Raw genomic sequence first — 56,943 nt, 5'->3', positions numbered from 1 at the left:
GAAGGCGCTGGGGCAGAGCCGGGAGCGGACCATGGGACTGCTGTCGGGCTACGTCGGCAACCCGGCGATCGTGGCGTACGCCAACAGCCGGGCGAGCGACAGCCGGATCAACAACGGCTACTCGACGCTGTTCGCGCTCGCCATCCTGGTCAAGATCGTCTGCATCCAGCTGATCGTGGGCCTCTGACACCGGCCCGTCCGGTCCGCGGCTAGGCTGGCCCCTTCACCGGTCGGGTCGGGGCGGCGGAGGACGGCATGGGCGGGACGGCGGCGTACGTACGCTTCCAGGGCACCGAACGGAGCCCCCGGGGCCACTTCCCCGGGATCTTCGCGCTGGCGGGCGGCCTGGCCCGGGAGGGCCGTCTGACCGAGGAACAGCACCGGTTCTGGCGGGCGGCGAACGACTGGTACGACGCCGCCTACTCCGACCCCTCCCGGATCGACCCCGCGGTGTACGACGCCGGGGTGAACCCGGGAGCGGTGGCCTGGTTCAAGGGGACGGCGACCCACCTGCTGGACCGGATCCCCGGCTACCTCGCACTCCTGGCCGCGCACGGGGTGGCGTGCGAGCGGGTGGAGTCGGCGGATCCCGGCCGGGTCGTGTACGAGGACGAGCACCAGGTCGTCGTGGTGCCCCACTCCGCCGGTGAGCGTCCGACGGACTTCTCCAACTGCCGTGCGGAGTACAGCACCTGACGGAATCCGGCCACGCCGGCCGTCGCTCTGGTGGAGCGCCGCCCGCATCCTGTTCGATGGGCTCGAACAGTCGCGCGCCGGCAGTGGCGCGCCCCAGGGAGCGGAGTTCTTCGATGTCCACGCAGACCGGCCCGGCACTCGGCACCCCGCCCCGCGGCCATGCGTTCGTTCCGGGGCCCAGAGGGCTGCCGCTCGTGGGGAATCTGCCGCAGTTCGGCAAGAACCCCCTCGCCTTCTTCGAACTCCTGCGCGGCCACGGGGACATGGTGCGCTGGCGGTTCGGGCGCAAACGGTGCGTCTTTCTCGCCGACCCGGACCTGGTGGGCGAGTTGCTCACCGAGACCGAGCGCACCTTCGACCAGCCCAGGCTCGGCATCGCCTTCCGTACGGTGCTGGGCAACGGGATGCTCGTGGCGCGGGGCCGGGACTGGCGGCGCAAGCGCTCGCTGGTGCAGCCGTCGGTGCGGCCCAAGCAGGTCACGTCGTACGCGACCACGATGGCGGGCTGTGCGGTGGAGCTGGCGGACCGCCTGGCGGACGGCCAGCGGATCGACGTCAAGCGGGAGATGTCCGCGCTGACGCAGAAGATCGCGGTGCGCACGATCTTCGGGGTGGACACCCCCGCGGACTCCGAGGCGATGGGCCGGGCGATGGACGTCGCCCAGATGGAGATCGGCAAGGAGTTCGCCGGGCTCGGCGCGCTGCTGCCGGACTGGGTGCCGACCCCGGGCCGGACGCGGATCAGGAAGGCGGCCGGCGTCATCGACGCCGAGGTGCGCCGGGTGGTCGCCCGGCACCGGGACGGCGACGAGGAACGCCCCGATCTGCTCAGCCGGTTGCTCACCGCCGTGGACGAGAGCGGGACGCGTCTCAGCGACGAGGAGATCCGGGACGAGGCGGTCACGCTGTACATCGGCGGCCACGAGACGACGAGTACGACGCTGGTGTGGGCCTGGTACCTGCTCGCCCGCAACCCCCGCGTGCGGGAAGCGCTCGCCGAGGAGCTCGACCGGGTGCTCGGCGACCGGGACCCCGGCTTCGGGGACTACGCGCAACTCACGTACGCCCAGGCCGTGGTGAAGGAGACCCTGCGGCTGTTCCCGGCGGTCTGGCTGATCACCGGCATCGCGAAGGAGGGGGCGACGATCGGGGGTCTGCCGGTGGCGGAGGGCACCCGTGTGTGGAGCAGCCAGTGGGCCACGCACCGCGACGCGCGGTGGTTCCCCGAGCCGGAGGAGTTCCGGCCGGAGCGCTGGGACGCCGAGAGCGGCGACGCCATCCCGGAGTACGCGTGGTTCCCGTTCGGCGGCGGTCCCCGGGTCTGCATCGGTACGCGGTTCGCGATGGTGGAGTCCGTCCTCCTCCTCGCCGTGCTGGCCCGCCGTTTCACGCTGGACGTGGACCCGGGCGAGATCACGCCGCTGACGGGGCTGACGCTCCAGCCGGACCGGGACGTGCTGGCGACGGTCCGGGCGCGGTAGCGGGAGAGCGCCCGGCGCCCGGGCCCTCGGGAGAGGGCCGGGCGCCGGGCCGTGTCAGTCCCGCGGAAGCCACTTCCTCCACACGTCCGGGTGGCGCTCGATCCAGCGCTTCGCCGCCTCCTGGGGGTCGAGCTTCTCGGCGGCGATCATCTCGGACACCTCGTTCTGGTCCTTCTCCGACCAGTGGAACTTCTTCAGGAACGCGGACGCCTCGCCGCCGCGCTCGGCGAAGTCGGCGTTGAGGAACTTCTGCAACGGTGTGGTCGGGTAGGCGCAGTCGATGTCCGCCGGGTCCTTGGCCGCGCACGCGTCCGTGTACTCGGGGAGCTTCACCTCGACCATCGGCACCTCGTTGAACAGCCACTGCGGCTGGTACCAGTAGCTGAGGAAGGGTTTCTTCTCCTTGGCGAACTGCTGGATCTGGGTGATCTGGGCCGCCTCCGAGCCGGCGAAGACCACCTTGTAGTCCAGGTCCAGGTTCTTCACCAGGGCCACGTCGTTGGTGACGTAGGACGGCGAGCCGTCCATCAGCTGGCCCTTGCCGCCGCTCTCGGCCGTCTTCAGCTCGTCCGCGAACTTGTTGAGGTTCTTCCAGTCGGTGACCTCGGGGTTCTCGTCGGCCCAGTACTTCGGGACGTACCAGCCGATGTGGCCGGTGACGCCGAGGTCGCCGCCCCGGACGATGGTCTTCTTCTCGTCGATGTACAGCTTCTCCTGGTCCGGGTGGCCCCAGTCCTCCAGGATCGCGTCGACGCGGCCCTGGCTGAGGGCGTCCCAGGCGGGGACCTCGTCGGTCTGGACGAGGTCGACGCGGTAGCCGAGCTCCTCCTTGAGGATCTGCTCGGCGACGGCGACGTTCGCCTGGGCGCCGACCCAGGACTGGACGGAGAGGGTGACCGTCCTGACCCCGGCGGGGGCGGCGAACGGGGAGGCCTGCTGGGTCATGTCGGCGGCGCCGCAGCCCGCCGTGGTGAGCAGGGCGGTGGCCGAGGCGAGCGCCACGAGCAGGCGCGTGCGGGAGCGGTTCATCTCAGCTCTCCTGTCGCTGGCGGCGGGTGGTGGGCTGGGTGACCCGGTCGAGCATCAGACCGAGGCAGACGATCGCCGCTCCCGCGACGAGGCCGGTGGCCAGATCGCCCTGCGCGAGGCCGAGGACGACCTCGTAACCGAGGGCGCCGGAGCCGACGAGTCCGCCGATGATGACGACGGCGAGGACCAGGACGACCGCCTGGTTGACGGCGAGCAGCAGGGAGGGCCTGGCCAGCGGGATCTGCACCTGGCGCAGTTGCTGGCCGGGGGTCGCGCCGAGGGAGCGGGCTCCTTCCATCGCCGCCGGGTCGACGCTCCGCAGCCCCTGGGTGGTGATGCGGATGACGGCGGGCAGCGCGTAGATCACCGCGGCAGCGGCGGCGGGGGCGCGGCCGACGCCGAAGAGGGCGACGACGGGGATCAGGTAGACGAACTGCGGCATGGTCTGGAAGACGTCGAGGACCGGGCGCAGCAGCCTTTCCAGGCGTGCGCTGCGGGCCGCGCCGACAGCGACGCCGAATCCGATGACCAGGGTGACGGCGACGGCGGCGAGCACCTGGCTGAGGGTGTCCATCGAGGGCTCCCAGACGCCGAGTACGCCGATCGCGGCCATGGCGAGGACGGCGGTGGCGGCGGTGCGCCAGGTGCCGATGGTCCAGGCGAGGGCGGCGACGATCAGCAGCACCGACCACCAGGGCAGACCGGTGAGGCCGCTGCGCAGGGGGTTGAGGACGCCGCTGGTGAAGTGCGCGGCGAGGTCGGCGGTGCCGCCGACGACGGGGACCCCGGTGTAGAGGTGGTCGACCATCCAGTCCTTGGCGGTGTTGACCGGTCCGGCGATGGCGACGGTCAGGTCGTCGGGCCACACCTGGCCGTCGGCCGCCCGTCCGACGGCGGTGACGGCCGCGGTGACCAGGGCGGCCAGCGACCAGCCGCGCCAACCGCGCAGCAGGGCCGGGCCGGTGGGCTCCGCGCCGATACGGCGTCCCGCCGCCTCCGTCGTACGGTCGAGCACGACGGCCAGGAGCACGATCGGGATGCCCGCGGCGAGGGCGGCGCCGACGTCCACGGAGGACAGCGCCTGGTAGACGCGGTCGCCGAGGCCGCCCGCGCCGATCACGGAGGCGATGACGGCCATGGAGAGCGCCATCATGATGGTCTGGTTGAGGCCGAGGAGGAGCTCCTTGCGGGCCAGCGGGAGCCGGGCGCTCAGGAGCCGCTGCCGCCCGGTCGCGCCGAGCGAGGTGACGGCCTCCATGACGCCGCCGTCCGCGCCGCGCAGGCCGAGTGCGGTGAGCCGGGCCATCGGCGGAGCCGCGTAGACGACGGTGGCGAGGACGGCACCGGGCACGCCGATGCCGAACACCAGCACCACCGGCAGCAGATAGGCGAAGGCGGGCAGCACCTGCATGGTGTCCAGCACCGGGCGCAGGACGCGGAACACCCGGTCAAAGAGGCCGGCGGCGAGGCCGAGGAGCAGCCCCAGTACGACGGAGGCGAGGACGGCGACGACCATCAGCGCGAGCGTCTGCATGGTCGGCACCCACATGCCGAGCAGCCCGCAGAGCAGGAACGACACGCCCGCGGTGAGGGCGAGCCGGATCCCCGCGGCGCGCCAGGCGACGGCGGCGGCGAACACGGTGACTCCGGCCCAGCCGAGGGCCAGGAGGAGCAGGTAGACGCCGCGTACGGAGAGCACGACGGCGTTGCTGATGTGGCCGAAGAAGTAGAGGAACAGCGGGTGGCTGTCGCGGTTGGAGACGATCCAGTCCGTGACCTCGCCGAGCGGCGCGGAGAGGTCGGCCGTCAGTGCGTCGGGCCAGACTCCGCCTCCCCAGCGGCCGTGCACGAGAGGGACGACGACGGCGGCGACGAGTGCGAGCAGCAGCAGCTTGGCCGCTGCCGGGCGGTCGCGGAGAGCGGCAAGCGGTCCCCGGCGCGCGCCCGCCCGCGCGGGGCGGGCCGGGGTGGCCTGGGCGGTGGCCATCAGAAGGTCACCTCGCGGGCGCCGTCCGGCGCGTCGGGTCCGGTGTGAGTGCCCGGCGCGCCGGACGCGGATGCGGTCGCGTGGCCGGGTCCGGTCGTTCCCGCGACGACGTCGAGGAGGCACGCGTGGTCGACGACGCCGACGAGCCGCCCGCCGTCCATCACCCGGGCGGCGGGGTCGCCGGAACGGGAGACCGCCTCGATGGCCTCCGCGACGGTGGCCTCCGGGCGCACGGCCGGGCCGCGCTCGCTCTCCCCGGCGAGCGCGGGCCGCATGGCGGTGGCGACGGTGAGGACCTGCTCGCGCGGCACGTCGCGGACGAACTCGCGGACGTAGTCGTCGGCGGGTGAGCCCACGATCTCCTCGGGGGTGCCGAGCTGGACGATGCCGCCGTCGCGCATCAGCGCGATCCGGGTGCCGAGGCGCAGCGCCTCGCTCAGGTCGTGGGTGATGAAGACCATGGTGCGGCCCTCCTCGCGGTGCAGCCGGACCACCTCGTCCTGCATCTCGCGGCGGATCAGGGGGTCGAGCGCGCTGAACGGCTCGTCGAAGAGGAGGACGGACGGGTCGACGGCGAGCGCGCGGGCGAGCCCGACGCGCTGCTGCTGGCCGCCGGAGAGCTGCGACGGGCGGCGGTCCTCCAGACCGTCGAGCCCCACTTTGGCGACCAACTCGGCTGCCTTGGAGCGGCGTTCGGACTTGCTCAGGCCCTGGATCTCCAGGCCGTAGGCGACGTTGTCCAACACCGTTCGGTGCGGGAGCAGTCCGAAGTGCTGGAATACCATCGCGGCCCGGTGGCGGCGGAGTTCACGCAGCCGGGAGCGGTCCATCGCGAGGACGTCCTCGCCGTCGATGGCGATGGTGCCGCTGGTGGGCTCGATCAGCCGGGTCAGACAGCGCACGAGGGTCGACTTGCCGGAGCCCGACAGGCCCATGACGACGAAGACCTCGCCCTTGCGGACGTCGAAGGAGACATCGCGCACGGCGGCGGTGCAGCCGGTGGCGGCTCGGAGTTCGGCGGGCGGCAGTGCGGCGTGCTCGCCGCCGGGGATCCGGTCGGCCCTGGGGCCGAAGACCTTCCAGAGATCGCGTACGGAGAACACGGGGTTCTCGGCGGGCCCGGGGTTCCCCGTGGCCTTGAGGGTCTCGGTTCCGGTCATCGGGCATCGCCTCCGGTGCTGGGGCCAGTGACCGGCGCGGTGTCACGCGTCCGGTCCGCGAGGAGTTCGGCGCACTTCTCGCCGACCATCAGGACGCCGATCATCGGGTTGACGGCGGGCATGGTCGGGAAGACGGAGGCGTCGGCGATCCGGATGCCCTCAAGGCCGCGGATGCGCAACTGCGGGTCCACGACGGCCTCTTGGTCGTCGGCTGCGCCTATCTTGCAGGTGCCGGCCGGGTGGTAGACGGTATGGGCGACCTTGCGGGCGTAGGCGCTGATGTCCTCGTCCGAGGTGACCTCGGGGCCGGGGCAGACCTCGCGCTTGAGCCAGTGGGCCAGCGGTTCGGTGGCGGCGATCCGCCGGGCGAGCTTGATGCCGTCGACGAGGGTGCGGCCGTCGTGGTCGTCCTCGTCGGTGAAGTACCGGAAGTCCAGGGCCGGCTTGACCTCGGGGTCGGCACTCGTGAGGTAGAGGCGGCCCCGGCTGCGCGGCTTGGGGATGTTCGGGGTCATCGACACGCCGTGCTCGGGCTTCTGGTAGCCGAGCCGCTCCGGGTTGTCGGTGAACGGGATCTGGTAGAAGTGGAACATCAGGTCCGGGCCCCGGGATCCGGGGTCGCGGCGGACGAAGAGTCCCGCGTCGGAGTCCATCGCGGAGTTCTCCGGGATGGGCCCGTCGGTCTCCCAGACGATGACGGACTCGGGGTGGTCGAGCAGGTTCTCGCCGACGCCCGGGAGGTCGTGGCGCACGTCGATGCCGAGGGCGGCCAGGTCCTCGCGCGGACCGATCCCGGAGTGCAGCAGCAGCCTGGGCGTGTCCACGGCGCCCGCGCAGACGACGACCTCGCGGGCGGCGCGCAGCAGGATCTCCTCGCCGTCCTTCGTGCGGACGTGTACGCCGGTGGCGCGGGCGCCCTCGAACTCCAGGCGGTACGCCCAGGTCTCCAGCATGATCCGCAGGTTGGGCCGGTCGCCTGCCTCGATGTGCGGGTGGAGGTAGGCCACCGACGCGGAGGAGCGCTTGTTGTTCTCCGGGTGGTAGGCGAGGTCGAAGAAGCCGACGCCCTCGTGGAACGGCTTGCTGTTGAAGCTGTCCACGCGCGGGACCCCGGCAGCGGCCCGGGCGGCGTCCACGAAGTCGCGGGCGATGGCGTTGCGGTCCTTCTCGTCCACGGGCACGATGTTGTTGCGCAGCTTGGCGAAGTACGGGTCCATGGCTGCCGCGTCCCAGCCCTCGGCGCCCGCCTCGGCCCACTCGTCCCAGTCGCCGGGCAGCGGCTTGAAGCTGATCAGCGTGTTGTGCGAGGAGCAGCCGCCCAGCACCCGGGCCCGGCTGTGCCGGATGTGGCTGTTGCCGCGCGGCTGCTCGGTGGTGGGGTAGTCGTAGTCGAGGTCGCCGCCGAGCAGGCCGAGCCAGCGGCGCAGGGTCAGCACGTCGTCGCGGTCGATGTCGGTGGGGCCGCCCTCGATGACCGTGACGGTCACGTCCGGGTCCTCGGTGAGCCGGGAGGCGATGACCGATCCGGCGGTGCCGCCGCCGACGATCACGTAGTCGGCCACGGGGCCTTCGGGGTCGGGGACTGCGGTGCTGCGAGGGGTGGAAGGCATCGGTCACTGCTCCTTCTGCAAGGTTCGTGCGTGAGCGTGGTGCTGCGAACAGCCGGGCGGGGCCCCGGGGTTCATTCGTCTCGGGGCCCCAGCAGGTGTGTCAGCCGGCGAACCAGCGCTGGGGGCGCGGGTTCAGGTTCTGGTAGATGTGCTTGGACTCGCGGTACTCGGCGAGCCCGGTCGGGCCGAGCTCGCGCCCCGTGCCGGACTTTCCGAAGCCGCCCCACTCGGCCTGCGGGAGGTAGGGGTGGTAGTCGTTGATCCAGACGGTGCCGTGGCGCAGCCGTCCGGCGACCCGGCGGGCCCGGCCGGCGTCGCTCGTCCAGACGGCGCCCGCGAGCCCGTAGTCGGTGTCGTTGGCCAGCGTGATGGCCTCTTCCTCGGTGCGGAAGGTCTCGACGGTGAGAATCGGGCCGAAGGTCTCCTCGCGGACCACCTTCATCTCGCGGTGGCAGCCGTCGAGGACGGTCGGCCGGTAGAAGTAGCCGCCCTCGGGCCGTACGTCGCTGGGAGCCGGCCGTTCGCCGCCGGCCCGGACGACGGCGCCCTCCTCGCGGGCGGAGGCGACGTACGCCTCGACCTTGGCGAGCTGCTGGGCGGAGACGAGCGGGCCGCACTCGACGCCGTCGAGCGTGCCCCGGCCGAGGCGGATGGCGTCGGCGCGGCGGGCCAGCTCGGTGACGAAGCGCTCGCTGACCGAGTCCTGGACGATCAGGCGGGCCCCGGCGGAGCAGACCTGGCCGCTGTGGAAGAACGCGGCGTTCAGCGCCTGGTCGACGGCGGTGTCGAAGCCCTCGTCGGTGGCGCAGGCGTCGGCGAAGACCACGTTGGGGTTCTTGCCGCCGAGCTCCAGGGCCACCTTCTTCACGGTCGGCGCGGCGGCCCGGGCCACCTTCGTACCGCTGGCGAGGCCGCCGGTGAAGGAGACCAGGTCGACGTCCGGGTGCTCGGAGAGCCGGGCGCCCACCGGGTCGCCCGCGCCGGTGACGAGGTTGGCGGCCCCGTCGGGGAGCCCTGCCTCGGCGAGCAGCTTGATCAGGTGGACGGTGGAGAGCGGGGTGACCTCGCTGGGCTTGAGCACGAAGGTGTTGCCGGCGGCGAGGGCCGGGGCGATCTTCCAGCTGGCCTGGAGGAGGGGGTAGTTCCAGGGCGCGATGAGGGCGCAGACGCCGACGGGCTCGTGGACGACGATGCTGTGGACGTCGGGGTCGCCCGCGTCGACGACCCGGCCGCCGCTCTCGTTCATCACGAGGTCGGCGAAGTAGCGGAAGGCACGGGTGACGTCGTCGACGTCGACCCGGCCCTCCTCGAGGGTCTTGCCGGTGTCGCGGCTCTCGGTGATCGCGATCTCCTCGCGGTCCCGCTGGAGCAGCTCGGCGACCCGGCGCAGCAGCGCTGCCCGCTCGGCGACGGGCCGGTGCGGCCAGGGGCCGTCGTCGAAGGCGCGTCGCGCCGCGGCGATCGCCGCGTCGGCGTCCTCGGCCCCGCCCTCCGCGACGACGGCCAGGACCGTGGCGTCGGCGGGGTCGATGACCTCGCGCGTCGCACCTGATCCGGCGGCCCGCCAGGTGCCGTCGATGTGGATGGTCTGGAGCGCCGACATGTCGTTTTTCGCCTTCCGTGCAGGAAATGCCCCCGCCGGTTCGGCCGGGGCGTGCTGCGCGGTGAACCGGGGTGGGGCCGCACCAGCGGCCTGGACCCCTCCCCGGTCCGGCGGAATGTATGCCGAGAATTTCACGCAGAGTGATGCGCCTCACGCGTGCAAGCCTCCGCGCGCGGGGCTCCCGGGCGCTCCCCCCGGGCTCCCCGGTGCCGGTCGGAGACGGGTGGCCGTCGCCGCGGTCGGCCGGCGGGCGACGCGGCGGCGGCCGGCGGGGCGCTGACTTCCCCACCCGCGGCCTCTCTCCCCTCACGGCGGCGGCGCCCCGCTCCGGGCCGGTGAGGGGCTGGCGGCGGCCTCTCCCCCGCGGCAGCGGCGGCCGGGGGGGGAGAGCCGTGTACGCCGGCCGCCGGCCCGCCGGTCCCGCCGTCAGCCCAGGAGGACCGGGAAGGCCGTCATGTCGTTCTGCGTCATCACCGGAAGCTTGGTGATCTCCTCGTCCGGGACCGCGAGGCGCAGTCCGGGGAAGCGCGTGAACAGAGCGGGCAGCGCGATGCCCGCCTCGACGCGCGAGAGGGCCGCCCCGGGGCAGATGTGCGGGCCGTGGCCGAAGGTCATGTGGCGGTTGCGCGTGGGGCGGGTGATGTCGAAGGCGTCGGCGTCCGGGCCGTGGTGCCCGACGTCGCGTCCGATGGCCCGGTAGGAGACGACGACTCCCTCACCCTTGCGGATCACGTCGTCGCCGACGGTGATGTCCTCGGTGGCGAACCGCATCAGCAGGTGGGTGGTGGGGGTGTCCCAGCGCAGCGTCTCCTCGATCACCGCGTCCCAGCCGGCCTCCCCGGCGAGCACCATGCGCAGTTGGTCGGGGTGGGAGAGAAGGGCGCGTACGGCGTTGAGGACGAGGCCGATGGTGGTCTCGTGCCCGGCGGCGACCATGGCCTTGAGGTTGCCGACCACCTCCTCCTCGGTGAGCGGCTCGCCGCCCTCCTCGGCCAGGATCAGCGCACTGGTGAGGTCGTCCGTGGGCCGGGCGGTCTTCTCCCGTACGAGGTCGGTGTAGAAGACGTCCAGTTCGGCCAGGAGCGCGAGGCGTTCCTCCTGCGGGGTGAGCATGGAGAAGAACGCCTTGTACTGCCGGGTGAGCATGGCGTGCTGGGACTCGTCGACGCCCATCAGCATGCCGACGACCTTCATCGGCAGCGGCTGGGCGAAGACCGACTTCAGGTCGACGACGCCGTCCTCGCCGCGTGCGGCGTCGAGGGCGTCCAGCAGTTCGTCGGTGAACTTCTCGATCTCCGGGCGGATCGCCTCCAGACGGCGGGGGGTGAGTGCCTGGGAGGTCTTGGTGCGCAGCCGGCGGTGCTCGGCTCCGTCGACGGTGAACATGGAGCGCCCCGCGTCGATCATGCCGATCAGCGGCCATGCACGTGTCACCACTCCGCTCTGCCACAGCCCCCAGGCGTCGATGTCCTTCACCAACCGCTGGTCGAGGAGGAGTTGGCGCGCCTCGGCGTGTCGGGTGACCGTCCAGGCCGGGACGCCGAGCAGGTCGATCCGGGCGAGGACCCCGGCGTCGCGCAGCCGTGCGGTCTCCCCGTCCAGGTCCTGCACCATGGGGTCGATGACGACGGTCCCGGCGCCCGGGTCGGTCTGCGCGGCGGCAGTGTGCGGGCAGTTCACAACGCGTCTCCTGTCGTGCGTACGGGAGTGAAGCGGACGGGCAGGGCCGTCGTCCCGCGCAGGAACGCGGACGGCCGGCGGACCAGTTCGGTGGCGGGGACGGCCAGTTCGAGGTCGGGCAGCCGGTCCAGCAGCACCTCGATGCCGGTGCGGGCGATGATCTCGGCGATCTCCTGGGCGGGGAAGGGGCAGCGGTACTCGCCGTGGCTGAAGGCCAGGTGGGCGCTGTTGCCGCCCTGTCCGGAGCGGACGGCGGAGGCGGTGACCTGCTGCCGGATGTGCGGGTCGGCGTTGGCCGCGCCGAGGCCGAGGAGCAGCATGTCGCCGCGGGCGATGTCCCGTCCGCCGAGCCGGGCGTCGCGCGCGGCCCAGCGGCCGGCCAGGATCTGGGTGGGGCCGTCCTCCCAGAGCACCTCGTTCATGGCCTCGGCGACACTGTGCCGACCGCCGGACAGGGCGTCGGCGAACTGGTCCTCGGTGAGCATCAGCCGGGTGGAGTTGCTGATCCAGTCGGCGGTGGTCAGGTGGCCGGCGGCCGTGATGGCCATCAGGTCGAGCGCGTACTCCTGGTCCGTGAACGGTTCGGGATGGGCGAGCATCCGGGAGGTCACGTCGTCGCCGGGCCGCGCCCGCTTCGCCGCCACGAGGCGCTGCATGTGCTCACCGAAGCTCAGGTGCGCCTTCTGCGCGCCGGGGCCGCCGTCGGCCAGGTCCTTGAGCACCCGTGCGATGTCGGCGCCCTCGTCGTCGGGGAAGCCGACGAGCCGGGCGAGCACGAGGACGGGCAGCGGCTCGGCGTACTCGGCGACCAGGTCTGCGGTGCCCCGGGTGCAGACGGCGTCGATGAGCCGGTCGGCCAACTGCTCGCAGTGCCGGCGGATTTCGAAGGGGTCCGCCTCTTCGAGAGCCGGTACGACCATGTCGACGTGCCGGCGGTGCTCGGCTCCGGCGGTGAAGTAGATGGACGGCATGGGGGTGCCCACCATGGGCAGCAGCGGCCAGTCGGCGGGGACGTTCTCCCACTGGTTCCACAGGGAGACGTCCCGGGGGAACATCTCCCCGTCGCTGGTGACCTGGTGGAGTTCCCGGTAGCCGATCACCAGCCAGGCGGGAAGGCCGCCGGGCAGTTCGACGGGGACGACGGGCCCGTGGTCGCGCCGCAGGGAACGGTAGAACTCCCGCGGCTCTGCGAGGAAGCCGGGACCGCCGAGCGGGACGGCGCCCGTACCGGCGCCCACCGGGCAGCCTCCGCCGGTGCCGGCCGTGGACGCGGGCGTGGCGGACGAGGGGTTCGTCATCGTACGGACTCCAGGGGCGGCGGCTTCGCGCGTTGCGACCATACGATCAACGCGCCACCACTATAAGGAGGTTGCGTGAACCACCGGGGCGGTTCCCGCTCATTTCCGTCCGGACTCCCGACGATTCGACCGCACGTTCCGCCCGTTCTCCCATGACAACTGCACACCTTTGATCACAAGGTCGGCACCGTGGCGGCGCTCGGCCGGGCGGCCCGCGGGCGTCGGCCCGGGCCGGGGCGCGTGCGGGACGTGAACGACGCGGGGGCCGCCCGGGGCCCGCGCCGTGATCCGGCCGCTCTACGATCGGGGCGTGTGCGCTGACGTCATGGTTGCCGAGGACGACGAGAAACAGGCCGAGCTCGTACGCCGCTATCTGGAACGGGAAGGACACGCCGTACGGGTCGTGGGCGACGGCCTCGCCGCGCTCGACGCCGTCCGGCACCGGGAACCCGACCTGCTCGTTCTCGATGTGATGATGCCCCGGGCGGACGGCCTGGACGTGGTGCGGGTGCTGCGGTCCGAGCACCGCGAGCTGCCGGTGCTGATGCTGACCGCCCGCTCGACCGAGGACGATCTCCTGCTCGGTCTGGACCTCGGTGCCGACGACTACATGACCAAGCCCTACAGCCCGCGCGAGCTGATGGCCCGCGTCCGTACCCTGCTGCGGCGTACCCGGCGCGCCGCCACCGAGCCGGCGGCGGCGGACCCGGTCCTGCGGGTCGGCGCCCTCGTGGTCGACCCGGCGCGGCACGAGGTGTCCGTGGACGGCGCGACCGTGGAGTGCACCCCGGGCGAGTTCCGGATCCTGGCGGCCCTGGCGGCGGGGCCGGACCGGGTGTTCAGCCGTCAGCGGCTGCTGGAGGAGCTCCACGGGTTCGACCGCTACATCAGCGCGCGGACCGTCGACGTGCACGTCATGAACCTGCGGAAGAAGATCGAGCGGGCCCCGCGGCGGCCGGAGCGCCTGCTCACCGTGTTCGGCGTCGGCTACAAGCTCACCGACCCGGCGAAGGCGGCCCGGCGTGCGCGGTGAGAACGACGGGGCGGGCGCCCCCGGCCCGGACGGGGCGGCCCGTCCCGCAGGCCGACGCGGGCGTCGGGACGGGCGGCGGGAGACGGCCGGACGGGCGCGGGTGCCGCTGCGGCGGAGCCTGCTGGGGCGGCTGCTCGCCGTCTCGGCGCTGGTGGCCGCCTGTTCGGTGGCGGCCACCGCCTGGATCGCCGTGCAGACCACCTCGGGTGCGATCAAGCAGGAGCAGGGACAGAACCTCACCGCGGACGCCCGGATCTACGACACCCTGCTCGCCTACGCCGCCCGCAACCCGACCTGGGACGGGGTCGGTGCGACGGTGCGCGAGCTGGCCCGGGAGTCGGGCCGCCGGGTCGCCCTGACCACGCAGAGCAGGCAGCCGCTCGCCGACTCGGCCACCTCGGCCACTGCCCCCGCGCTCGGGCCGCAGGCGTCCGCGGTGGTCGACCCGTTGTCCGTGGACACCGTTCTGGCCGCGCGCGGGACCGACGGGCGGAGCACGGCGGCCGACCGCATCGACCCCCGCGCGGTGGGGCCGTTCCGGCTGTCGACGGCCGACAGCAAGGCGTTGCGGCGGACCGCCGACAGCAAGGTGGAGTGCCTGAACCGGGCGGGCATCGCCTCGGACGTGGTGGTCGGCCCGAGCGGTCGCCCCCGGGTGCAGATCGTGGGCAACGACCCCGAACGCGCCCTGGGCACCCGGTGCGATCTCGCGGCGCTGGACGCGCCGACCCGCTCGGAGCGCAAGGCGCTCGACGCGCTCACCGGGCTGGCCGACGCCTGTCTGAAGCGCCAGGGCCGCGAGGGCGTCCAGCTCGACAGCGACCTGTCCTGGGGCGATCCGTCCGCCTCGTCCGCGCCGGGCGAGGACGGAACGCTGGTGCCCCGGGTGCCGGTCCCGGTGCCCGTCCCCGCGCCGGCGCCGGGCGACGCCCCCGCCGAGGCCACCGAGCCGTCCGTGACGCCGGAGCGCACCGGGGAGAACGACCGGGCCATCGCGTCCTGCGTGAGCGCGGCCCGCGGCGAACAGCTCAGCTCCTACGTGTCCTCCCCCGCGCTCCTCTTCATCGGCGACGAGGGCGGCGCGACGCTGCCCGGCTTCGATCTGTCTCCCGCCAACACGGCGCGGATCGCCGGGGCCGCCGCGCTCGTGCTGGCCCTCACCGTGGGCGCGTCGGTGTTCGCGGGGACCCGGCTGGTGCGCCCGCTGCACGCCCTGACCGGCGCCGCGCAGCGCATGCGCGACGGGGAGCGGCCGGAGTCCGTGCCCGTCTCGGGGGACGACGAGGTCGGGCGGCTCGCCGCGGCGTTCAACGACATGTCCGCGCACCGGGCACGCCTGGAGGAGCAGCGCAAGGCCATGGTGAGCGATGTCGCCCATGAGCTGCGCACCCCGCTGAGCAACATCCGGGGCTGGCTGGAGGCGGCCCAGGACGGACTCGCCGACCCCGACCCGGCGTTCGTCTCCTCGCTGCTGGAGGAGGCCGTGCTGCTCCAGCACATCATCGACGACCTCCAGGACCTGGCCGCCGCCGACGCCGGAGTGCTGCGGCTGCATCCCGAACCCGTCGAGGCCCGGGAGCTGCTGGGCCAGGTCGCCGCCGCGCACCAGGCGCGGGCGGAGAACGCGGGCGTCACGCTCACCGTGGCGGGCGCCGCCCCGGGGCCGGCCCTGCGCGCCGACCCGGTCCGGCTCCGGCAGGCGGTGGGCAACCTGGTGTCCAACGCCGTACGGCACACGCCGGAGGGCGGGCGGGTGACGTTGCGCGCGTACGCCTGCGAGGAGGAGGCCGGGACGGTGCTGGTCGAGGTGGCGGACACCGGTTCCGGCATCCCGGCCGAGGATCTCCCCCATGTCTTCGACCGGTTCTGGCGGGCGGAGAAGTCCCGCAGCCGCCGTACGGGCGGCAGCGGCCTGGGCCTCGCGATCGTCCGCAAGCTGGTCGAGGCCCATGGCGGCACGGTGGACGCGGCGAGCGTGGCGGGAGAAGGGTCGACGTTCGTCCTCCGGCTGCCCGGAACCGGGCCGTCCGGCCCCTGATGGGATGACCACAGCGCTCTGACAGCTTCTTCATATCTCCACGCCAGCCTGGCGGCATGCCCCGTCCCCCGGTGCGAACCGGCATCCGGGAAGGTCACGGGGCCGAGTATGGAATGGAGCCATCCGTATGACCGCTTTCCCCTCGCGCCGCACCCTGCGTGCCGCCGTCCTGGCCGCCGTCGCGGCCGGCGCGGTGCTGGTCCCGTCCGCCGCCGCCTTCGCCGACGCCACCCCGAAGCCGTCGGAGCCCGCCGCGGTCGACCTGTCCGCGAAGCCCGTCGAAGCCCCCTCCGAGGCCCCGAAGGACGCGGGCCCGGCACCCGCGCCGGAGAGGGCCGCACCCGCGGTGACCCCGCGTGGCGGTGTGGCGGCGGGCGAGGGCCGCTCGTCCACGCCCGCGCCCGCGCCCGCGCCGAAGGAGGCCGCCCCGGCGGTGACCCCGCGCGGCGGTGTCGCCGCGGGTGAGCGCCCCGCCGGCGGAAGCGACAACGGCACCGCGGTGCTGGCCGGTTCGGTGGCCGGGACCGCGCTGCTCGCCGGCGTGGGCACGATCGTGCTGCGCCGCCGCGCGTCGGCCGGCCTCGACGGCTGACCCGCACCGCCCACCACCGCTGACCGTGGCGCCGTCCCGCACCGGGGCGGCGCCACGCCCGCGCGCCGGCCCGCGCCGCCCCGTCCCGACATCGGAGTCCTCTGTGCCGTCCCGTACACCCCACCGCTTCCGGCGGACCGCCGCCCTGTTGACCGCCGCCGCGGCCTGCCTCGCCCTGGCGGGATGCTCGTCGAGCGAGTCCTCCTCCGCCACGCCGGCCACGCCCTCCGCCTCGTCCGGACGGGGCGGGGCGGCATCCGGACCGGGCGGGACGGCCGGGTCGGCCGGATCGGCCCGGCCGTCCCGCACCGGCGAAGCGGATCGGCCCGGCCCCGTTCACGTCTCCATCCCCTCGATCGGCGTACGGAGCACGCTCATGGAGCTGGGGCTCAACGCGGACGGAACGGTCGAGGTCCCGCCCGCGGAGAAGGGCATGACCGCCGGCTGGTACACCGGCGGGTCCCTGCCCGGGACACCGGGGCCCGCCGTCCTGATCGGCCACAACGACACCCGCTTCGGCCGGGCCGTCTTCCACGACCTCAAGGACATCCGCGAGGGCGCCGAGGTACTGGTCCGCGACGGAGCGGGCACGACCCTGCGGTTCACGGTCACGGGCAAGGAGACGGTCAGCAAGAAGGCGTTCCCCACCCGGAGGGTCTACGGCCCGACGAAGGGCAGCACGCTGCGGCTCATCACCTGCGACGGGGAGTTCGACGCGGAGGGCCATCCCGTCGACAACCTCATCGTGTACGGCGCCCTCGCCTGAGCACCGGCCGACACGCCCGCCCGGCAGCCGGATGGCAGCCGACCGGACAGACTCGTGCCACCCGATGTCTACCCGTGGGTAACTCCCGCTGCTTGGATAAGGGTCGACCGGTACGCCCCCCCACTCGACCCCAGGAGACCCCGTGCCGAACACCGCGTTCCGCCGCCTGACCGGCGTGGCCCTGTCCGCCGCCCTCGCCACCGCCACGCTCGCCGTGAGCGCGCCTCCGGCGGCGGCGGCCGAGACCCCGTCGCTGCGGGTGCTCTCGTACAACGCGTTCATCTTCAGCAAGACGCTGTACCCCAACTGGGGCCAGGACCACCGGGCGGCCGAGATCCCGAAGACGTCGTTCTTCCGGGGGAATGACGTCGTGGTGATCCAGGAGGCCTTCGACAACGGGGCCTCCGACGCGCTGCTGCGGAACTCCGCGTCCCCGTACCCGTACCAGACCCCGGTGGTCGGCCGGAGCAAGAGCGGCTGGGACGCCACGGGCGGCTCCTACGCGGCGGCGACGCCGGAGGACGGCGGCGTCACGATCCTGAGCAAGTGGCCGATCGTGCGCAAGGAGCAGTTCGTCTTCAAGGACGCCTGCGGCGGCGACTGGTTCTCGAACAAGGGCTTCGCCTACACGGTGCTGAACGTCAACGGCGCCCGGGTCCACGTCGTCGGCACCCACGCCCAGTCGACCGACCCCGGCTGCTCGGCGGGCCAGGCGGCGCAGGTGCGCAGCCGGCAGTTCAAGCAGCTGGACGCGTTCCTCGACGCGAAGAACATCCCGGCTTCGGAACAGGTCGTCGTGGCGGGCGACTTCAACGTCGACGGGCACGCGGCCGAGTACGCCTCGTTCCTCGCGGACGCGGGCCTCAGCGCACCGGAGACCCGGACGGGCCACCCGTACTCCTTCGACACCCGCGACAACTCCATAGCCGCCGAGCGCTACCCGGACGACCCGCGCGAGGACCTGGACCACGTCCTGCACCGCACGGGTCACGCCAGGCCGGCCGGCTGGAAGAACGAGGTGATCAAGGAGGAGAGCGCCCCCTGGACCGTGTCCAGCTGGGGCAAGGACTACACCTACACGAACCTCTCCGACCACTACCCGGTGATCGGTTCCGGCCGCTAGGTCCTGTCGTCGAACTGCCGCCTGACCCCGCAGGGCCGCCCTTCGGGCGACGGCGGCAGTTCGACGACAGTGCCCGGCCGCACCCCGACACCGTCGTCCCCCACCGCCCGTCGCCGGCGGGGGACGACGACGTCCCCGGGCTCCCGCCGATGTGCTCCGGGGGCGGTCCGGGATGCTGGTGCGGAAACGAACCGGGCACACCGAAGGAGTCACGCGTGAGTGATCAGCGGCCGTTCACGATCGTCCCGGGAGCCGCCGGCTCACCGGTCCTCCTGCACGTCCCGCACGGTTCCCGCGCGATCCCGCGCCAGGTGCGCGAAGGGATCACGCTGGACGACGCCGCGCTGGAGCGCGAGCTCGACCACATCACCGACTCCCACACCGCGGAACTGGCCGCCGCGGCGACGGCGCTCGCTCCGAGCGCCCCGTGGCGCTTCGTCAACAACCTCTCGCGGCTGGTCGTCGACCCGGAACGCTTCCCGGACGAGCGGGAGGAGATGCTCGCCGTCGGCATGGGCGCCGTCTACACCCGCACCACCCACCGCGCACCGCTCCGGTCCCAGGAGACGGCCCGAGCCGCCCTGCTGGAGGCGTACTTCCACCCGTACGCCGCCGCGATGACGGCGGCGGTCGAGTCGCGCCTCGCCGCCGCGGGCCGTGCGGTGATCATCGACGTCCACTCGTACCCGACCCTGCCCCTCCCCTACGAACTCCACGGCGCCGGCCCCCGCCCGCCCGTCTGTCTGGGCACCGACCCGTTCCACACCCCGCCGGAGCTTGTCGCGGCGGCGGAGGCGGCGTTCGGGAGCCGGGTCGGCCACGACGGCCTCGGACACGACACCCCGTTCGCGGGTACGTACGTCCCCCTCCGGCACTACGGAACGGACCGCCGGGTCACCGCGCTGATGATCGAGATCCGCCGCGACACCTACATGAGCGAGCCGGGCGGCCCGGCGGGACCGGGGCTCACCGCGCTGGCCGGGGCGCTGGCGGAGCTGGTGGCGGCGGTGGACGCCGGGTGACCCGCGGCCCGGACCGCAGCTGCCCCCGGCACGGGGCCGCCGCCCGGCTGCCCGGTCTCCGCCACCCGCGCCCACGCCGGGGGCCGGCGGGGGACGTGATCGGTGCCGTCCTCGCACCGGCGTCGGACCGGGCCGGGCGGCGGGTCATCGCTCAGAAGAACACCCCGCACCGCAGCAGTACGTTCGCGTACGGCCGTGCCTCCCCCGTCCGGACGACCAGGCGGGCCGCCGCCGTGCGCGCCTTGAGTTCGTCGTGCGGGACCGCCTCCAGCCAGGGGAAGTGAACGTCCAGGAGCGCCGCGGCATCCGGGTTGGCGTCGCGGATCTCCTCGGCGGCCGTCGCGCCCTCCACGACCAGTTCGTCGAGGAGGCCGTCCAGGACCTCGGCGAACGAGGGGGTCCCGGCGCGGAAGGCCAGGTCGATCACGCGGGGGCCGGGTGGGATCGGCATGCCGGCGTCGCAGACCAGAACGGTGTCGCCGTGGCCGAGTTCGGCTATCGCGCCGGCCAGGTGGCGGTTGAGGATGCCCGACTTCTTCACAGCGCGTCGACCTCCTCCAGCGTCGGGAACGACTCCTGCGCCCCGCGTGCCGTGACCGCCGCAGCGCCCACCCGCACGGCGAAGGCCGCCGCCTCCCGCAGGTCGTCGCCGCGGCCCAGGCGCCAGGCCAGGGCCGCCGTGAACGCGTCCCCGGCACCGGTCGTGTCGAGGGCCTCGACCTTCGGGCTGACCAGGTGGTCCAGGGATCCCGTACGGCTGTCGGCCACCAGGGCCCCGGCCGCTCCCAGGGTGATGACGACCGAGCGCGGGCCGAGCGCGAGCAGCGCGGGCGCCCACGCGTGCGGCCCCTCCCCCGCGTCCTCGCCCAGGATGTACCGCGCCTCGTGCTCGTTGACCACCAGCGGATCGCAGGCGGCGAGCACCTCGTCGGGGAGCGGGGCGGGCGGCGACGGGTTGAGGACGAGCCGGGTGTCCGGCCCCCGGCCGCGTACCGTCTCGGCCACCGTGTCGAGCGGGATCTCCAGCTGTACGGAGATGACCCGGGCAGCCGCCAGCAGCGGGGCCGCCACCCGGACGTCCTCGGGGGTGAGGCGGCCGTTGGCGCCCGGGGAGACCACGATGCTGTTGTCGCCCGAGGGGTCGACGGTGATCAGCGCGACACCGGTGGGGGCCCCGCCGACCAGGACGCCGTCCGTGTCCACGCCCGCCGCGCGCTGGGTCTCCAGCAGGAGGCGTCCGTGGTCGTCGTCGCCGACCCGGGCGAGCAGGGCCGTCCTGGCGCCGAGCCGGGCGGCGGCCAGCGACTGGTTGGCTCCCTTGCCGCCCGGGTGGACGGCGAGGTCGGAGCCGAGGACCGTCTCGCCGGGGGCGGGGCGGCGCTCGACGCCGATGACCAGGTCGGCGTTGGCGGACCCGACGACCAGCAGGTCGAACCGGTCGTCGGGGGCGTTGTCGTGCATGGGCGTGCTTCCTGCTTTCGTCGGTCCGGGGTCGGCGGGCCGGTTCACGAGCCGGGTGGTGGTCAGGAGAAGTCGGCGACGTTCTCCCGGGTGACCACCTTGACCGGCACCTTCACCGTGCTCTCGACCTTCTCGTCCTTCGCGGCCTTCACCGCGTTCTGCACCGCGATCTTCCCCAGTTCGGCGGGCTGTTGGGCCACCGACGCGTAGAGCGTGCCCGCCTCGACGGCCTTCAGGCCGTCCGGGGTCCCGTCGAAGCCGACGACCGAGACGGACTTTCCGGCCTTGGCGCCGAGGGCCTTGGCCGCGCCGAGGGCCATCTCGTCGTTCTCGGCGAAGACACCGGTGACGCCGGGGTGCGACTGGATCAGGTTGGTCATGACGTCGAGGCCCTTGGTGCGGTCGAAGTCCGCGGGCTGCTTGGCGACCACCTTGATGTCCGGGTACGCCTTCAGCCCCTCGGCGAAACCGGCCCCGCGCTCCCGGCTGGCGGAGGTGCCCGCCGTGCCCTGGAGGATGACGATGCTGCCCTTGCCGCCGAGCTTGTCGGCGAGCGCGTCGGCGGCGAGCTTGCCGCCCGCCACGTTGTCCGAGGCGACGAGGGTGGCGGTGTCGGCCTTGTTGACGCCGCGGTCGGCGGCGATCACGGGGATGTCCGCCTTGTTGGCGCTGCGGACGCCCGGTCCGACGGCGTCCGAGTCCACCGGGTTGACGATGATCGAGGAGACGCCGGAACTGGTGAAGTTCTGGAGCTGGTTGGCCTGCTGGGAGGCGTCGTTCTGGGCGTCGGTCACGGTGAGGTCGACGCCCGCCTTCTCCGCCTCCGCCTGCGCGCCCTCCTTCATCTGCACGAAGAAGGGGTTGTTGAGCGTGGAGAGCGACATGCCGACCTTCTTCGTGCCCCCGGAGGAACCGGAGTTGACGTAGGAGACCGCGCCGACGACGAGGGCGACGGCGAGCGCCGCCCCGGCGAACTTCAGCGCTCCCCTGCGCCCCGAGCCCGGTGCGCCGGGTGCCGTTCCGGCCGACGAGGCCGCCCCCGAACCGGCCTTGCGGCGCAGCGTGTCGAGCAGGACGGCCAGCGCGATGACGACGCCGATGACGACCTGCTGCCAGAACGCCGAGACGGAGAGGAGGTTGAGGCCGTTGCGGAGGACGGCGAGGATCAGCGCGCCGATCAGGGTGCCGGACGCCTTGCCGACACCGCCGGCCAGGCTCGCCCCGCCGATGACGACGGCGGCGATGGCGTCGAGTTCGTACCCCTGGGCGGCCTGCGGCTGGGCGGAGACGAGGCGCGAGGCCAGGACGATGCCCGCGACGGCGGCGAAGAGGCCGGACAGCGCGTAGATGACGATCTTCTGGCGCTTGACGCGGAGCCCGGAGAGCCGGGCCGCCTCCTCGTTGCCGCCGATCGCGTACATCGAGCGGCCGATGAAGGTGCGGCCGAGGATCAGTGCCGTGACCAGACCCATCGCGATCATCACGAGGACCGGTACGGGGAGCCATCCGCCGAGGGTGTCGCCGAGCACCGAGACCGAGTCGGGGAAGGCGATCGGGCTGCCCTGAGAGATGACCAGGGAGAGACCGCGGGCGATCGAGAGCATCGCCAACGTCGCGATGAACGGCGGGAGTTTCCCGTACGAGACGAGGGCGCCGTTCACGAAGCCGCAGGCGATGCCCGTGACGATCGCGAGCACGACGGCCAGCACGACCGGCACGCCGGCCGAGGTCGCCGACCAGGCGAGGACCGTCGCGGACAGGGCCGCCACCGAGCCGACGGACAGGTCGATGCCCGCCGAGACGATGACGAAGGTGACGCCGAAGGCGAGGATGGCGGTGACGGCCGCCTGGACGCCGACGTTCAGCAGGTTCTGGGTGGTCAGGAAGTCGCCGGAGAGCAGCGACATCGCCACCACCAGGACGACCAGGGCGCTGAGCGCGCCGTTGTCGAGCAGGACGCGGCGTATCACGGAGACTCCGCCGCCCGTTCCCGCGTCACTCTTGGCTGTCTCAGTGGCCACGGGGGCCCTCCTCGTCCTTCTTCGGTGCGGGGTGTTCGGTGGGGGTGTGGCCCCGGGGCTCGGCCGGGGTGCCGACGGCGAGGGCCATGACGGCGTCCTGGGTGGCTTCGGCCGCGGGGAGTTCACCGGCGATCCGGCCCTGGGCCATGACGAGCACCCGGTCGCTCATGCCGAGGACCTCCGGCAGATCGCTGGAGATCATCAGGACGGCGTGCCCGGAGGCGGTCAGTTCGTTGATGAGCTGGTAGATCTCGACCTTGGCGCCGACGTCGATGCCCCGGGTGGGTTCGTCCAGGATGAGGACCCGGGTGTCGGCCAGCAGCCACTTGCCGATGACGACCTTCTGCTGGTTGCCGCCGGAGAGGGTGCGCACATGCTGGCCGAGGCCGGACATGCGGACGCCGAGCTGCTCCGCGATGCGGGCGGCGGCGGTGCGCTGCCCCTTGAGGTCCACGAGCCCGGAGCGGGTCGCGGACCGCAGGGTGACCAGGCCGAGGTTCTCCTGCACGGAGGCGTCGAGGACCAGGCCCTGGCCCTTGCGGTCCTCCGGTACGAGCCCGATGCCGGCGCCCATCGCGGCGGGCACGTCGTGCCGGACCAGGCGTTCGCCCCGTACGTCGACGGTGCCCGCGTCGTACGGGTCGGCCCCGAAGACGGCGCGCGCCACCTCCGTCCGCCCGGCGCCGACGAGTCCGGCGAGGCCGACGACCTCGCCGGCGTGCACGTCGAAGCTGATGTCGTGGAAGACGCCGTCGCGGGTGAGTCCGCGCACCGACAGCAACGCGTCGCCGGTGTCGGGGCGTTCACGCGGGTACTGCTGCTCGATGCTGCGGCCGACCATGAGCTGGACGAGCTCGTCCTCGGGGGTCGACGCCGGGACCTGGTCGATGCTGCGCCCGTCACGGAGGACGGTCACCCGGTCGCCCAGTGCGGCGATCTCCTCCAGATGGTGGGTGATGAAGACGATGCCGACGCCGTCCGCGCGCAGTTGGCGGACGATCGCGAACAGCTTGTCGACCTCCTCGGAGGTGAGCACGGCGGTCGGCTCGTCCATGATCAGGACGCGCGCCTCCAGGCTCAGCGCCTTGGCGATCTCCACCATCTGGAGGCGGGCGATGCCGAGTTCACGGACCTTGGCGTCGGGTCGCACGTCGACACCGACGCGGCGCAGCAGCTCTGCCGCGTCCTCGCGCATCCGGCGGTGGTCGACGAGCCCGTAGCGGCGGGGCTGTCGGCCCAGGAAGATGTTCTCGGCGACGGTGAGGTCGGGTACGAGGTTGAACTCCTGGTAGATGGTGGCGATCCCGAGCCGTTCGGCGTCCTGCGCGCCCTCGATGCGGACCTCACGCCCCTCGGCAAGGATGCGGCCGTGGTCGGGGCGGTAGGCGCCGGAGAGCATCTTGATGAGGGTGCTCTTTCCCGCGCCGTTCTCGCCGAGCAGGACGTGCACTTCGCCCCGGCGGAGGTCGAAGTCGACGTTGTCGAGCGCCACCACGCCGGGGAAGGTCTTGCGCAGACCCTCGATGCGCAGCAACTCGTCTGGTGCGGCCACCAGTTGCCTTTCCGGTGGGGTCACCGGTCGCTCCTCTGGTTCGATGCGGCCCCGCCGCACGAGCGGCGTACGACGAGGCGGGCGGGCAGGGTGACGGACTGCGGGGTCCGTCCTTCGATCCGGTCGGCGAGGGCCCGCACTGCGGCCCGCGCCAGGTCGGCGGTCGGCTGGGCGATGGCGGTGATCGGCGGATCCGTGTGGACGAACCACGGGATGTCGTCGAAGGCGGCGAGCGCGATGTCGTCGGGGACCCGCAGGCCCCGGGCCCGGATCGCGTCGAGCGCGCCGAGCGCCATCAGGTTGTCGGCGGCGAACACGACCTCGGGCGGCTCGGCCAGGGCCAGGAAGCGTTGGGTGGCCAGGCGGCCACTGGCCGCCTGGAAGTCGCCCTGGCCGATGTAGGCGTCGGGCAGGGCGAGCCCGAGCTCGCGCATCGCGTCCCGGAAGGCCTCGACGCGCTCGTTGCCGGTGGTGGTGGCGGCGGGCCCGGCGATGATGGCGAGCCGGCGGTGGCCGAGGCCGTGCAGATGCGCGACGAGATCCTTGACCGCGCCCGTGCCGTCGGCCCGGACGACGGGGACGTCGATGCCGGGGATCCAGCGGTCGACGAAGACCATCGGGGTGCCGCCCAGGGCGACCTCGCGCATCAGCGGGGAGCCGCCGTCGGCGGGCGAGACAAGGAGCCCGTCGATCCTGCGGTCGATGAGCGTGCGGATGTGGTGGTCCTGGAGCTCGGGCCGCTCGTCGGCGTTGCCGATGATGACGCTGTAGCCGAGCGCGCGGGCCTCCTCCTCGACGAAGCGGGCCAGCTCGGTGAAGTACGGGTTGAGCACATCGCTGATGACCAGGCCGAGCGTGCGGGTCTGCGCGGTGCGCAGCGAGCGGGCGACCGCGTTGGGCCGGTAGCCGAGCGTCTCGACGGCGGCGAGGACGCGGACGCGCGCCTCTTCGCTGACGGACGGATGGCTGTTGAGCACGCGCGACACCGTGGCGACGGACACGCCCGCCTCGGCCGCGACATCTTTGATGCCCGCCATGTCCGGACCACCTCCTTGTGGTTTCCGTACACCTCGAAACCGTGGCGAGGGCCGGCGGTGGACCAGCGGCTCAGAGCCATGGAATCGATTACACGGATGATTGGAATCGATTACATGGCCAAAAACAAGCCCTCCGCTCGTGTCCGAGACCGGATCGTGACGGGACAAGGGGCCGCGCGCCCTCCGGCTCCCAGCGCACGTCGACGGACAGCAGCGAGTGGCTGTCGTGACCAACAGCCGACGGGAGGCGGCGCCCGCAAGAACCGCCGGGGTGCGGCGGGGAGCGGCGGGGACCGCCGGGGTGCGGCGGGGAGCGGCGGGGAGCGGCGGGGAGCGGCTACCGCGGCTCCAGGCCGGACAGCTCCGCCTCGATGCCGTCCTCCATCAGGGTCCTGGCGCGGTCGATCGCGAGCCCGCCACTGAGCCAGCGCATGCTCAGCCCCTCCAGCAGCGCCGTGAGCCTCTCGGCCGCCGCCGCGAGCTTCGCGGCCGGAGCCGTCGGGCTCACCTCGCCCAGCAGGGCGGTCACCTCCCGCACCCATACCAGCGTCGCCCGGGCGAGATCCTCGCGCAGGGCCGGATCGAAGACGGCGCTCGCCCGCAACTCCCCCCACGCCGCGCTGTTCTCCCGGACCTCGGCGGTGTCCTGCAGCTCCAGCAGCAGAATCCGGCCGAGTTCCTCGCGCGGCGCCGGCGGCGGTTCGTCCGGGGCCCGGAGCGTGGTGTAGCGCTCGGCGCGGTCGTTGATGAACTCCAGGGTGTGGCGGAGGATCCCGGTCCGGTCCTTGAAGTGGTAGTAGATCAACCCGGTGGACACGCCCGCCTCGGCGGCGAGTTCCTCCACGCGCAGGCCGCGGACGCCGCGCCGGGCGATCAGCCGTGCGGCCGCTTCGAGAATCCGGGTGTTACGGGACGCCATGACGACCAACCTACCGGTCCGGCCCGGGCCGCCCGCACCCGGTGGCTCAGCGGCATCCGGCCCGGTCGGACCCCGTGCCGGGACGCGAGGCGACCGGGGCCGGGGCGGTCCGTCCCGCCCGGAGCGCCGCCCCACCGGCACACGACCCGCGACAGGCCGGTGGACCCGAGCAGCTTGACTGAAATTTCAGTCAGTGCGACAGTGCGGTCAGTACCGAGCCGGCGCTCACACCCCGGGCCCGGACCGCCGCGCCGCCTCCCGCGCACCCGGACGGCCCGCGAAAGACCACGATCGGAGCCCACCGTGCCCCACCGTCGCCCCACTCGCCGTACGGCCCTTCACACCCTCGCCGGACTCGGCGCACTCGCTTTCGGGGCCACGGCCTGCGGCCCGGACGATGCCGCATCCGGGACCGTCGGCACGGGCTCCGACCGCGCGTCCGAAGGCGACCGCCGCCTCGGCGCGGAGTGGGACAGCCACGCGCGGACGTTCATGTCGTGGCCCGCCCTGGAATCGGTGTGGGAGGAGGACCTCCCGTACGTCCGCGAGGACATCGCCCGGATCGCCCGCGCCGTCGCGGAGTACGAGTACGTCGTCATGATGGCCAGGCCCGACCAGCGGAAGGCGGCCCAGCGGGCCTGCGGCTCGCAGGTCGAGGTCATCCCGCTCGCGGTCGACGACATGTGGGCCCGCGACACCGTCCCGGTGTTCGTCGAGGAGGGGGGCGAGGTCATCGGGGTCGACCTCAACTTCAACGGCTGGGGCGACAAGCAGGAGCACACGAACGACGCCCGGGTCGGCCGCACGCTCCTGTCGAAGTACGGGATCGAGCGGGTCGAGGCCCCCCTCGTCGCCGAGGGCGGATCCTTCGAGACCGACGGCGAGGGCACCCTGCTGATCACCGAGAGCTCGATCGTCAACGAGAACCGCAACCCGGGTCTGAGCCGGGACGCCGTCGAGGCCGACCTCGTCGAGACGCTGGGCGTCGAAAAGGTGGTGTGGCTGAAGGGGGTGCGCGGCGAGGACATCACCGACGCCCACGTGGACAGCCTCGTCCGCTTCACCGCACCGGGTGTGGTGCTCCTGGACCAGGCCTTCCCCGGCACTCCCCCGGACTCCTGGTCACGCGCGGCCGACCAGGCCAGGGCGGTGCTGAGCAGGGCGACCGACGCCCGCGGCCGGCGCTTCGAGGTGATCGACCTGCCCCAGCCCGACCTGGACAGGATCACCGGCGAGGGCGACGACTTCGTGTCGACGTACGCCAACTTCTACGTGGCCAACGATGCGGTCTTCATGCCCCGCTTCGGCGACCGCAAGGCCGACGACCGGGCCCGGGGAATCCTCCGGGAGCAGTTCCCCGACCGCGACGTCGTACCGGTCGTGATCGACACCGTGGCCTCCGGGGGCGGCGGCATCCACTGCGCCACGCACGACCAGCCCGGTGCGCCGGTCGACTGACCCGCGAGCGACGCGACGGCCCGCGCCACCGCCATCAGGAGGCGTCCGGGCCCCGGGAGACATCCCGCACGGGCCCTTCCGCCGGGGCGAAGGGCCCGTGCAGCGCTGCCCATTGCAGAAGCAGAAGGGTCTTGCCGTCGGTGATGCGTCCGTCGCGGGCCATGGCGAGAGCGTCGGCGAAGGGAAGTTCGAGGACTTCGATGTCCTCGCCCTCCTCCTCCAGCCCGCCGCCCGCGCCGACCCGGTCGGCCGGGGTGTACGGGGCGGCGAAGAAGTGGAGGCACTCGGTGACGGAGCCCGGACTCATGTACACGTCGAAGACAGGGGTGAGCGGGCCGAGCCTGATGCCGAGTTCCTCGGCGCTCTCGCGCCGGATCGCGGTGTGCGGGTCCTGTGCGTCGAGGAGCCCGGCGGCAGCCTCGACAAGCATGCCGTCGGGGTGGCCGTTCACGTAGGCCGGGTAGCGGAACTGCCGGGTGAGCAGCACGCAGCCGCGGTCGGTGTCGTAGGGCAGGACGACGGCGCCGTCGCCGCGGTCGTAGGTCTCGCGCTGCTGGGTCTCCCACCGTCCGTCGCGGCGACGGTAGTCGAAGGTGGTGCGGCGCAGGACGTGCCACCCCTGGGAGGTGAGCTCGACGTCGCGTACCCGGACACCGGGGTTGCGGTCGAGGTCGCGTCCGGCGAGGTGGAGGCCGGTGCGTCCGCGGTGGTCCGGGGTGTCGACGCCCGGGCTGTTCGTCACCTGGCCTCCTGCGGGGTGCGACGCGGGATCTCGGCTACGTCGCGGCGGACGGGCAGGGCGGGCCGTGCGCCGGTCACGGGGAGGTGGCCGGCGGCGAGGACGGGCCGGGCCGCGGTTTCCCGGCGGGCGAGGTCGGCGGCCATGGGCCGCGGGTCGCCGTCGGCGCCGGAACGGTGGGGGCCCGCGATGAGGACGGGCCGGGGCTTGTCGGTCATGGCGGCTAAGATACATGCAACATCGTGCAAGAACAGGAAGGAACGCGCATGCTTGCTGCTGAACGACGCGAGCACCTGCTCGATCTGCTCGGCCGCACGGGAAAGATCGTCGCCAAGGACGTCGCCGCCGAACTGGGCATCTCCGAGGACAGCGTGCGGCGTGACCTGCGCGATCTCGCGACCGAGGGGCTCTGCCAAAGGGTGTACGGCGGTGCGCTGCCCGTGTCTCCCGCGGTGGTGGACTACGACGCGCGCCAGGCCGTGGCCCCGGACGGCAAACGGAAGGTCGCCGCGGTGGCCGCCGCGCTGGTGCGGCCGGGCGGCTCGGTGATCCTCGACGGCGGCACCACCGCCCTCGCCGTGGCGCGGGCGCTCCCGAAGAACCTCGCCTGCACGGTGATCACCCACAGCCCGACGATCGCCACGGCCCTGATCGACCACCCGCGGGCCGACCTGTTCCTCCTCGGAGGCCGCGTCTTCAAGCACTCCGCGGTCACCTGCGGCGCCGCCGCGGTCGAGGCCGCACAGAACATCTCCGCCGACCTGTGCCTGCTCGGCGTCACCGGCGTCCACCCCGAGGCCGGCCTGACCACGGGGGACGTCGAGGAGGCGGCGATGAAGCGTGCCCTGTCCGCACGGGCCGCGGACACCTACGTCCTCGCCTCCTCCGAGAAGATCGGCACGGCCTCGTCGTACCACGTCCTGCCCTGGGCGAAGATCACCGGGCTGATCAGCGACACCGATCCCCATGCCCCGGTCGTCGAGCGACTCAGGGCACTCGGCGTGGACGTCCTCATCGCCGCGTGAGCCGCGGGCCGGCCGGGAAGCCGTCGCGGACGCCCGAGGAGGCGGACAGCCCGCCCGGGTTGCCGAGCCCCGCGCCTACCGCCCCTTCGCAGGGCCCGAGGCGTCGTCTCTCGCGCGCACGGCGGCTGACGTGCGAGGAGCCCCGGAGTGTGGAAGATGGGGTGGGGGAAAGAGAAAGCTCGTTTCCCGCCGCCGCCGAACACGCTCGGTCCCGAGCCTGTCAGCGTCGGGGTACTCCCCCACGCGGACCGACCGTCTTCCGGCCTTCGGCCAACCGCGGAATGGAAGGGATCCATATGCCGGTCATCACCACCCGTGACGGTGTCGACATCTTCTACAAGGACTGGGGCCGGGGACGCCCCGTGGTGTTCATCCACGGCTGGCCGCTCAACGGCGACGCCTGGCAGGACCAGCTGAAGGCCGTGGCGGACGCCGGGTTCCGCGGAATCGCGCACGACCGTCGCGGTCACGGCCGCTCGACCCCGGTGTACGACGGGTACGACTTCGACACCTTCGCCGACGACCTGAACGACCTGATCACCCAGCTCGACCTGCGGGACGTGACCCTGGTGGCGCACTCCATGGGCGGCGGCGAACTGGCCCGCTACATCGGCCGCCACGGAACCGAGCGCGTCAAGTCCGCCGTCCTGCTCTCCGCGGTCCCCCCGCTGATGCTCCAGGGGCCCGACAACCCCGAGGGCGTGCCGCAGTCCGTCTTCGACGGCATCAAGGACGGCATCCTCGCGGAGCGTTCCCAGTTCTGGAAGGACACCGCGGTCGGGTTCTTCGGCGCCAACCGGGACGGCAACAAGGTCACGCAGGGCAACAAGGACGCCTTCTGGTACATGGCCATGGCCCAGACGATCGAGGGCGGCGTCGACTGCGTGGACGCCTTCGCGTCGACGGACTTCCACGACGACCTGAAGAAGTTCGACGTGCCCACCCTGGTGGTGCACGGCGACGACGACCAGGTCGTCCCGATCGACGCCACCGGCCGCAAGTCGGCGAAGCTCATCCCGAACGCCACGCTCAAGGTGTACGAGGGCGGCTCCCACGGCATCGCCCTCGTCCCCGGCGACAAGGAGAAGTTCAACCGGGACCTGCTGGACTTCCTGAAGAACTGACCCGGCGAACGGGCGCGGGGTCCGGGACCGGCCGTCCGCCGATACGCAGACCGACATCGGACGGCGGAGGTGGACGGCGAGGCGTGACCCGTTCTCGCCGACGACGGCACGGCCCCGTCGCACGACGAGGAAAGCCGGTCGGAGCGAAGAAATCTCGCTCCGACCGGCTTTGACCGGGTCGGTTGACCGCTGGTGTCCGAGGGGGGACTTGAACCCCCACGCCCGATAAAGGGCACTAGCACCTCAAGCTAGCGCGTCTGCCATTCCGCCACCCGGACAAGGTGTCTGTCGTTCGCGGTGTGTTCCCCGCGGCGACAGGGAAAACAATACCAGGGGTTCGGCGCGCCCTTCACCCGCATATCCGGTGGTCAGTGCGGTGCGGCGCCCCTGTGGGGCCTCGGCTCCCCGGTCCGCGGAGGTCCCGGGGCTACCTTCACGTCCATGAGTGATCGCGGCTACCGCCGGCCCCGTCCGCTGTCCCCGCTGCGCGAGCACCTGCGCGACACGTTCTGGTTCGCCCCGACCTTGGGGTTCGTCTGCGTGTTCGTGCTGTGGTTGGCCGCCACCGAACTGGACGACGCGATCGTCGCGCTGCTCCGGCGGGAGGAGGCGTACGACGAGCTCGGCGAGCTGATCGCCTTCTCCCAGGACGCGAAGACGATCGTCACCACGATCAGCTCGGCGATGATGACCTTCATCGGTGTCGTCTTCAGCATCTCGCTGGTCGCGGTCCAGATGGCGAGCGGCCAGCTGACACCCCGGGTGGTGCGGATCTTCGTCAGGAGCCGGATCAGCAAACTCACGCTGACGGTGTTCCTGGCGACGTTTCTCTTCTCGTTGCTGGTGCTCTCCTCGTACGAGAGCGAGAGCGATCCGCGCCGGGTGGTCTCGGTCCCGTTGGTGCAGAGTCTGCTGATCCTGGCGATGCTCGGGCTGAGCCTGCTGCTCTTCGTCTGCTACGTGAGCGCGACGCTGCGGCTGATGCAGGTGGGGCCGGTCGTGGACCGGATCGCGCGCGACTCGTTCCGGGTGCTCGGCCGGATGCCGAGGGGGCCGCGGGGCGAGGACGGGCCGGGGCCGGAGACCGCGCGGGTGCTGCACGAGGGGCGGGCCGGGGTGCTGCGGGACGTGAACACGGCGCGGCTGGTCCGGGCCGCGCGGCGGCAGGACGTCGTGCTGCGGCTCATTCCCCGCATCGGGGACTTCGTGGTGCCGGGGACACCGGTGCTCGCCGTCCACGGCGGGGCCGTGCCCCCTCCGCGCCGGCTGCGGTACGCGGTCTCCGTCTCGGTGGAGCGGACCTTGCACCAGGATCTGGCGTTCGGGCTGCGTCAACTGGTGGACATCGCACTGCGGGCCCTGTCGACGTCGGTGAACGATCCGACCACGGCCGTGCAGTGCCTGGACCGGATCGTGCAGTTCCTCGCGGCCGTGGCGCACCTGCCGCTCGGCCCCGTCCACCACCGGGACCGGGCCGGGCGGGTGCGCCTGGTGCAGGACGGTCCCGAGTGGGAGGACCTGGTCGATCTGGCCTTCGAGGAGATCCGGTGGTGTGTCGCGGGCAGTCCCCAGGTGACGCGCCGGCTCATGGCCGGACTGGACGACCTGCTGCCGCTCGTCCCGGAGGGCCGGAAGAAACCGCTGGTCAGGCATCGTGCGCTGCTCGTCCAGACCGTGGAGCTCACGGTGGCGGTGGCTGCCGACCGGGAGTTCGCCCTGCTGCCGGACCGGCAGGGCATCGGGTAGGGCCGGACGGCGGGGAAGGCGGCGCCGCCCGGCCGCGCCGGAGGGGACTCCGGCGCGGCCGTGCCTCGCCCGTCAGTCGCCGCAGCGGCCCTGCCGCAGGGAGTGCAGGTGCTCGCTGGACTTGCGGGCGAAGGCGAGCGAGTCGACCGGGTTGTCGTGCTCGGCCTGCCAGTGGTGGTAGGTCCGGCCGTGGTGGGTGCGCTGGGTGACCTTGGACAGGAACGTCTTGTAGTCGATGTCCCCGTCGCCCACGTCCGACATCCGGTAGCCGTCGCGGGTCGTCTCGTCGCGGACCCCGTCCTTGACGTGGAAGAGGGGGTAGCGGTCGGGGTGCTTGAGGACGTACTTCAGCGGGTCGAGCGGGGCCGGGGTGCCGTCGGCGCGCTTGCTGAACCGGAACTGGGCGCAGTACGCCCAGTAGATGTCCAGCTCCAGGTAGACGAGGTCCGGGTCGGTCTCGGCGAGCAGGACGTCGTAGAGGCGGACGTTCGGCCTGTCGGTCGCGAAGGAGAACTCCTCGGCGTGGTTGTGCTGGTAGAACTTCATGCCCCGCTTGCGGGCGGCGGCGCCGTACGTGTTGAAGTCGTCGGCGGCGCGCTTCCAGCCGTCCACCGTGGAGCCGTAGCGGAACGGTCCTGAGGCCGTGCCGATGTGCTTGAGGCCGAGCGCCTGGGCGTCGTCGAGGACCTTCTCCAGGTTCTGGGCGAAGGTGTACGCGCCGGGGTTGTTGTCGTCGTAGTAGCCGACGTGGCTGCCGATCGGGTTGAGGCCGTGGTCCCGGGCCAGCCGCTTGAGCCGGTCCAGGGTGATGGGGCCGGCCGAGCCCTGGGTGTAGCCCGCCAGTTCGATCTCGTCGTAGCCGTACTTCTCCAGTTCGGCGAAGACCGGCGCGAACCCGAGCGTGGAGATCTGGTCGCGGAGGCTGTAGAGCTGGATGCCGAGACGGCCGGGCGGCAGGACGGGCTTGCCCTTGCCGTGCCCGTGCCCGTGGTGGTGACCGTGACCGTTGCCGTGGCCGTGGTCCCGGCCCCGGTCGGCCGCCTGGGCGCTCGCCGTGCCGATGATGGTGGCGGCGGTGGCTCCGGCGGCGACACCGAGGACGTTGCGGCGGCTCAGTCTGCGGGCGAGTTCGGTGTCCTTGGAGGTGCGGCTCATGTTCGGGTGTCTCCCTTGCTGACCTGACGGGGTGAGTGGTGCGGTGCCGGGCGCCTGACGGGGAAGGTCAGTGCAGTCCGGCGAGCTGGAGGAGCAGGGACTTCACTTCGGTGGCCCTGACCCGGTCGGGGAACGCGTGGGGGGTGGAGCAGAGGATGAGCGGACCTTCGTCGTCGCTCTCGGGGAGGCGGCCGTGGCTGCCGCGAATGGGTGCGGGGTCCAGGGGGACGACCGCCATGCGGTAGCGCATGCCGAGCTTCTTGCGGGCGACCGCCGAGACCGCCTTGACCCGGACGTAGGGGTCCTGGGGATCCATGAAGAGTTCGACCGGGTCGTAGCCGGGCTTGCGGTGGATCTCGACGAGCTGGGCGAAGTCGGGGGCGCGGGCGTCGTCGAGCCAGTAGTAGTACGTGAACCACGCGTCCTTCTCCGCGACGGCGACCAGTTCGCCGGAGCGGGGGTGGTCCAGGTGGTGCGCCTTCTTGCCCTCGTCGTCGAGGAGCTGCTCGATGCCGGGCAGCTCCGCGAGGGCGGCCCGGGTCGCCTCCAGGTCCTCGGGCCGGCGCACGTAGACGTGGGCGAGTTGGTGGTCGGCGACGGCGAAGGCCCGGGAGGCCATCGGGTCCAGGTACTCCATGCCGTCCTGGGTGTGGACCTCGAGGAGGCCCGCCCGGCGCAGGGCGCGGTTGATGTCGATCGGGCGGTCGACGCGGGTGATGCCGTACTCGGAGAGGGCGACGACGGTGCGCCCCTCGGCACGCGCGTCGGCCAGGAGGGGGGCGATGGCCCGGTCGAGGTCGGCGGCGGCCCGGTGGGACCGGGGGTCGTCGGGGCCGTAGCGCTGGAGGTCGTAGTCGAGGTGGGGCAGGTAGCAGAGGGCGAGGTCGGGGGTGCGGGTGGCGATGATGTGGCGGGTGGCGTCGATGATCCACCGGGAGGAGACGAGGTCGGCGCCGGGGCCCCAGAAGTGGAAGAGGGGGAACGTGCCGAGTTTGTCGGTCAGTTCGTCGTGCAGGGCGGGGGGCCTGGTGTAGCAGTCGGGTTCCTTGCGGCCGTCGGCGTAGTAGACGGGGCGCGGGGTGACCGTCCAGTCGGTGTCGGCGCCCATCGCGTACCACCAGCAGATGTTGGCGACGGTGTATCCGGGGTGGGCGCGCCGGGCCGCGTCCCACAGTTTGTCGCCCTCGACGAGCCCGTTGTGCTGGCGCCAGAGCAGGACGTCACCGAGCTCGCGGAAGTACCAGCCGTTGGCGACGATGCCGTGTTCGGCGGGCATCGTGCCGGTGAGGAACGTCGACTGGGCGGCGCAGGTGACGGCCGGCAGGACGGTGGAGAGCGGTGCCCGCGCGCCCTGTTCCCCCAGGGCCCGGAGGTTCGGCATGTGGGCCAGCAGCCGCGGGGTGAGGCCGACGACGTCGAGCACCAGGAGGGGGGTCGGGCCGGGAGTCGGGCCGGTGGCGGCTTCGTCGGTCATGGCAGTTCCTTGAGGCCGAGGTCGACCAGGAGGTCGCGGGCGAGGGTGAGTTCGGCGGCGATGCCGTCGGCGAGCTGGGTGCGGGTGCGGGGGCGGAGTTCGGCGGGCAGCGCCTGCCAGGTGTACGTCTCCACCTCCAGGTGCCGGGTCAGGGGCGCGGGTCCGCCGACGAGCCGGGTGAGTGTGTCGCGGAGCACGGGCAGCGTCGAGGTCAGCGGGGGCGCCGGGGGTGCGTGGAGCGGTACGTGGAAGTGGGCGCGCCAGGGGGTGCTGTCCGGGAGCGCCCGGCCGGTGACGGCTTCGTCCAGGTCGTCGGTGCCGCGCAGTCCGGCGGCGGTGCTCGTGCGGGTCTGGTGCAGGAAGCGTGGTTCGGCGAACGCGGCGAGCGCGGCGCGGACCTCGGGCAGGTGGGGGTCCTGGGCGTGCAGGGCGGCGGAGAGCTGCGACTTGACGACGCGGACGCCGGCGGCGGCCAGGGCGTCGAGTGCGGTGCCGGGGTCCTCGAACGAGGTGGCGAGGTGGCAGGTGTCGACGCAGATCCCGATCCGGTCGTGGCCCACGTCGGTGAGCGGGGCGATGGCGTCGGCGGTCGTCTCGACCGTGCAGCCCGGTTCCGGTTCGAGGCCGATGCGGATGGACTTGCCGGTCATCTCGGCCAGGGCGTCGAGGCGCTGGGCGAGGGTGGTGAGGGCGGCGCGTGCGGTGCGGGCCGCTTCGGGGTCGCCGTCATAGGGGGTGCGCCAGGCGAGGGGCAGGGTGGAGATGGTGCCTTCGGTGGCGTCGTCGGGGAGGAGGGCGGCCAGGAGGCGGGCGAGGTCGGTGGTGTGGGCGAGGCGGTCGGGTTCGGTCCAGTCGGGCCGGTAGACCCGGTACTTGACCTCGTCGGCGCCGAATCCCTCGTAGGGGAAGCCGTTGAGGGTGACCACTTCGAGGCCGCGGCCGTCGAGTTCGGCGCGCAGTGCGCGGAGTTCGGCGGGGTCGTTGATCAGGGTGCGGGCCGCGTCCCTCGCGAGCCAGAGGCCGATGCCGAGCCGGTCCCGGCCGAGTCGGCGGCGGACGGGTTCGCAGTGGTCGCGGAGCTGGGCGCGGACCCCGTCGAGGGTTTCGGCGGGGTGGACGTTGGTGCAGTAGGCGAGGTGGACCGTGGAGCCGTCCGGGTGGCGGAAGCGCATGCCCGCCTCACTCCCCGCCGCGCAGGATGGAGTTGCCCTCGTGGAGTGGATCGGGGGCCGCGACGTCCAGCTGGAGGCGGCCGCTCTGGCCGTAGAAGGCGACCGGGTTGCGCCACAGCACCTGGTCGACGTCGTCCTCGGTGAAGCCGGCCTTCAGCATGGCGTCGGCGACCTTGCGGGTCTTGAGGGGGTCGCTCCTTCCCCAGTCGGCGGCCGAGTTGACGATCATCTTCTCGGTGCCGTGGTTCTGGAGGATGGCGACCATCCGGTCCTCGTCCATCTTGGTGTCCGGGTAGATGGAGAACCCGGCCCAGCAGCCGCTGTCGGCGGCGGCCTCGACGGTCGTCTCGTTGAGGTGGTCGAGCAGGACGAACTCCGGGGGGAGGTTCGATTCGCGGACGACGTCGATAGTGCGGTGGAGACCGGCGAGCTTGTCGCGGTGCGGGGTGTGGACGAGGGCGGGCAGTTGGTGGTCCGCGGCGAGCTGGAGCTGGGCGGCCAGCGCGTGGTCCTCGGCCGGGGTCATGGAGTCGTAGCCGATCTCGCCGACGGCGACGACCCCGTCCTTCTCCAGGTAGCGGGGCAGCGCGTCCAGGACGGGGGTGCAGCGGGGGTCGTTCGCCTCCTTGGGGTTGAGGGCGAGCGTGCAGTGGTGCGCGATGCCGTACTGGGAGGCGCGGAAGGGCTCCCAGCCGAGGAGCGCGTCGAAGTAGTCGAAGAAGCTGGCCGGCGAGGTGCGGGGCTGGCCGAGCCAGAAGGAGGGTTCGACGAGCGCGCGGACGCCCGCCTCGTACATCGCCCGGTAGTCGTCGGTGGTGCGGGAGGTCATGTGGATGTGGGGGTCGAAGATGCGCATCAGGACTCCTCCGTGGGGGCGGGGGCTGCGGGAGCTGGGGTCGGCGTGGCCCGGTGGGCGTCCGCGCCGGCCGGGGCGGTGCGGGCAACGCCGCCAGGTGCCGCGCCGGGCGTCGTGGGCCCGGTCGGGGTCCGTCGGGCATGCCCCAGGACCGTGCGCAGGTCTTCGGGGACGGTGCGGCCGGCCGCGGTGCGTTCGGCGGCGAAGTCGCCGAGCATGCGGGCGAGTTCGGCATCTCCCCGAGCCCGTTCGCCGAGCCGGGCGATGGCCGCGACCGGCACCTCGGTGAACAGGCACTTCAGTACGGCGTGGCGCCAGGCGTGCGGGTCCAGGTGGTCGGCGGCATAGGGGCCGACGGCCGCGGCGACCAGCCGCGTGTCGTTGGCGCGCAGGGCGTCCTCGACGAGCGGGAGCGCGGTGGGGCCGAGGTCGAGGCGGTGCAGGGTGAGCAGGACGGCACGGCGTTCGGCGGCGGTGCCCTGTTCGTAGAGCCGGGTGACGGAGGGCAGGGTGGCGCGTGCCGCGACGAGCAGGAGGGAGCGTACGGAGTCGGCGTGCTCCGGTCCGCAGCGGCGGCCGGCGGCGGCGTAGCGCAGCTCCCACGGCGGGGAGGCGTAGGGGCTCGCCCCCGGGCGGGGGGCGTCGTGGGCGGCCTCGGCGTCGTGGGCGGCCTCGGCCAGGGCCTCGTCGAGCCAGGCCCGGGCGGCTCCGCCGAGTTCGGCGTCGAGTTCCTCGCGGGACTTCAGCACGGGGCGGCTCCCCGGGGCGCGGTACCGCGCGTCATGGCGTCGTGGAGGAAGTCGATCGAGGTGCGGGCCAGCTCGGGTCCCGCGTGGGAGTGGCGGGGCAGTTCGACGACGGTGAGGCCCCGGTAGTCGGACGCGGCCAGGGCGGCGAGCACGGGCGGGAAGTCGATCTCCCCCTCGCCGAACGGGAGGTGCTCGTGGACGCCGCGCCGCATGTCCTCGATCTGGACATGGCGGAGCCAGGGGGCGGACTGCCTGACGCACTCCAGGGGTGTCGCCTCCTCCAGGCACTGGCAGTGGCCGATGTCGAGGGTGAGGCCGAGCGGTCCCGGATCGCCGAGGAGAGCGCGCAGGTGGTGGAAGTCGGCGAGGGTGGCGAGGAGGTGGCCCGGTTCCGGCTCGACGGCGAGGGGGACGCCGGACCGGTCGGCTGCTTCGAGGACGGGAGCGATCGCTTCGGTGAGCCGCTTCCACGCGGTGTCCGGCGAGGTGCCGGGCGGGGTGACGCCGCTGAAGCAGTGGACGGCGTGCGCGCCGAGCTCGGCGGCCACGTCGACGGCGCGGACCAGCAGGGCGGTGCGGGCGGCGCGGGCGTCGGGGTCCGGGTCGAGGAGGGAGGGGCCGTGTTTGCGGCGCGGGTCGAGGACGTAGCGGGCGCCGGTCTCCACGGTGACCCGGAGTCCGAGGGAGGTGAGCCGGCGGCGGACCTGGCGGGTGCGTTCGGCGAGGTCCGGTGCCATGGGGTCCAGGTGCATGTGGTCGAGGGTCAGGCCGACGCCCTCGTAGCCGAGGTCGGCCAGCAGCCCGAGGGCGTCGTCGAGGCGGAGGTCGGTGAGCCCGTTGGTGCCGTATCCGAGGTGGAGGGTCATGTGGGGCTCACCTTCCGGGAGAGGACGCGGGCGAGGGGGACGAGGCCCATGACGGCGACCCCGGTGACGGGGGCCCCGGCGCGTGCGGCGAGCGCGGCCTGCAGCGGGATCATGGCCCGGATGCCTCCGCCGACCGCGCGCTGGGTCAGGGGCGGGGAGGGGTTGAGGGCGGCGTGCAGGAGGGGCGGTCCCGCGGTACGGAGGTAGGCGGCGGTGAACGCGACGGCCAGGAGCCGGACGGGGTCGGCGACGTTTCCGAGCGGCCCCGCGTCGAGACGCCGCGCGACGGCGGCGTGGGCGCGGACGTGGGCGTGGGCGTGGGCGTCGGCCCCCGTCGCACCGGGCCGCCCGGGGGTCCGTTCCCGGGACTCCCGCAGCACCGCTGCCGCGAGTGCCGTCGTCGTGGCCAGCACCGCGAGCGGGGCGCCGGTGGAACCGCCCTGGGCCTCGTGGCGCGATACGGCGGTGACGCCGTAGGTGTGGGCCCCGAGCATCAGGGCGGCGGGCAGCGCGGGCGCGCATGCGGTCGCGGCCCCGGCAACGTTGTCGGGCCGGCCTCTCCGAGCCGGTGCGCCGGGCCCTGCCGGGGGCGTGGAGGCCGTCGCCGTGGCCGTCGCGCCGAGCAGCAGGTCCAGCGAGCGGGCCGCCGCCATGGCCGCCGGGCCCGCCTTCGTGTGCTTCAGGTGGAGGTCGTAGGCCCAGACCGTGGCGGCCAGGCCGGTGGCGACGGTCAGTGCGGGGCGTCCCGCCCGGGCCGCCAGGGCGAGGCCGGCCGCGGTCAGGATCCCGGCCGCGCCCAGGGCCGCCGCCGGGCTGACCCGCCCCGAGGGGATCGGGCGGTGCGGGCGGTCGACGGCGTCCTCCTCGCGGTCGGCCCAGTCGTTGAGGGCCATCCCCGCCTCGTACAGGCACAAGGACGCGCCCATCGCCAGGGCGGTGCCCCGGCCGGGCCCGCGGCCCGCCGCCGCCGCGCCCGCCAGCGCGTCCCCGGGCACGGAGAAGAGGGCGGAGACCCGGAGCAGTTCGGCCCAGGCCCGCAGACGTGCTCGGGGCGCGCCCCGGCCCGCGCGGCGTCCCGCGGGCGCCGGGCCCGGTCCGAAGCCCGCGGCCCGTTCTCCGTTCCGGTCCGCGGGGTGCGGTCCGGGCCTGTCCGGTGCGGGCGCAGTCCCACCCGCACCGGACAGGCTGTCATCGGTCACGGCGGTCGGCGCCACACCGTGGGCGAAGCCGTTGCGCCGCCCGTCCGGGAGCACCGGCAGGGCCGCCGCGAGGAGGGCCGTCAGGGCGCTTCGTCGCCACCTCACGCCCGCTCCCGCAGCCGCTCGGCGAACGTGAGCAACGCGGCGTACTGCTCGGCGAGCGCCGCCGAGGTGCCGCCGTCGGGGTCCTTGAAGTAGAAGCCCAGCTCCGGCAGGGGACCGCTGATCCCCTTCTCGTGGGCCCGGGCGAGCAGCCGTGCCAGGTCCAGGACCAGTGGGGCCGCGAGGGCCGAGTCGCAGCCCTGCCAGATCGTCTGGAGGATCATGCGGGAGCCGAGGAAGCCGTCGAAGGCGATGTGGTCCCAGGCGGTCTTCCAGTCGCCCATGGCGGGCACGTCGTCGATGTGCACCTCGCCCTCGGGGGCGGTGCCGAAGGTGTCGGCGAGGACGCGTTCCTTGCCGGCGTTCTTGGCCGCGGCGGCCGCAGGATCGGCCAGCGCCGCTCCGTCGCCGCCGCCCAGCAGGTTCGACCCGGACCACGCCCGTACGGCGAGGGCCCGCTGGAGGAACATCGGGGCGAGTACGGAACGGAGCAGCGTCTGGCCGGTCTTGCCGTCGCGTCCGGCGTGGGGAAGTCCGCTGGCGGCGACGGTGTCGGTGAGCGCGGGGGTGCGCAGTCCGGTGGACGGGGTGAAGTTGGCGTAGGAGCAGCCGGCCCGCAGGGCGGCGGCCGCGTAGAGCGAGCTGGCGGGCAGCCGGGGGTCTCCGGGGACGGGCGCGGGTTCGGTGGAGGCGACGTTGATGACGACGGTGCGGGCCAGGTCGTGCCGGTGGGCGAAGTCGGTGAGGTCGGCGGCGAACGCGGCGATGAGTTCCTGGTCGGTGCGGGTGTCGCCGGGGAGCGGTCCGCCGGGGCGGATCTCCGCGTCGGCGGCGCCGAGTTCGGCGCGTACGGCGGAGGGCAGTCCGTGCGGCAGGACGCCGCCGTCGGCGAGGGCCTCGGCCCGTTTGGCGAGCGGGCAGTCGAGGGTGTCGTGTCCGCCGAAGACCAGGTCGGTCAGGGCGGGCAGGCCGCTGCCGGTGAAGGGGGGCGTCTCGGTGACCATGCCGGTCGGCGGGTGCAGGCCCGCGGCGATGGCGGCGCAGCCCGCGGTGGCGGTGGTCGCCACGGAGCCGCGTGCTCCGATGAACCAGACGCCGGTGCGGCCCGGGGCTCCGTCGGGGGCGGTGGCCTCCGAGGGGCTGGGGGCGTCGGTGCGGCCTGGGGCGTCGGTGCGGCCTTGACGATCGGCGCGTGCGGTCACGGGCTGCCTCCCTGGGGGGATGTCGGGGGTGGGGGACGACGGGCGGGGGGCGGTGTGCGCTCCCCCGCCCGTCGTCGGCAGGGGCGGCTGCCCTACGGCGAGGGCAGCTCCTTCAGTTGGATGTTGCGGAAGGACACCTGGTCGTCGGGTCCGTGGTTCTGGAGGCCGATGTAGCCGTCCTTCAGGCTGCGGGCCGGGTCGGTGTTGGTGAAGTCGTTGATCTTCGCTCCGTTGAGGAAGATCTGCAGACGTTCGCCCTGGACCTTGATCTCGTAGCTGTTCCACTGCCCCGGCGGCCGCAGGACGCGGTCACGGGCCTTGATGTTGGCGGATTTGAAGGTGTAGACGGCGCCGGTGGTGCGGTCGGCGGCGTCGGTGGCGTCGATCTGGATCTCATACCCGTTGTCGACCGCCGACCACGGGTCGTCGGACTCCGGGAAGCCGACGAAGACACCGGAGTTGTCGTCGCCGCTCATCTTCCAGTCGAGCTTCAGCGAGTACGCCTTCAGCTCCTTGGCCTGGTAGGTGAGCAGGCCCATGCCGCCCTCGGAGTGCAGGGCGCCGTCGCTGACGGAGAACGTGCCCGGGCCCGCCTGCTTCCAGCCTTCCAGCGTCTTGCCGTTGAAGATGGGCCGGTAGTCCTTGTCCGGCTTGCAGTCGGCCTTGACCTGGCCGGTGGCGTAGCGCAGGCCGCCCAGGACGTGGCTGCGGAAGGCCGGCTCGGCGTAGGACTCCTTGGTGTGGCCGAGGCCGGTGTAGAAGGAGCGGCCGCCCTCGTAGGTCTGGCACCAGGAGATCGGGTGGTCGCCCTTCATGTTCCCGCCGGTGTAGGTGGTCTCGTCGAGCGTGGCGAGGACCTTGGCCTTGTCCCGGGGGTTGGTGCGGTAGTTGTACCACTCGTCGGTGCGCTGCCACTCCTCGTCGAGGTGGGCGGTGGCGGGGTGGTCGTGGTCCTCGACGCGGACGGTGGCGGGCTGGATCTGCGGGTGGGAGTCGAAGTAGGCGCCGACGAGGCCGCCGTAGAACTTCCAGTCGTACTCCGTGTCGGCGGCGGCGTGGATGCCGACGTAACCGCCGCCGGTGGCGACGTAGTTCTCGAACGCCTTCTGCTGTTCGGCGTTGAGGACGTCACCGGTGGTGGAGAGGAACGCGACGGCGTCGTAGCGGGCCAGGTTGCTGGTGGTGAACTGGGCGGCGGACTCGGTGGAGTCGACCGTGATGTTGGTGTCCTTGCCGATCTCCTTCAGGGCCGCGATGCCCGTGGGGATCGAGTCGTGGCGGAAGCCGGCGGTCTTGGAGAAGACCAGGACGCGCTTGGCGGTCCTGTCGACCGGGGTGTCGGACAGTTCGAAGTCGTCGATGTCGTAGAGCGCTCCGTCGCCGCCCTTGAAGACCAGGAAGAGTTCGGTCTGCTTCTTGGGCGCGCCGCGCAGCGGGATGTCGATGTCCTGGAAGGTGTCCCAGCTGCCGGTCACCGGGACGGGTCCCGAGCCGAGGATCTTGCCGGTGGGCGATCCGGTGCGCACCTCCAGGAAGCCGCCGGAGCCGGCCGACGAGACGCGGGCGGTGAGCTTGGTGGTGCCGCCCAGGACGTAGGTCTTGAAGGAGATCCAGTCGTCGTTGTGGATGTCGCCGACGGTCTTGCCGCCGTGGGCGCTGGACTTGCCCGGGGTGGTGACGCCGGAGGAGGCGTCGAAGTGCTCGGCCTGGCGGTGCTTGGGCTGGAGCCGGGAGGCGTCCTTGCCGGTCAGCTTGGCCTGGCCGCCACCGCCGTTGTCGGTGTAGGAGGCCGAGATGCCGCCGTAGATGTTGGCGTTGGGGTCGTGGCCGCCTTCCATGGCGGTCTTGATGGTGCCCTCGCAGCCGTGCTCGGTGGTGATGTCGTGGCCGTGGCTGTCGTGGCCCAGGGTGAACTTGACCTCGACCTTGGTGCAGTCGATGGTGCCGTCCTCCGGGTCGCTGACGTTCACCTTGAACGGCACGGAGTCGCCGAACTCGAAGAGTTGTCCGTCCTCGGGAAGCACCAGTTCGACGGTCGGGGCGGTGTTGCCGACGGTGACGTGGACGCTGGCGGAGCCGGTGCGGCCGGTCGGGTCCTCGGCGGTGAGGGTGGCCGTGTAGGTGCCGTTCTTCTTGTACGTGTGCGTCGGGTCGGCGGCGGTGGAGGTGGAGCCGTCGCCGAAGTCCCAGGAGTAGGTCAGGGCGTCGCCGTCGCCGTCGGACGTGCCGGCCGAGGAGAACTTCACCTTGAGGGGTGCGGTGCCGGAGGTCTTGTTCGCCGAGGCCTCGGCGATGGGCGAGCGGCCTCCGGTGGCGTTCTCGATGCGGTAGAGCGCGGAGTTCTCGTCGCCGCCGAACCAGGCGAGGCCGTAGTCGAGGACGTACAGCGCCCCGTCCGGGCCGAAGGCCATGTCCATGATCTGGGTGCCGGACCACGGCACGTCGTTGATGGACTGGACGGCGCCGTCGGCGTCCTGCTCGATGCGCTTGATCCACCGGCGGCCGAACTCACCGGCGAAGAAGTCGCCGTCGTAGGCCTCGGGGAACTTCACCGGGGAGTCCAGGTCCGCGTCGTAGCGGTAGACGGGTCCGCCCATCGGGGATTCGGAGCCGGTGCCGAACTCGGGCACGGAGCCGCCGTCGTACGGGATCCACGCGGCTTCGGCGGGGGGCAGGTCGACGAGTCCGGTGTTGTGCGGGGACTCGTTCTTCGGTGCGGCGCAGTCGAAGGCGGCGCCGGAGGTCTTGGTGGCGAAGTCGTAGTCGATGTACGGCTCGTTGTCGCCGACGCAGAAGGGCCAGCCGAAGTTGGCGGCCTTCGTCACCCGGGCGAACTCGACCTTCCCTGCGGGTCCGCGCTTGGGGTCGGCGGCGCCGGCGTCGGGGCCGTAGTCGCCGACGTACACGGTGCCGGTGGCCTGGTCGACGGAGAAGCGGAACGGGTTGCGGAAGCCCATCGCGTAGATCTCGGGGCGTGTCTTGTCCGTCCCGGGCGCGAAGAGGTTCCCCTCCGGGATCGTGTACGAGCCGTCCTCGGCGACCTTGATGCGCAGGATCTTGCCGCGCAGGTCGTTGGTGTTGCCCGAGGTGCGGCGGGCGTCGAAGGCCGGGTTGCGGTCGGGGCGGTCGTCGATCGGGGTGAAGCCGTCGGAGGCGAAGGGGTTGGTGTCGTCGCCGGTGGAGAGGTAGAGGTTGCCCTCGGCGTCGAAGTCGATGTCACCGCCGACGTGGCAGCAGGTGCCGCGCGAGGTGGCGACGTCCAGGACCTTCTTCTCGCTGGCGGTGTCGAGGGTGCCGTCCTCGTTGAGGACGAAGCGGGAGAGCCGGTTCACGCCCTCGAACTTCGCGAAGTCGGCGGCCGTGCCGGTCTCCGGGGCGTCGCCCGCGGGGGTGTCCATCGGCGGCGCGTAGAAGAGGTAGATCGCCCGGTTCTCGGCGAAGTCCGGGTCGACTCCGACGCCTTGGAGGCCTTCCTCGTCGTGCGTGTACACGGGGAGGGTGCCGGAGATCTTGGTGTTGCCGGCGCTGTCGGTGATCCGCAGCTCGCCGCTGCGCGAGGTGTGCAGCACGCTGCGGTCCGGGAGGACGGCGAGCGACATGGGCTCGCCGGTCTCCTCGGCGCCCTTGGCGAGGGTGACCTGCTGGAAGTCCTCCGCCACGGGCTCGTCGTGCCCGGGGTGTCCCGGGTGGGCGGTGGCCCCGGGGGCGGAGCCGAGGGTCAGGGTGGCGGCCGCGAGCAGGCCGCCGGTGAACAGCGCGAGCGTTTTGCGGACGCGGGTCCGGGCCAGGAGCCGCTTTCTGGTTCTGTGCACGTAGGTCCTCCGGAGAGTGCCGGTTGTACGGGCGGGTGTAGCCGTGCCGTGCTGCGCGGGGACTGCCGCGCATGCGTCACCCGGGACGGGAGCGACCCCGGTGACGCGAGTCATGTCGTGTACACGAAATGGACGGTAGACCTGTTCGTCCTCGACGGAAAGCCCTTGTGCGACAGGTAAGTCGAACTTCTGCTTCCGCCAGGACAAAGGAGTTTCCGGGCAGCGCGAGGCAGCCCCGGGGGCGGAGGGCCGTGAACCGGATCACGCCCCGGGGCTGGGGCCTTCCGTCCGGTCCGGACGGAAGGCCCTGGGTCGTTCCTGCTACTCGCCGCCGCCGAAGGCCGCGTCGAAGGAGGCCGACGGCGGGTCGAAGTCGAACCGCTTCAGGCTGGCAAGCGCTTCGGGCGCGCCGTGCAGCCGGTCCATGCCGGCGTCCTCCCACTCGACCGAGACCGGCCCCTCGTAGCCGATGGACCGGAGCATCCGGAAGACGTCCTCCCAGGGGACGTCGCCGTGGCCCGCCGAGACGAAGTCCCAGCCGCGCCGCGGGTCGCCCCACGGCAGGTGCGAGCCGAGACGGCCGTTGCGGCCGTCCAGGCGCTTGCGGGCCTCCTTGCAGTCCACGTGGTAGATCCGGTCGCGGAAGTCGTAGAGGAAGTTGACCGGGTCCAGGTCCTGCCAGACGAAGTGGCTGGGGTCGAAGTTCAGCCCGAACGCGGGCCGGTGGTCCACCGCTTCGAGCGCGCGCTTGGTGGTCCAGTAGTCGTAGGCGATCTCGCTCGGGTGCACCTCGTGGGCGAAGCGCACCCCCTCGGCGTCGAAGACGTCCAGGATCGGGTTCCAGCGCTCGGCGAAGTCCTCGTAGCCCCGCTCGATCATGTGCGGCGGGACGGGCGGGAACATCGCGACGAGGTGCCAGATCGAGGAGCCGGTGAACCCGATGACCGTGTCCACCCCGAAGGCGGCGGCCGCCCGGGCGGTGTCCGCGATCTCGGCGGCGGCCCGCCGGCGTACGCCCTCGGGTTCGCCGTCGCCCCAGATGCGGGCGGGCACGATGCCCTGGTGGCGTTCGTCGATCGGGTCGTCGCAGACGGCCTGGCCGACCAGGTGGTTGGAGATCGCGAAGCACTTCAGGCCGTACTTGTCGAGCAGTTGGTGCCTGGTGTCCAGGTAGCCGGGGTCGGACAGCGCCTTGTCGACCTCGAAGTGGTCTCCCCAGCAGGCGAGTTCGAGTCCGTCGTAGCCGAAGTCCCGGGCGTGCCGGCAGACCTCCTCCAGCGGGAGGTCGGCCCACTGGCCGGTGAACAGGGTGAAGGGGCGGGGCATGGGCGGCAGCCTCCTAGGACGGGGACGGGACCGGGGTGTGTACGGAGTTCTTGGCGGCGCTCTCCTCCACGGCGGCGAGCACCCGCTGCACCTGGAGGCCGTCCGCGAACGACGGTACGGGAGGAGCGCCCTCGGCGATCGTGCGCACCACGTCGCGGGCCTGGTGGACGAAGGTGTGTTCGTAGCCGAGGCCGTGGCCCGGCGGCCACCAGGCCTCCAGGTAGGGGTGCTCGGGTTCGGTGACGAGGACGCGGCGGAAGCCGGCGGTGGCGGCGGGTTCGGTGTGGTCGTGGAAGGACAGCTCGTTGAGCCGTTCCAGGTCGAAGGCGAGGGAGCCCAGCTCGCCGTTGATCTCCAGGCGCAGGGCGTTCTTGCGCCCCGCCGCCATCCGGGTCGCCTCGAAGGAGGCCAGGGCGCCGGAGGCGAGACGGCCGGTGAAGATCGCCGCGTCGTCGACGGTGACCTCGCCCCGCTCCACCGTGTCGGCGCCGCCGGAGAGCCCGGCGGGCGCCCCGGCGAGCAGGGGCCGCTCGCGTACGAAGGTCTCGGCCACGGCGGAGACGCCGGTGAGCAGTTCGCCCGAAAGATACTGGGCGAGGTCGACGATGTGGGCGCCGAGGTCCCCGAGCGCGCCGGACCCGGCGTGTTCGCGCTTGAGCCGCCAGGTGAGCGGGGAGGCCGGGTCGACCAGCCAGTCCTGGAGGTAGGTGGCGCGCACGTGGCGCAGCGGGCCGAGCCGGCCCTCCGCGATGAGCTGCCGGGCGAAGGAGATCGCCGGCACCTTGCGGTAGTTGAAGCCCACCATCGCCACCTGCCCGCGCGCGGAGGCCGCCTCGGCCGCGCGGACCATGGCCTCGGCCTCGGCGACGTTGTTGGCGAGCGGCTTCTCGCACAGGACGTGCTTGCCCGCCTCCAGGGCGGCGATGGCGATCTCCGCGTGGCTGTCGCCGGGGGTGCAGATGTCGATCAGCTGGACGTCGTCCCGGGCGATCAGGGCCCGCCAGTCGGTCTCCGCGGCCGCCCAGCCGTGCCGGGCGGCGGCGGCGTCGACCGCCGCACGGTCGCGTCCGCAGATCGCGGCGAGAGCGGGTCGCAGGGGCAGGTCGAAGACGTGTCCCGCAGTGCGCCAGCCCTGCGAGTGGGCGGCGCCCATGAACGCGTATCCGACCATGCCGACCCCGAGCGTTCCCGGCGCCTCCTGCGGCGACGGTGCGGGGCCGTGCGTTTCCGTCTCTTGACTACGGGCCATGCGGACTTCCTCCTCGTCGGTGTGCGGTAACGGGCCGGGGGACGCGCTCTCCGCGCCCCCCGGAGTCCCGGTCAGTTGAAGCCCGTCGGCAGGTACTGGTCGATGTTGTCCTTCGTCACGACCGCGGAGTACAGGGTGAGGGAGGTCGGGATCTCCATCTCGGAGAGGCCGCTGACGCCCTTGGACTGGCCGAGCGCCCGCGCCAGGTCGATCGCGGAGGCCGCCATCGTCGGCGGGTAGAGGACGGTCGCCTTGATCACCGAGTCGTCGGCCTTGATGGCGTCCATCGCGGACTTGGCGCCGGCGCCGCCCACCATGATGAACTCGTCGCGGCCCGCCTGCTGGATGGCGCGGAGCGCCCCCACTCCCTGGTCGTCGTCGTGGTTCCAGAGGGCGTCGAACTGCTTCTGCGCCTGGAGGAGCTGGGCCATCTTGGCCTGGCCCGACTCCACGGTGAAGTCCGCTGCCTGACGGGCCACCAGCTTGATGTTGGAGTAGTTCTTCAGGGCGTCGGCGAAGCCCTGGCTGCGCTGCTTGGTCAGCTCCAGGTTGTCGATCCCGGCGAGCTCGACGACCTTGGCGTTCGGCTTGTCCTTGAGCTGTTCGCCGATGTAGTGGCCGGCGTTGAGGCCCATGCCGTAGTTGTCGCCGCCGACCCAGCAGCGGTACGCCTGCGGGGAGGCGAAGATGCGGTCCAGGTTGACGACGGGGATGCCCGCCCTCATGGCCTCCAGGCCGACCTGGGTGAGGGCCTTGCCGTCGGCGGGGAGGACGACGAGGACGTCGACCTTCTTGTTGATGAGGGTCTTGACCTGGCCGATCTGGGCGGCCGTGTCGTTGGAGCCCTCGGTGGTCTCCAGGGTGACGTCGGAGTACGTCTCCGCCCGGGACTTGGCGTTCACGTTGATCGCGTTGAGCCAGCCGTGGTCGGCCTGCGGTCCGGCGAAGCCGATGGTGACGGCCTTGCCCGGCTTGTCGTCGGCGGGGGCGCTCTTGGCGGCCGACTCGGTCTTCTTGGGCTCGTTGCTGGTGCAGGCGGTGAGGAGGGCACCCGCGGAGACGGCGGCGGTTCCGAACAGCAGCCCTCTGCGGCTGGTTTCTGGCATGGCGGTCTGACCCTTCATCCGGTGGGTGTGTACGAGGTGCGGGGGCGGGGCGTTCAGGTGCCCGGGTCGTTCGTGGCCGGGGCCTCAGGTCTCCCGGCCGCGCATGGTGCGGCGCTGGACGAGGACGGCGGCGACGATGATGGCGCCCTTGGCGATCTGCTGGACGTCGCTCTGGAGGTTGTTCAGGGCGAAGATGTTGGTGATCGTGGTGAAGATCAGGACGCCGAGGACGGAGCCGACGATGGTGCCCCGGCCGCCGCTGAGCAGGGTTCCGCCGATGATCGCGGCGGCGATGGCGTCGAGCTCGTACAGGTTGCCGTTGGTGTTCTGGCCGGAGCCGGCGAGCACGATCAGCATGAAGGCGGCGATGCCGCAGCAGAGCCCGGACAGCAGGTAGAGGTAGAGGCGCTGGCGTCGGACGTCGATCCCGGCGAGCCGGGCGGCCTCGGCGTTGCCGCCGACGGCGACGGTGCGGCGGCCGAAGGTGGTCCGGTTCAGGATGAGCCAGCCGACGGCGGTGACCACGGCGAACATGATGACCAGCGGCGGGATGCCGAGGATGTAGGAGTCGGGGAGCCCGAGGTCCAGGACCGAGTCCACGGTGACGATCTGGGTCTTGCCGTCGGTGATCTGGAGGGCGAGTCCGCGCGCCGAGGCGAGCATGGCCAGCGTCGCGATGAACGGGACCATGCCGCCGTACGCGATGAGGACTCCGTTCACGAGACCGGCGGCCAGGCCGACGATGACCGCGGTGAACGCGATGCCCGCGAAGCCGTACTCCTGGGTGGCCAGGGTCGTCGCCCACACCGAGGCGAGGGCGACCATGGCGCCGACGGAGAGGTCGATGCCCCCGCTGATGATGACGAAGGTCATGCCGACGGTGACGACACCGATGACGGACGCCTGGGTCAGGATCAGCTGGAGGTTCCCGGTGTCCAGGAAGGCGTCCGGTTCGGTGATGCCGCCGACCAGGACCAGGGCGGCCAGGACGCCGAGCAGGGACAGGATCCGGACGTCGAGCCGCAGGCCGAGGGCCGGCGTGCCCCCGCCCGGCTTCCGGGGCGGCGCGTCGGAGGGGCCGGCGAGGGTCCCCTTGTCCGGCCCGTTGTGCTGCGCCGACGGGGCGGGCTGTGTCATGGCGTCGGGCTCCCTTCCATCACGAGGTCGAGTACGCGGTGCTCGTCGAGTTCCTGGGCGGGGGCCGTGTGGACCACCTCGCCCTCACGGAGGACCAGCACCCGGTCGGCGAGGCCCAGGACTTCGGGCACTTCGCTGGAGACGAGCAGGACGGCGAGGCCTTCGTCGGCCAGCCGGCGGATCACGGCGTAGAGCTCGGCGCGCGCGCCGACGTCGACGCCACGGGTGGGTTCGTCCAGCAGCAGGACCCGGCAGCCGCGCAGCAGCCAGCGGGCGAGGACGGCTTTCTGCTGGTTGCCGCCGGAGAGGGTGCGGACGGCGGCGTCCGGGTTGTCGGGCCGCATCTGCAGTTCGCGGGTGGCGCCCCGCGCGGCCTTCCGCTCCCCGCCCCGGTCGATCCAGCCGATCCGGGCGAAGCGGGAGAGGGAGGAGACCGAGACGTTGCGGGTGACCGATTCGGTCATCAGCAGCGCCTGCGCCTTGCGTTCCTCGGGGGCGAGACCGATGCCCGCGGCGACGGCGGCGCGGACGCTGCCGGGGCGGAGCCGCTGTCCGGCGACGGTGACGGTCCCGGTGCTCGCCCTGCGCGCCCCGTAGATCGTCTCCAGGATCTCCGAGCGGCCCGAGCCGACGAGCCCGGCGAGTCCGACGATCTCGCCGGGGCGCAGTTCGAGGTCCACGGGGGCGAACTCGCCCTTGCGGGAGAGGCCCTGGACCCGGAGCACGGGTTCGGCGGTGGCGGCGGCCGACTCCTCCGGTCGCGGCGGGAAGACATAGGCGACGTCCCGGCCGGTCATCATGGCAACGATGTCGCGGGTGGGTGTGCCGGCGGCGGGCAGTCCGACGGCCACGGTCCTGCCGTCCTTGATGACGGTGACCCGGTCGCCGATGCGGCGGATCTCCTCGAGACGGTGCGAGATGTAGACGACGGCCACCCCGTCGGCGGTGAGACCGTCGACGATCCGGAAGAGGTTGTCGACCTCGTCCGGGTCGAGGGCGGCGGAGGGCTCGTCCATCACGATGAGGCGGACGTCGTGGGAGAGCGCCCGGGCCATGGAGACGATCTGCTGCTGGGCGGCGGAGAGGTCGCCGACGTGCCGGGCGGGGTCGATCTCCGGGTGCCCGAGGCGGGCCAGCAGCGCTTGCGCGGCGGCGCGCCCCTCTCCCGTACGGACGATGAAGCCGGCGCTGGTCGGCTCGTGGCCGAGGAAGACGTTCTCGGCGACCGACAGGCCCTCGACCAGGTCGAGTTCCTGGTAGATGGTCGCGATGCCCAGGCGCATGGCGGCGATCGGCGACTTGAGCTGGACGGTCTCGCCGCGCCAGGTGATCTCGCCGTCGTTGGGCTGGTGGGCTCCGGCGAGCACCTTGATGAGGGTGGACTTGCCGGCGCCGTTCTGGCCGAGGAGGCAGTGGACCTCGCCGGCCTGGACCTCCAGGTCGACGCCGTCCAGGGCACGGACGCCCGGAAAGAGCTTGGTGATGCCGGACATGGTGAGCAGGGGTGGTTCTGGTGCCATGACGAATCCCCTCGGCGAATGGGGTCTCCCCTGCTCGGGCGGGTGCCGAGGGCCGGGGAGGGCCGGTGAGCGGACAGGGCGCAGGGCTGGAGGTGCCGTGGAGCCGGCGGCACCGCGAACGGCTGCTGACTGGTACCTGACGAGCGAGGACCTGACGAGTACCTGACTAGTACCGGGCGGGCGCCGGGTACCTGACCAATGCGGTGGTGCGTACGGCCCTGTGGGTCAGGCCGGTGAGAAGAGGTGGTCGCTGATGAGCCGGGCCGCGCCGATCACTCCGGCGGTGGGCCCCAGTTCGCCCAGCACGATGGGGAGGTTGCCGGTGGCCAGGGGCAGGGACTGCTTGTAGACCTGGGTGCGGACACTGGCGAGGAGGTTGTGACCGAGGCCGGTGACCCCGCCGCCGATCACCACCAGACCGGGATTGAAGAAGCTGACCAGGCTCGCGATCACCTGGCCGAGCCGATTGCCGCCTTCGCGGATCAGGTCGAGCGCGGCGGCGTCCCCGGCGGCGGCGGCCGCGGCCACGTCGGCGGCGGTGAGGCGGCCCGCCGCCTCCAGCCGGGCGGCGAGCTCGGGCGAGCGGCCCTCCCGGGCCGCGTCCTCCGCGTCGCGGGCGAGGGCGGCGCCGCTGAAGTGGGCCTCCAGGCAGCCCTTGTTGCCGCAGGCGCAGGCCCGGCCGTCCGGGTCCACCTGGATGTGCCCGATGTCGCCGGCGCTGCCGGTCGTACCCCGGTAGACCTCGCCGCCGACGACGATCCCGCAGCCGATGCCCGTACCGATCTTGACGCAGAGGTAGTCGCCCACGGAGCGGGCCACGCCCGCGTGCTGCTCCCCCATCGCCATGAGGTTCACGTCGTTGTCGACCATGACGGGGCAGCCCAGCTCCTGGCTGAGCGCCTCGCGGACCGGGAAACCGTCCCAGCCCGGCATGATCGGCGGCGCGACCGGCACGCCCTCGGGGAAGCGGACGGGGCCGGGGACCCCGATGCCCGCGCCGTCGAAGCCCTCCGCGAGCCCGGAGGCCCGCAGCTTGGCGGCCAGCGACAGCACCTGTTCGAAGACGGCGACGGGGCCCTCGCGCACGTCCATCGGGTGGTTGAGGTGTCCCAGGACCTCCAGCTCCGCGTTGGTGACGGCCACGTCGATCGAGGTGGCGCCGATGTCGACCCCGAGGAACCGCAGTTCGGGAGCGAGCCTGATGTTGTGCGAGCGGCGCCCGCCGCGCGACGCGGCGAGTCCGTCGGCGACCACCAGGCCGGTCTCCAGCAGCCGGTCCACCTCGACGGCGAGCTTCGAGCGCGACAGATCGACCTGATCGCCCAGTTGCGCACGGGAGTTGGGGCCCCCGTCGCGCAGCAGCCGGAGCAGCCGCGCCTGATGCGCGTTCGCGGGTCGTGCCGTCATGCGTCTCACGCGTCCCTCCCCGCCACATCGGCCAGTCCGTCGGGCTTTCGAGGGGAACGTAGCAGCGCTTGCCCGGAGTGGGAAGAAGTTGCGCAGGAATCCGCTCCAACTTTCTCCACACTCAGGACAAAGGTCCTCGGTCGGCGCTCACGCGGACGCCGGGGAGGGCGTCACGGGCAGCGGATGACCTGACCCGCGTAGGAGAGGTTCCCGCCGAATCCGAAGAGGAGGACGGGCGCGCCGGAGGCGACCTCGCCGCGCTCGACCAGCTTGGACAGGGCCATCGGGATGGAGGCGGCCGAGGTGTTGCCGGAGTCCACCACGTCGCGGGCGATGACGGCGTTGACCGCGCCGATCTTCCGGGCGACCGGCTCGATGATCCGCAGATTGGCCTGGTGCAGGACGACGGCCGCCAGGTCCTCCGGGGCGATGCCGGCCTTCTCGCAGACCCGGCGGGCGATCGGGGGGAGCTGGGTGGTGGCCCAGCGGTAGACGGACTGGCCCTCCTGCGCGAAGCGCGGCGGCGTTCCCTCGATCCGGACCGCGTTGCCCATCTCCGGCACGGAGCCCCACAGCACCGGTCCGATGCCGGGCCCGCCGGGGGCCCCGGGGGCCGCCGGGTCGGCGGTGACGACGGCCGCGCCCGCGCCGTCGCCGAGCAGGACGCAGGTGGAGCGGTCGGTCCAGTCCGCGATGTCGGCCATCTTGTCGGCGCCGATGACCAGCGCCCGGCTCGCCGCTCCGGCCCGGATCGTGTGGTCGGCGGTGGCCAGCGCGTGCGTGAAGCCGGAGCACACCACGTTGATGTCCATCACGGCCGGCGAGCCCATGCCGAGCCGCGCCGCGACCCGCGCGGACATGCTCGGGGACCGGTCGATCGCGGTGGAGGTGGCGACCAGGACCAGATCGATGTCCGAGGGCGCCAGCCCGGCCGCGGCCAGCGCCTTGGCTCCCGCGTGCGCGGCCATCTCGTCCACCGGCTCGTCCGGGCCACCCACATGGCGGGTCTTGATGCCGACCCTGCTGGTGATCCACTCGTCGCTCGTGTCGACCATGGCCGCCAGGTCGTCGTTGGTGAGCACCTTGGCGGGCTGGTAGTGGCCGAGCGCCACGACACGTGAGCCGGTCATACGGGTTCCCATCGTCGGGTGGGGCAGGAAACATCCAGTCTTGGTCGCTACCGCCGGGTACGGGGGCACGTGATCCCACAGGAAACCGGCCCACACGTTGGAGCATTGACAACAGCCTGGTCAGCGTGGTGCGGCCGTGGCGGCGACACGCCGGTGCGGGTGCCGGACAATGACGGGGACGGGTTCCGGCTTCGCCCACCCGGACAGAAGCCATCGCACACGGACAGAATCGGGGTTCACATCCATGGGACGGGCCACCGAGCGCCGCCGCACCCTCCGCATCCGCGACGGTGCCGTCTCCTCCCGCGCGGACACCCTGGTGGCGGAGGAGCCTCTGGAGATCCGCCTGAACGGCCGGCCGCTGGCCATCACCATGCGTACGCCGGGCGACGATTTCGCACTGGCGGCGGGCTTCCTCGTCAGCGAGGGGGTGATCGCCGAGGCGGACGAGGTGCAGTCGATCGTCTACTGCGCCGGGGCGACGGCGGACGGGGTGAACAGCTACAACGTGGTGGACGTGAAGCTCGCGCCCGGGGTCCGGGTCCCCGACATCACCCTGGAGCGGAACGTCTACACCACCTCCTCGTGCGGCCTGTGCGGCAAGGCCAGCCTGGACGCGGTACGCACCACGACCCGGCACCCGGTGTCCGACGCTCCCCCGGTGCGGGTGACTCCGGAGCTGCTGTCCGCCCTCCCGGACCGGTTGCGGGCCGCGCAGCGGGTGTTCGACCGGACAGGGGGCCTGCACGCGGCCGCCCTGTTCTCCGAGGAGGGCGAGCTTCTGGACGTCCGCGAGGACGTCGGCCGGCACAACGCGGTCGACAAGCTGGTGGGCCGGGCGCTGACGGACCACCGGCTGCCCCTGTCGCGGGCCGTTCTGCTGGTGTCGGGGCGGGCCTCGTTCGAGCTGGCGCAGAAGGCCGTGATGGCGGGGATCCCGGTGCTCGCGGCGGTCTCGGCGCCCTCGTCGCTGGCCGTGGACCTGGCGGCGGAGAGCGGACTGACGCTGGTCGGCTTCCTGCGCGGCCCCTCGATGAACGTGTACGCCGGTGAGCACCGGATCGCGTTGGAGGCGGCGGTACGCCGGGGCTGAGGCGCGCCGGGGGTGCGCTCCGGCCGGAAGACCCGGGGCGCACCGGCCTCACTCCCCCGCGAAGGCCAGCCCCTCGGCGGCCAGCGCTTCGCGCAGGACCCCGATCGCCTTCGGGCCGACCCCGTGCAGCGCGAGCACCTCCGCCGCGGTCACGGTCGTGAGCTGGGCGAGGCGGGTGTAGCCCGCCGCCCGCAGGGCGCCCCGGGCGGGATGGCCCGCCCCGTGCGGAAAGTCGTCGGCGGGCGTACCGGGTTCGTCACTCATGGCGCTTCCTCGCTGTCGGCTACCGGCTACCGGCTACCGGCTACCGGCCCACCGTAACCGCTGGGTCCGACAGCGCCCCGGAAGCGGAATCAGCCGGGTCCGGCGGCGGCTCGGGGTCGCGGGCGCGGCGTTTGGCGATCACCGCGCAGACCATCAGCTGCATCTGGTGGAAGACCATCAGCGGCAGCACGGCGAGGCTCGCGTGCGCACCGAAGATCACGGTCGCCATCGGCAGCCCGGCCGCCAGACTCTTCTTCGAACCGGCGAACTGGATGGCGATCCGGTCCGCCCGGTCGAAGCCGAGCCGCCGCGCCCCGTACCAGCTCAGGGTGAGCATCAGCGCCAGCAGGACCGCCTCGGCGGCGAGCAGCGCGCCGAGCCGGGCGGGGGTGATCCGGTGCCAGACGCCGGCGACCATCCCCTCGCTGAACGCGGTGTAGACGACGAGCAGGATCGACCCCCGGTCGACCAGGCCGAGAACCCTCTTGTGCCGGGTGAGGAAACCGCCGACCCAGCGGCGCAGCAGCTGTCCGGCGAGGAACGGGACGAGCAGTTGGAGCACGATCTTCACCAGCGCGTCCGCCGAGAACCCGCCCCCGGTCGAACCGAGCAGCAGGGCGGCGAGCAGTGGGGTCACGAGGATCCCGGCGAGGCTGGAGAAGGACCCGGCGCAGATCGCGGCGGGCACGTTGCCCCGGGCGATCGAGGTGAAGGCGATGGAGGACTGGATCGTCGAGGGGACCAGGCACAGGAAGAGGAAGCCCGCCTGGAGCTCGGGCGTCAGCACGTACGGCACCAGCCCGCCGCTCGCCAGCCCCAGCAGCGGGAAGACGACGAAGGTGCAGGCCAGGACGGTGAGGTGGAGTCGCCAGTGCTTGAGGCCGTCCAGCGCCTCGGCCGTGGAGAGCCGCGCCCCGTAGAGGAAGAACAGCAGGGAGACCGCGCCGGTGGAGGCCCCGCCCGCCACGTCGGCGGCGGTTCCCCGGGCGGGCAGCAGCGCCGCGAGGGCCACGGTCGCCGCCAGCGCCAGGATGTAGGCGTCGACCGGCAGCCAGGACGGCGGTCTCGGGATGCGGCGGGTCATCTGATCGGGTCTCCAGGGGTCGGCCCGCCGTGCCGGGCGGACAGCAATCCGGGCGTGCGCGCGCGGCCCGGGGGGCTCGGGCGCGGCCCAGGGGCTCGGGCGCGGCCCAGGGGCTCGGGCGCGGCCCGGGGTCGACGTCCATCCTGCTCCCGATCGGCCTCATCGGGAATCACGTATACCGCTCTGACTGTCATCACCGATCCCGATAACGTGGGCCCATGGACGCCCCGTACGACCCCACCCACCTGCGGACCTTCCTCGCCGTGGCCCAGACCCTGAGCTTCACCCAGGCCGCGCGCAGGCTCGGGATCCGCCAGTCCACGGTCAGCCAGCACGTGCGGCGGCTGGAGGGGGCGGCGGGGCGGCAGCTGTTCACCCGGGACACCCATCGGGTCGACCTCACCGAGGACGGTGAGGCGATGCTCGGCTTCGCGAGGTCGATCCTGTCGGCGCACGAGCGGGCCGCCGCGTTCTTCGCGGGCACCCGGCTGCGCGGCCGGCTGCGGTTCGGGGCCTCCGAGGACTTCGTGCTGACCCGGCTCCCCGAGATCCTGGAGTCCTTCCGCCGTGACCATCCGGAGGTCGAGCTCCAGCTCACCGTGGAGCTGTCCGGGACACTGCACCGGCAGCTCGCCGCGGGCCGGCTGGATCTCGTGCTGGCCAAGCGGCGGACCGGTGACACCCACGGCGAGCTGATGTGGCGGGACGCGCTGGAGTGGATCGGCGCGCCGCAGCTGCGGATCGATCCGGAGCGCCCCGTGCCGCTGGTCGTCTTTCCGCCACCGGCCATCACCCGGGCCCGCGCCCTGGAGGTGCTGGAGGAGCACGGGCGGGCCTGGC

General features: G+C 72.7%; 48 protein-coding genes and 1 tRNA gene (2 of these 49 only partly in view). 15 read left to right on the top strand and 34 right to left on the bottom strand.

The features are described from left to right. From DTB53_RS12245 to DTB53_RS12235, 3 genes are all read left to right on the top strand, one after another. Positions 1-187 carry the 3' end of an aspartate:alanine exchanger family transporter gene (locus tag DTB53_RS12245; protein ID WP_012378283.1) on the top strand. The gene continues 1,394 nt to the left of window position 1, outside the view, so the window shows 187 of its 1,581 coding nt (coding positions 1,395-1,581); its start codon lies off the left edge, out of view; it ends in the stop codon at positions 185-187. Positions 188-255: 68 nt separating this feature from the next. Beyond that, positions 256-696 carry a hypothetical protein gene (locus tag DTB53_RS12240; protein ID WP_012378284.1) on the top strand — a complete coding sequence of 147 codons (441 nt, stop codon included), beginning with the start codon at positions 256-258 and terminating at the stop codon, positions 694-696. Positions 697-809: 113 nt separating this feature from the next. After that, positions 810-2,177 carry a cytochrome P450 gene (locus tag DTB53_RS12235; RefSeq protein WP_012378285.1) on the top strand — a complete coding sequence of 456 codons (1,368 nt, stop codon included), beginning with the start codon at positions 810-812 and terminating at the stop codon, positions 2,175-2,177. Between the two features lie 54 nt (positions 2,178-2,231). Here the strand turns inward: DTB53_RS12235 and DTB53_RS12230 are convergent, their stop codons facing one another. From DTB53_RS12230 to DTB53_RS12200, 7 genes are all read right to left on the bottom strand, one after another. Next, on the bottom strand, positions 2,232-3,206 hold the full coding sequence (locus tag DTB53_RS12230) for an ABC transporter substrate-binding protein (protein WP_012378286.1): 975 nt from the start codon (positions 3,204-3,206) through the stop codon (positions 2,232-2,234). A 1-nt stretch (position 3,207) separates the two neighbouring features. Continuing rightward, positions 3,208-5,193 carry an ABC transporter permease gene (locus DTB53_RS12225; protein ID WP_003964973.1) on the bottom strand — a complete coding sequence of 662 codons (1,986 nt, stop codon included), beginning with the start codon at positions 5,191-5,193 and terminating at the stop codon, positions 3,208-3,210. Continuing rightward, positions 5,193-6,353: a quaternary amine ABC transporter ATP-binding protein gene (locus tag DTB53_RS12220; protein WP_012378287.1), complete on the bottom strand. Its 1,161-nt coding sequence runs from the start codon at positions 6,351-6,353 to the stop codon at positions 5,193-5,195. The genes DTB53_RS12225 and DTB53_RS12220 overlap by 1 nt, the downstream gene beginning before the upstream one ends. Continuing rightward, a complete protein-coding gene (locus DTB53_RS12215; RefSeq protein ID WP_012378288.1) occupies positions 6,350-7,963 on the bottom strand; it encodes a GMC family oxidoreductase in 1,614 nt (537 codons plus the stop codon). The genes DTB53_RS12220 and DTB53_RS12215 overlap by 4 nt, the downstream gene beginning before the upstream one ends. A gap of 100 nt (positions 7,964-8,063) precedes the next feature. Next, positions 8,064-9,566, bottom strand: coding sequence for an aldehyde dehydrogenase family protein (locus DTB53_RS12210; RefSeq protein WP_012378289.1), 1,503 nt, complete (start codon positions 9,564-9,566; stop codon positions 8,064-8,066). Positions 9,567-9,992: 426 nt separating this feature from the next. Further along, complete coding sequence (locus DTB53_RS12205; protein WP_012378290.1) at positions 9,993-11,246, bottom strand: cytochrome P450 family protein; 1,254 nt, start codon at positions 11,244-11,246, stop codon at positions 9,993-9,995. Further along, the gene (locus DTB53_RS12200) at positions 11,243-12,544 is read right to left on the bottom strand and encodes a cytochrome P450 (protein WP_012378291.1); all 1,302 of its coding nucleotides are present in this window, start codon (positions 12,542-12,544) and stop codon (positions 11,243-11,245) included. Before DTB53_RS12200 ends, DTB53_RS12205 begins: the two co-directional genes overlap by 4 nt. Before the next feature lie 325 nt (positions 12,545-12,869). On the opposite strand from DTB53_RS12200, the gene DTB53_RS12195 reads away from it, so the two are divergent. The 6 genes from DTB53_RS12195 (at position 12,870) to DTB53_RS12170 (ending at position 19,118) form a co-directional block, all read left to right on the top strand. After that, positions 12,870-13,577, top strand: a complete 708-nt coding sequence (locus DTB53_RS12195; protein ID WP_042498192.1) for a response regulator transcription factor — start codon at positions 12,870-12,872, stop codon at positions 13,575-13,577. Then, the gene (locus DTB53_RS12190) at positions 13,567-15,615 is read left to right on the top strand and encodes a sensor histidine kinase (RefSeq protein WP_012378293.1); all 2,049 of its coding nucleotides are present in this window, start codon (positions 13,567-13,569) and stop codon (positions 15,613-15,615) included. The genes DTB53_RS12195 and DTB53_RS12190 overlap by 11 nt, the downstream gene beginning before the upstream one ends. Before the next feature lie 127 nt (positions 15,616-15,742). Then, entirely contained in the window at positions 15,743-16,207 is a 465-nt protein-coding gene (locus DTB53_RS12185) for a hypothetical protein (protein ID WP_012378294.1), read from the top strand. 103 nt (positions 16,208-16,310) lie between these two features. After that, positions 16,311-16,973, top strand: coding sequence for a class F sortase (locus tag DTB53_RS12180; RefSeq protein WP_030700525.1), 663 nt, complete (start codon positions 16,311-16,313; stop codon positions 16,971-16,973). A gap of 142 nt (positions 16,974-17,115) precedes the next feature. After that, a complete protein-coding gene (gene sph / locus DTB53_RS12175) occupies positions 17,116-18,096 on the top strand; it encodes a sphingomyelin phosphodiesterase (protein ID WP_012378295.1) in 981 nt (326 codons plus the stop codon). 215 nt (positions 18,097-18,311) lie between these two features. Then, on the top strand, positions 18,312-19,118 hold the full coding sequence (locus DTB53_RS12170; protein ID WP_012378296.1) for an N-formylglutamate amidohydrolase: 807 nt from the start codon (positions 18,312-18,314) through the stop codon (positions 19,116-19,118). Between the two features lie 151 nt (positions 19,119-19,269). On the opposite strand, the gene rbsD is transcribed toward DTB53_RS12170, so the two are convergent. The 6 genes from rbsD to DTB53_RS12140 all read right to left on the bottom strand — a co-directional run bounded on the left by rbsD (position 19,270) and on the right by DTB53_RS12140 (position 26,108). After that, the gene (gene rbsD / locus DTB53_RS12165; protein ID WP_003964984.1) at positions 19,270-19,659 is read right to left on the bottom strand and encodes a D-ribose pyranase; all 390 of its coding nucleotides are present in this window, start codon (positions 19,657-19,659) and stop codon (positions 19,270-19,272) included. After that, the gene (locus DTB53_RS12160) at positions 19,656-20,579 is read right to left on the bottom strand and encodes a ribokinase (protein ID WP_012378297.1); all 924 of its coding nucleotides are present in this window, start codon (positions 20,577-20,579) and stop codon (positions 19,656-19,658) included. Before DTB53_RS12160 ends, rbsD begins: the two co-directional genes overlap by 4 nt. Before the next feature lie 62 nt (positions 20,580-20,641). Then, positions 20,642-22,600, bottom strand: coding sequence for an ABC transporter permease/substrate-binding protein (locus tag DTB53_RS12155; RefSeq protein WP_003964986.1), 1,959 nt, complete (start codon positions 22,598-22,600; stop codon positions 20,642-20,644). Then, entirely contained in the window at positions 22,590-24,176 is a 1,587-nt protein-coding gene (locus tag DTB53_RS12150; RefSeq protein WP_003964987.1) for a sugar ABC transporter ATP-binding protein, read from the bottom strand. The genes DTB53_RS12155 and DTB53_RS12150 overlap by 11 nt, the downstream gene beginning before the upstream one ends. After that, the gene (locus DTB53_RS12145) at positions 24,173-25,189 is read right to left on the bottom strand and encodes a LacI family DNA-binding transcriptional regulator (protein WP_012378298.1); all 1,017 of its coding nucleotides are present in this window, start codon (positions 25,187-25,189) and stop codon (positions 24,173-24,175) included. The genes DTB53_RS12150 and DTB53_RS12145 overlap by 4 nt, the downstream gene beginning before the upstream one ends. A 337-nt stretch (positions 25,190-25,526) precedes the next feature. After that, the gene (locus DTB53_RS12140; protein ID WP_003964989.1) at positions 25,527-26,108 is read right to left on the bottom strand and encodes a TetR/AcrR family transcriptional regulator; all 582 of its coding nucleotides are present in this window, start codon (positions 26,106-26,108) and stop codon (positions 25,527-25,529) included. Between the two features lie 303 nt (positions 26,109-26,411). Here DTB53_RS12140 and DTB53_RS12135 point away from each other — a divergent pair, with 303 nt between their 5' ends. Further along, entirely contained in the window at positions 26,412-27,566 is a 1,155-nt protein-coding gene (locus DTB53_RS12135; protein WP_012378299.1) for an agmatine deiminase family protein, read from the top strand. Between the two features lie 34 nt (positions 27,567-27,600). Here DTB53_RS12135 and DTB53_RS12130 read toward each other — a convergent pair whose 3' ends face one another. Further along, a complete protein-coding gene (locus tag DTB53_RS12130; RefSeq protein ID WP_012378300.1) occupies positions 27,601-28,308 on the bottom strand; it encodes an NUDIX domain-containing protein in 708 nt (235 codons plus the stop codon). Continuing rightward, positions 28,305-28,523: a hypothetical protein gene (locus tag DTB53_RS12125; protein WP_012378301.1), complete on the bottom strand. Its 219-nt coding sequence runs from the start codon at positions 28,521-28,523 to the stop codon at positions 28,305-28,307. Before DTB53_RS12125 ends, DTB53_RS12130 begins: the two co-directional genes overlap by 4 nt. Before the next feature lie 48 nt (positions 28,524-28,571). On the opposite strand from DTB53_RS12125, the gene DTB53_RS12120 reads away from it, so the two are divergent. After that, positions 28,572-29,330: a DeoR/GlpR family DNA-binding transcription regulator gene (locus tag DTB53_RS12120; RefSeq protein ID WP_012378302.1), complete on the top strand. Its 759-nt coding sequence runs from the start codon at positions 28,572-28,574 to the stop codon at positions 29,328-29,330. Between the two features lie 296 nt (positions 29,331-29,626). Then, positions 29,627-30,454, top strand: coding sequence for an alpha/beta fold hydrolase (locus DTB53_RS12115; protein ID WP_012378303.1), 828 nt, complete (start codon positions 29,627-29,629; stop codon positions 30,452-30,454). Positions 30,455-30,644: 190 nt separating this feature from the next. Here DTB53_RS12115 and DTB53_RS12110 read toward each other — a convergent pair. Then, a tRNA-Leu gene (locus tag DTB53_RS12110) sits at positions 30,645-30,732 on the bottom strand. Positions 30,733-30,895: 163 nt separating this feature from the next. Between DTB53_RS12110 and DTB53_RS12105 the strand changes: the two genes are divergently transcribed. Next, positions 30,896-32,200: a DUF2254 domain-containing protein gene (locus tag DTB53_RS12105; RefSeq protein WP_012378304.1), complete on the top strand. Its 1,305-nt coding sequence runs from the start codon at positions 30,896-30,898 to the stop codon at positions 32,198-32,200. Between the two features lie 72 nt (positions 32,201-32,272). Here the strand turns inward: DTB53_RS12105 and DTB53_RS12100 are convergent, their stop codons facing one another. The 16 genes from DTB53_RS12100 to DTB53_RS12025 form a co-directional block, all read right to left on the bottom strand. Beyond that, positions 32,273-33,355: a sugar phosphate isomerase/epimerase family protein gene (locus tag DTB53_RS12100; RefSeq protein ID WP_012378305.1), complete on the bottom strand. Its 1,083-nt coding sequence runs from the start codon at positions 33,353-33,355 to the stop codon at positions 32,273-32,275. A 67-nt stretch (positions 33,356-33,422) separates the two neighbouring features. Then, entirely contained in the window at positions 33,423-34,829 is a 1,407-nt protein-coding gene (locus tag DTB53_RS12095) for an alkaline phosphatase family protein (protein WP_003964999.1), read from the bottom strand. Continuing rightward, the gene (eboE, locus tag DTB53_RS12090) at positions 34,826-36,001 is read right to left on the bottom strand and encodes a metabolite traffic protein EboE (protein ID WP_003965000.1); all 1,176 of its coding nucleotides are present in this window, start codon (positions 35,999-36,001) and stop codon (positions 34,826-34,828) included. Before eboE ends, DTB53_RS12095 begins: the two co-directional genes overlap by 4 nt. A gap of 7 nt (positions 36,002-36,008) precedes the next feature. After that, positions 36,009-36,857 (bottom strand): TatD family hydrolase, encoded by an 849-nt coding sequence (locus DTB53_RS12085; RefSeq protein ID WP_012378306.1) that lies wholly within the window; start codon positions 36,855-36,857, stop codon positions 36,009-36,011. Next, positions 36,857-37,606: an EboA domain-containing protein gene (locus DTB53_RS12080; RefSeq protein WP_012378307.1), complete on the bottom strand. Its 750-nt coding sequence runs from the start codon at positions 37,604-37,606 to the stop codon at positions 36,857-36,859. The genes DTB53_RS12085 and DTB53_RS12080 overlap by 1 nt, the downstream gene beginning before the upstream one ends. Further along, positions 37,600-38,472, bottom strand: coding sequence for a sugar phosphate isomerase/epimerase family protein (locus DTB53_RS12075; RefSeq protein ID WP_003965003.1), 873 nt, complete (start codon positions 38,470-38,472; stop codon positions 37,600-37,602). Before DTB53_RS12075 ends, DTB53_RS12080 begins: the two co-directional genes overlap by 7 nt. Further along, entirely contained in the window at positions 38,469-39,776 is a 1,308-nt protein-coding gene (locus DTB53_RS12070; protein WP_012378308.1) for an SCO3242 family prenyltransferase, read from the bottom strand. Before DTB53_RS12070 ends, DTB53_RS12075 begins: the two co-directional genes overlap by 4 nt. Further along, positions 39,773-40,975: an inositol-3-phosphate synthase gene (locus DTB53_RS12065; protein ID WP_003965005.1), complete on the bottom strand. Its 1,203-nt coding sequence runs from the start codon at positions 40,973-40,975 to the stop codon at positions 39,773-39,775. The genes DTB53_RS12070 and DTB53_RS12065 overlap by 4 nt, the downstream gene beginning before the upstream one ends. A gap of 92 nt (positions 40,976-41,067) precedes the next feature. Continuing rightward, entirely contained in the window at positions 41,068-44,787 is a 3,720-nt protein-coding gene (locus DTB53_RS12060; protein WP_012378310.1) for a ThuA domain-containing protein, read from the bottom strand. Between the two features lie 321 nt (positions 44,788-45,108). Next, entirely contained in the window at positions 45,109-46,113 is a 1,005-nt protein-coding gene (locus tag DTB53_RS12055; protein WP_012378311.1) for a sugar phosphate isomerase/epimerase family protein, read from the bottom strand. Between the two features lie 13 nt (positions 46,114-46,126). After that, entirely contained in the window at positions 46,127-47,362 is a 1,236-nt protein-coding gene (locus DTB53_RS12050; RefSeq protein ID WP_012378312.1) for a Gfo/Idh/MocA family protein, read from the bottom strand. A gap of 71 nt (positions 47,363-47,433) precedes the next feature. Continuing rightward, complete coding sequence (locus tag DTB53_RS12045; RefSeq protein ID WP_003965010.1) at positions 47,434-48,468, bottom strand: substrate-binding domain-containing protein; 1,035 nt, start codon at positions 48,466-48,468, stop codon at positions 47,434-47,436. A gap of 84 nt (positions 48,469-48,552) precedes the next feature. Continuing rightward, positions 48,553-49,605: an ABC transporter permease gene (locus tag DTB53_RS12040; RefSeq protein ID WP_012378314.1), complete on the bottom strand. Its 1,053-nt coding sequence runs from the start codon at positions 49,603-49,605 to the stop codon at positions 48,553-48,555. Beyond that, positions 49,602-51,125, bottom strand: coding sequence for a sugar ABC transporter ATP-binding protein (locus DTB53_RS12035; protein WP_012378315.1), 1,524 nt, complete (start codon positions 51,123-51,125; stop codon positions 49,602-49,604). The genes DTB53_RS12040 and DTB53_RS12035 overlap by 4 nt, the downstream gene beginning before the upstream one ends. A gap of 225 nt (positions 51,126-51,350) precedes the next feature. Beyond that, positions 51,351-52,532: an ROK family transcriptional regulator gene (locus DTB53_RS12030; RefSeq protein ID WP_012378316.1), complete on the bottom strand. Its 1,182-nt coding sequence runs from the start codon at positions 52,530-52,532 to the stop codon at positions 51,351-51,353. A gap of 170 nt (positions 52,533-52,702) precedes the next feature. After that, positions 52,703-53,662 (bottom strand): beta-ketoacyl-ACP synthase III, encoded by a 960-nt coding sequence (locus DTB53_RS12025; protein ID WP_012378317.1) that lies wholly within the window; start codon positions 53,660-53,662, stop codon positions 52,703-52,705. Positions 53,663-53,906: 244 nt separating this feature from the next. On the opposite strand from DTB53_RS12025, the gene fdhD reads away from it, so the two are divergent. Further along, entirely contained in the window at positions 53,907-54,755 is an 849-nt protein-coding gene (gene fdhD, locus DTB53_RS12020) for a formate dehydrogenase accessory sulfurtransferase FdhD (protein WP_003965015.1), read from the top strand. A gap of 48 nt (positions 54,756-54,803) precedes the next feature. Here the strand turns inward: fdhD and DTB53_RS12015 are convergent, their stop codons facing one another. Together DTB53_RS12015 and DTB53_RS12010 are read right to left on the bottom strand one after the other, a co-directional pair. Then, a complete protein-coding gene (locus tag DTB53_RS12015) occupies positions 54,804-55,019 on the bottom strand; it encodes a helix-hairpin-helix domain-containing protein (RefSeq protein ID WP_003965016.1) in 216 nt (71 codons plus the stop codon). Between the two features lie 40 nt (positions 55,020-55,059). Then, positions 55,060-56,103 (bottom strand): bile acid:sodium symporter family protein, encoded by a 1,044-nt coding sequence (locus tag DTB53_RS12010; RefSeq protein WP_012378318.1) that lies wholly within the window; start codon positions 56,101-56,103, stop codon positions 55,060-55,062. A 218-nt stretch (positions 56,104-56,321) separates the two neighbouring features. Between DTB53_RS12010 and DTB53_RS12005 the strand changes: the two genes are divergently transcribed. Continuing rightward, positions 56,322-56,943, top strand: the 5' portion of a protein-coding gene (locus DTB53_RS12005) for a LysR family transcriptional regulator (RefSeq protein WP_012378319.1). 272 nt of this gene lie beyond the right edge of the window; 622 of the gene's 894 nt are visible here — the first part of the coding sequence; it begins with the start codon at positions 56,322-56,324; its stop codon lies beyond the right edge, outside the window.

The organism is Streptomyces griseus (assembly GCF_900460065.1).
Lineage (GTDB): Bacteria > Actinomycetota > Actinomycetes > Streptomycetales > Streptomycetaceae > Streptomyces > Streptomyces griseus.
The sequence above is the reverse complement of the archived record's forward strand: the minus strand, read 5'-3'. Positions and strand labels throughout refer to the sequence as shown.

What these genes read in the sequence shown, in the direction of transcription:
- DTB53_RS12120 (WP_012378302.1), top strand. Translation starts at nt 28,572, where the DNA reads ATGCTTGCTGCTGAACGACGCGAGCACCTGCTCGATCTGCTCGGCCGC.
- DTB53_RS12125 (WP_012378301.1), bottom strand. Translation starts at nt 28,523, where the DNA reads ATGACCGACAAGCCCCGGCCCGTCCTCATCGCGGGCCCCCACCGTTCC.
- DTB53_RS12215 (WP_012378288.1), bottom strand. Translation starts at nt 7,963, where the DNA reads ATGCCTTCCACCCCTCGCAGCACCGCAGTCCCCGACCCCGAAGGCCCC.
- DTB53_RS12160 (WP_012378297.1), bottom strand. Translation starts at nt 20,579, where the DNA reads ATGCACGACAACGCCCCCGACGACCGGTTCGACCTGCTGGTCGTCGGG.
- DTB53_RS12035 (WP_012378315.1), bottom strand. Translation starts at nt 51,125, where the DNA reads ATGGCACCAGAACCACCCCTGCTCACCATGTCCGGCATCACCAAGCTC.
- DTB53_RS12200 (WP_012378291.1), bottom strand. Translation starts at nt 12,544, where the DNA reads ATGACGAACCCCTCGTCCGCCACGCCCGCGTCCACGGCCGGCACCGGC.
- DTB53_RS12115 (WP_012378303.1), top strand. Translation starts at nt 29,627, where the DNA reads ATGCCGGTCATCACCACCCGTGACGGTGTCGACATCTTCTACAAGGAC.
- DTB53_RS12225 (WP_003964973.1), bottom strand. Translation starts at nt 5,193, where the DNA reads ATGGCCACCGCCCAGGCCACCCCGGCCCGCCCCGCGCGGGCGGGCGCG.
- DTB53_RS12185 (WP_012378294.1), top strand. Translation starts at nt 15,743, where the DNA reads ATGACCGCTTTCCCCTCGCGCCGCACCCTGCGTGCCGCCGTCCTGGCC.
- DTB53_RS12105 (WP_012378304.1), top strand. Translation starts at nt 30,896, where the DNA reads ATGAGTGATCGCGGCTACCGCCGGCCCCGTCCGCTGTCCCCGCTGCGC.
- DTB53_RS12145 (WP_012378298.1), bottom strand. Translation starts at nt 25,189, where the DNA reads ATGGCGGGCATCAAAGATGTCGCGGCCGAGGCGGGCGTGTCCGTCGCC.
- DTB53_RS12045 (WP_003965010.1), bottom strand. Translation starts at nt 48,468, where the DNA reads ATGCCAGAAACCAGCCGCAGAGGGCTGCTGTTCGGAACCGCCGCCGTC.
- DTB53_RS12055 (WP_012378311.1), bottom strand. Translation starts at nt 46,113, where the DNA reads ATGCCCCGCCCCTTCACCCTGTTCACCGGCCAGTGGGCCGACCTCCCG.
- DTB53_RS12010 (WP_012378318.1), bottom strand. Translation starts at nt 56,103, where the DNA reads ATGACCCGCCGCATCCCGAGACCGCCGTCCTGGCTGCCGGTCGACGCC.
- DTB53_RS12100 (WP_012378305.1), bottom strand. Translation starts at nt 33,355, where the DNA reads ATGAGCCGCACCTCCAAGGACACCGAACTCGCCCGCAGACTGAGCCGC.
- DTB53_RS12015 (WP_003965016.1), bottom strand. Translation starts at nt 55,019, where the DNA reads ATGAGTGACGAACCCGGTACGCCCGCCGACGACTTTCCGCACGGGGCG.
- DTB53_RS12025 (WP_012378317.1), bottom strand. Translation starts at nt 53,662, where the DNA reads ATGACCGGCTCACGTGTCGTGGCGCTCGGCCACTACCAGCCCGCCAAG.
- DTB53_RS12230 (WP_012378286.1), bottom strand. Translation starts at nt 3,206, where the DNA reads ATGAACCGCTCCCGCACGCGCCTGCTCGTGGCGCTCGCCTCGGCCACC.
- DTB53_RS12030 (WP_012378316.1), bottom strand. Translation starts at nt 52,532, where the DNA reads ATGACGGCACGACCCGCGAACGCGCATCAGGCGCGGCTGCTCCGGCTG.
- eboE (WP_003965000.1), bottom strand. Translation starts at nt 36,001, where the DNA reads ATGCGCTTCCGCCACCCGGACGGCTCCACGGTCCACCTCGCCTACTGC.
- DTB53_RS12210 (WP_012378289.1), bottom strand. Translation starts at nt 9,566, where the DNA reads ATGTCGGCGCTCCAGACCATCCACATCGACGGCACCTGGCGGGCCGCC.
- DTB53_RS12050 (WP_012378312.1), bottom strand. Translation starts at nt 47,362, where the DNA reads ATGGCCCGTAGTCAAGAGACGGAAACGCACGGCCCCGCACCGTCGCCG.
- DTB53_RS12240 (WP_012378284.1), top strand. Translation starts at nt 256, where the DNA reads ATGGGCGGGACGGCGGCGTACGTACGCTTCCAGGGCACCGAACGGAGC.
- fdhD (WP_003965015.1), top strand. Translation starts at nt 53,907, where the DNA reads ATGGGACGGGCCACCGAGCGCCGCCGCACCCTCCGCATCCGCGACGGT.
- DTB53_RS12095 (WP_003964999.1), bottom strand. Translation starts at nt 34,829, where the DNA reads ATGACCGACGAAGCCGCCACCGGCCCGACTCCCGGCCCGACCCCCCTC.
- DTB53_RS12075 (WP_003965003.1), bottom strand. Translation starts at nt 38,472, where the DNA reads ATGACCCTCCACCTCGGATACGGCACCAACGGGCTCACCGACCTCCGC.
- DTB53_RS12140 (WP_003964989.1), bottom strand. Translation starts at nt 26,108, where the DNA reads ATGGCGTCCCGTAACACCCGGATTCTCGAAGCGGCCGCACGGCTGATC.
- DTB53_RS12195 (WP_042498192.1), top strand. Translation starts at nt 12,870, where the DNA reads ATGGTTGCCGAGGACGACGAGAAACAGGCCGAGCTCGTACGCCGCTAT.
- DTB53_RS12235 (WP_012378285.1), top strand. Translation starts at nt 810, where the DNA reads ATGTCCACGCAGACCGGCCCGGCACTCGGCACCCCGCCCCGCGGCCAT.
- DTB53_RS12040 (WP_012378314.1), bottom strand. Translation starts at nt 49,605, where the DNA reads ATGACACAGCCCGCCCCGTCGGCGCAGCACAACGGGCCGGACAAGGGG.
- DTB53_RS12220 (WP_012378287.1), bottom strand. Translation starts at nt 6,353, where the DNA reads ATGACCGGAACCGAGACCCTCAAGGCCACGGGGAACCCCGGGCCCGCC.
- DTB53_RS12085 (WP_012378306.1), bottom strand. Translation starts at nt 36,857, where the DNA reads ATGCGCATCTTCGACCCCCACATCCACATGACCTCCCGCACCACCGAC.